The organism is Methylobacterium sp. ARG-1 (assembly GCF_001262595.1).
Classification (GTDB): Bacteria; Pseudomonadota; Alphaproteobacteria; order Rhizobiales; family Beijerinckiaceae; genus Methylobacterium; species Methylobacterium brachiatum.
This window is the reverse complement of record NZ_LHCD01000025.1, coordinates 1-56317: the sequence shown is the minus strand read 5'-3', so window position 1 is coordinate 56317 and position 56317 is coordinate 1. Positions and strand designations below refer to the sequence as shown.

Genomic DNA, 56317 nt, shown 5'->3' with positions numbered 1-56317 from the left:
TTGTCGGGCGGCTTCAACTGCCTCCGCATCGACGCGTGCAGCGATCATCTCGATGCTGCTCGCAAGAGCGTCAGCGGCCTCCCCGTGTTGCTCGGCCCCTTCTGCCACGGTCCGACAGAAGCGAGCGGCGTGCCTCAGTCCCTCGGCATGCGCTGTATCAAGCGCCGACAGCACCGCATTGACGGCGCTGTCGCGCTCGCCAGCATCGCCCTTTAGATGTGGAAGCAGGAAAGCCACGAGGCGGACCTTCCATTCGGCACCTGCTTCAAGAGCGCCCATGTTTACCCTTTCACCGGATGCGCCAACAAGATCGCGGATTTGACCGCGGCTCGCTTGCTGCCCGGTCTGGCTGTCGGCTCCTTCAGGGTGGCCGTTGCGTGACGATCTGCCTTCACGGCTGCGGTGAGGTCGATGATCGAGCCGGAAGCCAGCTCGAACGGGCCGGTCTTAAGATTGGCGAGCACCGCGTCGACCGCAGCGCTCACTTGCTCATCGGTAACCTCTTTCGACTTGACGAGGTCGGATACGGTCGGGGTGCTGGCCATGCCGGAGAGCTACTGTAGCCCGCCGGGAGCGTCCATCGCACCGGCCGGGCGGCCATATCATCACGGCTCGCCCGGCCTCGCGCAAAGCCCGACCGCGTCCGCGGCCGATCTTCCTGAAATGGGGACGGAGGCGATCGCGGGGAAGCGACAGTGTGTCTCCAACGCTCTCGCGCCGCGGTGTCTCATCCGGTTAAACGTCCGATTGGACCAACGTGTCGAGCCATAACGTACCTGATGCGAATAGGGCGCCGCAGCCGTCACGATGAACGTCCGCTATGAGGTGGCTGTCCGCGGCTCCGTGAATGACCGGGATGGGCGCCAAGCGGCCGGTCGGAATTGGCCGAGGGTGGCCACGTCGAAGGCCGCAAATCCAGTTCTCAGAAGGCCGTCAGTTCTTCGGTACCTTCTCCTTGCCCTTGCCTGGGTTCGAGGTGTTGACGAGCTCGGGCGACTTCTGGGCGCGTAGGGTCTCCGCCTGCGCCTTCGTGTCGATCCGCTTGGTGCGCGTGAGCGGCTCCAGCTTCACGGCCGCGCCGGTCTTGATGGCCTGTAAGATACCTTCGAGCACGCGCACGTCCGCATATCCCTCCTCTCCGTCCGGTTCGGGATCCTTGCCGTTCAGGATGCAGTCCGAGAAGTAGTGCAATTCGCCGCCGAAATGGTCGGTGTTCTTGAAGCTCTCGTGGTTTTTGCTCTCGCCCAGCGTGACAGTGCGCTCCAGCGGCTTGCCGTACATAAAGCCGGGGTTCATCTCGACGCTGCCTTTCGTGCCTACTACCGCGTAGGTGTCGAGCGTGTTGCCCCAGTAGGACAGCACGAACTGTGCCAGGCGGTTGCCAGGAAAGCGCAGCGTGACCGCGACCGTATCGTCGAAATCACCGAGGCCCGCCTCCGGGTGGCGAATACCGATGGCCGAGACGACTTCGGTCGGCTCGTCCTCGAAAACGTAACGGGCCGCGTTCACTGGATAGGGGCCCATGTCGAAGATTGGGCCCGCCTCGACTCCGTTCTTCGCCCGGTGGTTCTCGGGCGAGACCATCTGGATGAAGGTCGAAGTGAAGGTCAGAAGCTCGCCGAGCTTGCCCGAGCGGATCAGGTCGATGGTCGCGAGGGTGGCCGGCTCGAAGTGCAGGCGGTAGGCCACCATCAGCTTGGCGGATGAGGTCTCCTCCACCTCTAGGATCTGGCGGCACTTCTCGGTTGAGACCTCAAGCGGCTTCTCAACCAGCACGTGGATGCCGGCCTTGAGGGCCGGGATCGCGAACTCGGCGTGGCGCCAGTTCGGCGTTGCGAGGTAAATCGCGTCGATCTTGCCCGAGGAGAGGAGCTCCCCGAACTGCTCATAACTGTAGCTGTCGGTGACGCCATACTGCTCGCCGACGCCGCGCGCCTTCTCAGGATCACCGGTGACGAACGCAACCACCTCCGAGTTGCCGGTGTGCTTGACGCCCGGCAGCATGGCCTCCTGGGTGATATCGCCGAGTGCGACGAAAGCGTAGCGGACCTTTTTGCCCGAGGTCAGGCCGAGGGCGGAAGCAATACTCATGGAGGTCTCCTGAAGTGGGACGGCCGGTGGCACGGAAGGAAGCGTTTGGGATCAAGGTTGGCGGGGTCAGGGGCCGCCGCGGCCGCCGACGGCTCCGAAGACCTGGCCGGTGGAGTAGCTCGCTTCATTCGAGGCCAGCAGCACGTAGATGCCGGCGAGTTCCGCCGGCTGGCCCGGGCGCCCCATCGGGGTATCGGCGCCGAAGTGCGGGAGCGTGTGGGGTAGCTTGCCGCCGCTGACCTGCAGCGGTGTCCAGATCGGACCCGGTGCTACGGCATTCACCCGGATGCCCTTCGGCGCGAGCTGCTTGGCGAGGCCCTTCGAAAAATTGGCAATGGCCGCCTTCGTGGCGGCGTAGTCGATCAACGACTCGCCGGGCTCGTATGCGTTGACCGACGACGTGTTGACGATGGCCGAACCCGGCTGCAGGTGAGCCAGCGCGGCCTTGGTGATCCAGAACATCGCGTAGACGTTCGTCGTGAAGGTCTGCTCGAAGTCCTCGTCCGAGATCTCGTCGATCGAGTTGGCCGCCTTCTGGTAGACGGCGTTGTTGACCAGGATGTCGAGGCCGCCGAGCTCGCGCGCGGCATCCGCCACGAGCTTGCGGCAGAAAGCCTTGTTGCGGATATCGCCGGGGAGCGGCACCGCCTTGCGCCCAGCCTTTCGGATCAGGTCCACCACCTCGCGGGCGTCCTCCTCCTCCTGGGGCAGGTAGTTGAAGGCGACGTCAGCCCCCTCGCGGGCGAAGGCGATCGCTGCCGCCCTGCCGATGCCGCTGTCGGCACCCGTGAGCAGAGCCCTGCGGCCAGCCAAGCGCTCCGACCCCTTGTAGCTAGTCTCGCCGTGGTCGGGACGCGGGTTCATCCGAGAGGCGAGGCCAGGCCAGGGCTGCTCCTGATCCTGGAACGGTGGCTTCGGGTACTCGGTCGCGGGGTTTGGCGCTGCCGGTGTCGCTGCCCTAGCATCGCGGCCGCCGAGGCCTGCGGCCCCGAGCGCCGCGGCGACGCCGGTCGTGAGGCCGCCGACCAGAAGACGGCGGGACGGATCGGGACGGTCCGACATCTGAGAGCTCTCGACGCGAGGATCTGAATCGGACGCCGAGAATGACGGCGCACATCCCGCCAACCGTGCATCGCACCGATTGTTGCACGCGCATGCCAGGGCCGGATCGGCGGTGGTGCCTTCAGGTCATGTAAGATCACTTCCTCAAAGGTAGCGGACCCACAACCCTGGAGCCTGATCCCCCCGTAGCTGTTGGGGACATGGGCACCGGCCTGAGAGAGCCCGTAACCGGATCCGCTTACGGCCGCGGTCACCCTGAGGATCACTTCCCGACGTGCGACGGTTCTCGTGGAGGTGGAGATCGCGGATGGCTCAACACAAGCCGGGTAAACGCGCTGCGCCGTGGTGGCAGGACGCGGTGGTCTACCAAGTTTACCTGCGCTCGTTCCAGGACAGCGAAGGCGATGGTGTCGGCGACCTCGCCGGCGTCATCGCGCGCCTCGACCACGTCGTTCGGCTCGGCGCCGACGCGCTCTGGCTTTCTCCGTTCCATCCCTCACCGATGCTGGACGGCGGCTACGACATCGAGGACTTCACCGCCGTCCACCCGCTCTTTGGCAACCTCGAAACTTTTGACCGGCTGGTCGCCGAGGCGCACCGAAGCGGGCTCAAGGTCATCCTCGACTTTGTCCCCAACCACACCTCCGACCGGCACCCCTGGTTTCGGGAGAGCCGTGCTGACCGCGCGAACCCGCGGCGGGACTGGTACGTCTGGCGCGACCCCGCCTCCGACGGTGGTTGGCCGAACGGCTGGCGCTCCATGCTGGAGGGCTTGGCCTGGACGCGGGATGAGGCCACCGGGCAATACTACTACCACGCCTTCTTGCCCGAGCAGCCGGACCTGAACTGGCGCAATCCCGAGGTGCAGGCCGCCATGGAAGCTGTGCTGCGCTTTTGGCTCGACCGCGGGGTCGACGGCTTCCGGGTCGACGCCGTGCCCCACCTTGTCGAGGACGAACTGTTGCGCGAGGACCCGCCCGGGGACTTGGCGGGCGAGGGCCTACCGGTCCAGGCCGGCGTGCGGCACGCCTTCACCTCAGACCGGCCTGAGACCCACGCCTGCGCCGCCGCATGGCGCCAGCTCATCGACACGTACGAGGACCGATTGCTGATCGGCGAGGCTCGCCTGCCAGCCGAGCGCGTGATGCGGTACTACGGCCTCGACGCGCCAGCTTTCCACCTGCCCTTCAACTTCGTCTTCTGAACACGGCCTGGGACTCGCGAGCGCTCGCGGCCGCAATCGACCAGTACCTGAACCTGCTGCCGCCTGGCGCCTGGCCGAACTGGGTGCTGGGCAACCACGACGAGCATCGGTTGGCAAGTCGCATCGGTCAGGAGCAGGCCAGGGTGGCCGCGATGCTGGCGCTCACAGCCGGCGGCACGGCTTTCGTCTACAACGGCGACGAGCTCGGACTTGAGGACGTGGAGATCGCATCGGGCGAGACGCATCGCCCGGATGCCAGCGGCGGCCGCGATCCGCAACGCACGCCGATGCCGTGGGATGCTGGCCCTCAGGGTGGCTTCACCACAGGCACGCCGTGGCTGCCGCTCGGACGAGTGAACGCGGCGCGAAGCGTTGCTGTGCAAGAAGCTGACCCAAGCTCGATGCTGGCCCTCTACCGCCGGCTCATCGCTCTGCGCCGAGAACATCCGGCGCTGGTTCAGGGCAGATTTCAGCCGCGTGCCGGCGAGGGCACTGTGCTGTCCTACGTTCGTGAAAATGACGGCGTACGTCTGTTCGTGGCCTTGAACATTAGTGGCGGACCTGCCTGCATCACCCTCCGCGGATCCGGTACTCTGCTGCTCTCGACGCGACTGGACCGCGACGCGGCCTCTTGCGCGGGGCAGATGACCCTACGGTCTGACGAGGGGGTAATCATCCGTCTCGATTAGGCTCAAGCACGAGGATCCCCGCGGCTTACAGCCAATCCGCTGATCAGATTTTGAACTATCGTAGACGGTTTAGAAGGATCGACCTGCATTGGACCTGGGACGAGCACCATGGACCTCCTGTCGCCCTGCCAAACGGCAGTGGCTCTGGTTCGGAGTTGCTCACCGGGCTGCTCATGTATCGACAGGCGAATTCCGATGCCGGCTTCGACTCGGAAGGCCCGCGGATGAGCGCTGCCACGTCGTTGTTGATTCTTGCGGGATGACCAGACTGCTTGGTGGTTGCGCGAATGCCATCAATCTCGTGGTGTCCGACCGGATTAGGTGTGTCGGGTCCGGATGCAGCGCAAACAGCCATGGCTGATGACCGGGGCCTTCACGTCCGCTTCGGAGATCTCGCCCTAATACCCCGAATGACCGGAATGGGCGCAAAGCCGAAGGTCCGGTTTCGGTGGCGGGTTGCGGCTCGGTGAGGCGTACTACGGCTGCGAGGTACCGAGCGACGGCGTGGATTTAAAAAATTATCTCGCAAACTCAATGACATAGGTGTTCGCAGTTTCATTCTGTCTGGCGCGCCACTTGCGCATGGAACTGCGAACGGCAAGCGTGGTTGTGCCGCGCGATCCGGTCAAGGCAGGCTTCGGATTCTCCTCAGCGCCGACGCTGCGGATCGGATCAGCCCGGTTGAGGACCGCCTCCTTCCGAGATCAGGGTGCCGTTATGACGTGGCGCTCTGCTGCGAGCGCGAGCATCTCCAGAGCGTTCCCGACGGCGGCAAATTCCGCGGTGTTGTCGAAGATGCACCAGGCGCGGCGGCCGAGGGCCCTGTGCTGGTGCAGGCGCTCGGCCATCCGGGTGAGGACGGGCGGTTCGTAGGCCGAATGGTACATCCGTGGGGAGCCGTGGAGCCGGTAATAGATGAGGTCCGGCCAGCCGCCCGGGAGGCCGGCCCCTCGCACCGGCGCGGGGTCGGCGGCGACGCGGGCGATCGCAAGGTCGGACAGGCGCTGATCGACGTCCTGAGCAAACCAGGTGGCGTGGCGCGGCTCACAGACGACGTCCCCCGGAAAGACCTGCCTGAAGCCCGCCAGAAACGGCGCGGCGGACGCCCGATCGAAGGCCAGACTCGGTGGAAGCTGAAGCAGCAGCGGCCCAAGCTTCGGCCCGAGGCCCGCCACCTCGGCCAGGAAGCGATCCAGGTCTTCGTCCGCGCCGACCAGACGCCGCTCATGCGTGATCGTCCGCGGCACCTTCACGGCGAAGCGGAACCCGTCCGGCACCGCGGTGGCCCACCGCGCGTAGGTCGTCACCCGATGGGGTCGATAGAAGGAGGTGTTGATCTCGACCGCGGAGAAACGCTGCGCGTACCGCTCCAAATGGCTGCCGGCTTCCGGGAAGTGTGCGGCGTGGGCCTTCGGCAGGCTCCAGCCGGCGGTTCCAAGGGCGATGGGGGGTGAGCTATGCATCGGATCCGATGACGGGCCATAAGCCGGGCCGGCCAGATGGGCGGCAGGCGATCGGGTAGGTCTGCGCATGCGCGGGGTCGAAGAGGTCTTCGATCGTCTCTCACGGTCCGCATTCCGTCAGCGCTTTCGGCTGGCGGCCGCCGACCGGGCCTACCTGCATGAGAAGGGGCTTCCGACGGTTCTAGAGCACGCGCGAGACTTCGTGAAACGGCGCCTCGCGCCCGCTGAGCCGAGGAACGACGGCAAGCAAACGCCGTTTCGCGGCCATCCGGTCTTCACGGCGCAACACGCGACAGCCACCTGCTGCCGCGGTTGCCTGGCCAAGTGGTACGCCGTCCCCGCCGGGCAGGCGTTGACCGCCGCCGAGCAGGCCCATGTGGTCGAGGCGATCGGGCGCTGGTTGCGCGCTCAGGGCGGCGACGGCGCCTGACGAGGCCCGCGTCCCCGGGATCCCAGGTCGAGACCGACGCCCTGCGGATCGTCTTCCCGGACGCGAGCGGCCGGCGCGTCGGCTAGGCCGTGGCGGTCCAGCCCAGGACCGCCGTCAGCGGATCGCCGGCGCCGCCTTCGGGCTTCAGGACGCGGGCCTCGAGGCGCGCGAATCCCGCGCGCTGCAGATACAGCTGCACCAGTTGCGCGTGGCCCGTGCCGTCGAGGGCGCTCCAGATCGCGACCGCCTTGGTCGGGAAGCAGCGGTTCGAGAAGCTGATGACCACCGGCGCGCCGGGGCGCAGGACCCGCGCGATCTCGGACAGGACGTCCACGGGGCGCTGCAGATACTGCACCGAGACGCAGATCAGGGCCGCGTCCACGCTCGCCGTGTCGAGCGGCAGCTGCGGCTGCGCGTTGAGATCCTGCACGAAATGCCGCGCCAAGCGCGGATTGGCAGCCAGCTCCGCCGCGTTGAGGCCGTGGCCGATGACGTGCGCGTAGGCGACCTCGTCCGGCAGGTGGCTGATCCAGCTCGACATCAGGTCGAGGACCACACCGCCCGGGGGGACGACCGCCCTGTAGAGGTCGGTCACCGCGGCGATGGCGGCGGCATCGATATGGGTGACGAGGCGCGGCTGGGCGTAGAAGAGCGGATCCGGACTGCGATCCGGCTTGGCGAACGCCTCTGCGGGCAGCTCTGGCAGATCCTGAGCCATGCTGGGTATGCCTTCATGTCGCGCCAAGCGCCGGATTTGCGCCGCGGTGCCCGCCCCCGGGGCGGGCCGACGCGATGCCACCCTGAGATAGGCGCGGTGCGCCCTGCGGCCCGCCGCGGCGCAAGATGCCGCATCGGACGACGAGGTTCGAGGGCGGTCCGCGCTTCAGGCGCCGGCCACCACCAGGTCGGCGCCGGCCTCCGCGAGGCAGTGCCGCTGGTCCTGCGGGACGGCCGCGTCGGTGACCAGAATCCAGCGCCGCGGCAGGGGAGCCCAGGCCATCTGCTCCGCCCGGCCGAGCTTGCCGGCATTGGCGAGCACGATCGTCTCCCGCGACTGCGCGATCATTGCGGATTTGAGGGCGACCTGATCGAGGCTCGCCTCGCACAGGCCGCGTCCCGCGACCACGCCGTCCGCGCTCATCACCGCCCGATCGGCCGTCATCCGCTGCAGGGCTTCGATGGCCAGCGGGCCGACGGTGCTCATGCTCGTCGCCCTCAGATTGCCGCCGAGCACGACGAGGTCGATCCCGGGCGCCTGGGCGAGACAGGGGAGCAGCGCGAGATTGTTCGTGATGATGCGCAGGCGCCGGTCGAGCAGGAGGCGCCCGAAGGCCGTCACCGTCGAGCCGGCATCGAGGATCAGGGTCTCGCCATCTGCGATGAGCGCGAGGGCCGCGCGGGCGATCGCCTGCTTCTCGGGCCCGTTGATCGCGAGCCTCTGGTCGAGGGTCGTCTCGGGCGCCGCCCCGGCCAGTATGGCGCCGCCATAGGTCCGGCGCACCGCCTTGGTGTCGGAGAGGTGCTGGAGGTCGCGCCGGACGGTCGAGGCGGAGACGCCGAACCGGTGCGCGAGATCGTCGACGTCGATCTCGCCCAGCCCAAGCGCCTCCAGCAGCCGCGCCCGGCGTTCCGTCCCGCGCATAGCCCCGCTCTCTCACCCTGGCCCCCGACGGGAGCGCCTCGGTCCGTGCCGGCGCCCCGGTCAGGCCGCCTGCGATTTCGGCGCCAGCTCGACCGCCTGCCGCAGCGCCTCGATCAGGCTGCGCTCGTCCGCGACGCCCGTGCCGGCGATGTCGAAGGCCGTCCCGTGATCGACCGAGGTGCGGATCACCGGGAGGCCGACCGTGATGTTCACCCCGGCCTCGAGACCCAACACCTTGATCGGGCCATGGCCCTGATCGTGATACATGGCCACCACCATGTCGTAATCCCCCCGGCCGGCGAGGAAGAACAGCGTGTCGGCCGGCAGGGGCCCGCGCACGTCCCAGCCCTTGGCGCGGCAGGCCTCGACCGCCGGCGTGATCTTCTCGGCCTCTTCGCCATGGCCGAACAGGCCGTTCTCGCCGGCATGCGGGTTGATGGCGCAGACGCCGATCTTCGGCTCAGCGATGCCAGCCTTCACCAGCACCGCATGCCCGCGGGCGATGACGCGCTCGACGAGGCCGGGCTCGATCCGCGCGATCGCGTCGATCAGGCCGATATGGGTCGTGACGTGGATCACCCGGAGCTTCGGGGAGACCAGCATCATCGACACTTCCGGCGTCCCGGTGAGGTGCGCCAGCATCTCGGTGTGGCCTGGAAACTTGTGGCCGGCCGCGTGAAGCGCCTCCTTCGACAGGGGCGCGGTGCAGATGCCCTGCGCCTGCCCCGCCTGCACGATCTCCACGGCCGCCGCGATGCAGCGATAGGCGGTCTCGCCGGCGACCGGGGACAATTGCCCGAACGGCAGGTCCTCGGGGACGCATTTCAGGTCGACGCATTGGACCGCATCCGTGCCGAAGGCCGCCCCGCCCGCGTCGGCGAGCGAATCGACCCCGATCGTGGCGCCGACGATGCGGCCCGCCTGCCGCAGGCGCCCGGCATCGCCGACCACCAGCGGCTGGCAGATCGCGTGGACCTCCGGGTGCGCCAGCGCCTTCATGATGATCTCTGGCCCGATGCCAGCGGGATCGCCCATGGTGATGGCGATGGTCGGACGGGTCATGTGAGACTTCCTTCGGTTCGAACGTGGCGCAGGCGGTCCCGGATGCGCACGAGGCTGTCGGCGTCGCCGAAGGCACCCGCCTTCGTGGCGATCGGGATCGCGAGTTGCCCCAAGGTGAGGCCGAGCGAAACACCCGGCTCGATCTCGTCGGTCAGCTGGATGCCGTGGACATGGAAGCGCGTCAGCAGCGCGGCCGCGGTCTCGCCGCCCGTAGCGGCGAGCGCCCCGATCCGACCGGCGATCGGGGCGAGCGCGTCGGCCAGCGCGTGGGCCAGCCGGGGGCCGAGGCTCATGTCGGGTTCGCCGCCCAGCATGATCTCGACCAGGACGTCCTGGCCGGCGGCCAGCCGTTCCGCGAGGGGCGTCGCCAGGTCCGACCGGCCCTCCACCGCTTCGAGCAGCGTCTCGGGCGCGATCGGCAGATGCGCCACGGCGCCGTCGGCGAGGAGGCGTCGGGCGCCCGCGCGTGAGACCTCGGCGAGGGAGCCGACGACGAGGAGCGAGCCGCGCCGGTCGGGCGCGATCCGGACCGGCGCGAGGGCGGCAACCGGTCCGGCCGTCGCGAGCGCGTGCGCCAGCCCGGCGCTGCCGATGAAGACGGCCGACGCCGTCGCGGCGAGGCCGGCCTCGGCGATGCGGGCCAGATCGTCGTCGGTTTCGGCATCGCAGACGGCGATCTCGGCGGGACCGGCCGCGGCCTCGGCCAGCGCGCCGGCGAGTCGCCCCCCGCGCACGATCGGCAGGGTGAGCGTCGTGGACCGGATCCCGGCCGAGGCCAGTATAGCGCCGAGATCGGCGCTGGCGTAGCTATGGTCGCGCCGCCACACCTCCGCCTCCTCCAGCGGGCGACCGCCCACCCGCACCCGGCCCTCCAGCGTGGTCCGGCCGGTCCCGGGGAAAGCCGGCGCCAGCACGCCGAAGGCCTGGCCGGACCGGGCGCGCAACTGCGCGAGCGTCGCGGCAATCTCGGCGGCGGGCTGGCCGCGCATCGTCGAGTCGATCTTCTTGAACAGGCGCCGGTCCGCGCTGTGCAGCCGCCCCAGCAGGGCCGCGTGGCGCTGCGCCGCCGCCTCGGCGGTGAGGCCGCGGCTGTCGGCGTCGTAGGACAGGATCGGGATCCGTTCGTCCTGCACCGCCTCGCCCCAGATCACGGCCGCGGCGTTGCCGCGTCGGCGGAACGCCACCGCGCAATCGGCGGCGCCCGTCAGATCGTCGGCGAGGATGAGCCAGCGCGCGTCCATCTCAGGCGCGGCGGACGGGCGCGGGAACGACCGGCTCGCCATCGGGCGCCTCCGCCTCGTCCGCCCCACGGCCGACGACCTTCGCGGTCCAGGCCGTGACGATCGGGACCAGGATCGCCGTGACGACGACGCAGGCGGCGACGAGGATCGTCGCGGGGCCGGCGGCATCAGCATAGGCCGGGTTCGCGGCGGCGACGATCGCCGGCACGGCCGCGGCGTTGCCGGCGGTGGATGCGGCGGCGACACCCGCGACGCCGGTGCCGCCGGTCAGGCGATCGGCGAGGAACAGCGGGATGCCGGTCAGGACCACGACCGCCACGCCCATGGCGAGGCCGAGCAGGCCGGCCTGCCAGACCTTGCTCAGATCGAGCCCCGCGCCCAGCGCGAAGGCGAAGAACGGGATCATGACCGGGATGGCGCGGCTCAGGAAGGCGCGCATCTCGCGGTCGAGATTGCCGATGATCATGCCGACGAGGAGCGGCAGGATGGCGCCGACCAGGGTCTGCCAGGGAAACGCCGAGAGGCCGGCGACGCCCAACGTCACCATGGTGAGAAACGGGCCGCTCTCCAGCGACATCACCGTATAGGCCCCGACATCGCGCGGGCGGCCGTACTGGCCCATCAGCGCCATGTAGAGGCCGCCATTGGTGTCGTTCATGCTGGCGACGACGGCCAGGGTGGACAGCCCGGCGAACATGCCGGCCGCGACCGGGGCCTCACCGAGGACCTGCCCGAAGATCAATCCCAGGATCAGGGCGATGCCGATCTTCACGATCAGCAAGGTGCCCCCTTTCTTGACGATGTAGGGGGTGGCGCGAAAATCGATGCTCGCGCCCATGCAGACATAGAACACCGCCAGGATCGTCAGCGCGCCCGAGAACAGGGCGCCGGTGAAGGATCCGAAATACTTGGGCGTTCCGGGAAAGAAGGTTGCGATGAGCGCCCCGACGAGCAGGGGCACGACCATCATGCCGCCCGGAACGCTCTCGATCGCCCGCTTGATCGGGATCTGCATACTCGTTCCCTCCCTGCGCGATACACGCAGATATTGCTTGAAGCTCGCGCCCGATTGATCGGCGGCAACTGAAAATTCGTTGTGAGCCTTTCGGAGTGATGCGCGCATTGTGCGCATCTCGTCAACCGGATTGCGCAGTCTGCGCAGAAATCCGGACGTCTGCTGCCACGACAGCCGGACCCGTTGCAGGGCGTGCCACCCGGCCGGCGGCGTCCCGAACCGGTCGCGCGGCAGCCGTCGCGTTCAGACCCGGATGATCATGGAGTCGGATACCGTGCGGTGACGCGATCCGTATGCGGGCCGACACACAGGCGGCCGCATTCGGTCGATTGCGCGTGATAATCCAGTTGTCGGTCCGTTGGATCCGAATAAAAACCGCCCTGCTCTGTCTCCGGGGGCGCCGGACAATTGGTTTCATCGGGCCCGGGTCGTGCGGTCTCGTACGGAAACATTCCTGTTGGTCGGCGCGCCTGAATACGCCTTGATCGAAGCACCCGCTGTACGATCCGTCCTATGTGCCGACTGGAATAGCATATTCACTAAGTAATAGCGTCGCGCATGCACCAGAAATTAATAATTCTCCTATAGACCTGGCTTTTGTTGAGTTTGGCGTGCCGCCCGGCAGCCTCGAACAGGGCCTTCGCGCAATGAGTGCCGACCTGCACCACCTCGGCACGGCGCGGCTTATGAAGGTGCCGCCGGCGGCCCGGACGGATCCGGGCGGGGTCTCGCTCGTGACGCAGCGCAACGATCTCGACGTGATCAGGCACGGCCTGCTGACGATCGGCGCCTCGGGATACGTGGTCGCCTTCAATGCCCCGGCCGAGCGCCTCCTGGCCGGCCTGGACGTCGCCCTGGCGGTCGACCTGCCGGCCATCCAGCTGGTCCGCAGCCTGTGCGCGAGGACCGCGCAGCCGCGCCGGGAGGTCTTCCGATCCTTGCGGCAGGCGCTCGACTGTCGGACCTCGGCCGCCTTCGAGGTGACGCGCCAGGATCGCACCCTGCATATCGAGCTCCACCGCAGCGACGCGGGCGGCTGGGTTGCGACGCTGGAGGATGTCAGCGCCCGCAAGGCGAGCGAAGCGCGGGCCGACGCGATGGCGCGTCTCGATCCGCTGACGAGCCTGCCCAACCGCCTGCTCCTGCGGGAGCGCCTCGACGAGGCTTTGGCACGCCTGCAGCGCACCGGCGAGGCCTGCGCGCTGCTCCTCATCGATCTCGACCGGTTCAAGCCGGTCAACGACACGCTCGGCCATCCGATCGGCGATGCGCTTCTGGCGAAGGTCGCCGACCGCCTGCGCTCGACCGTACGGACCACCGACACCGTGGCCCGTATCGGAGGCGACGAGTTCGTCATCCTGCAGACCGGCATCCGCGAGGCCGCCCATACGCAAGCCCTGGCCCGGCGCCTCGTCGACCTGATCGGCCGAACCTACATGGTCGAGGGCCATCTCCTGACGATCGGCGCCAGCGTCGGCGTGGCGTTCGCGCCCGCGGACGGGACCAGCGCAGACAAGCTCCTCAAGAACGCCGACCTGGCCCTCTACCGGGCCAAGCTCGATGGCCGCGGGACATACCGGTTCTTCGAGCCGGAGATGGATGCGCGCATGCAGGCGCGCCGCCGGCTCGAGCTCGACATGCGTCAGGCGCTCGCGCGGCGTGAGTTCCAGCTGCACTATCAGCCGCAATTGCAGCTCGACGCGAATCGGCTCATCGGCTGCGAGGCCCTGATCCGCTGGAAGCATCCCGAGCGCGGGATGATCTCGCCGCTCGATTTCATCCCGCTTGCCGAGGAGATCGGTCTGATCGTCCCGATCGGCGAATGGGTCGTTCGCCAGGCCTGCCGGGATGCCATGACGTGGCCGGCCGGGATGTCCGTCGCGGTGAACGTCTCGCCGGCCCAATTCAAGAGCGACCGCCTGGTCGAGACGATCATCTCGGCGCTCGCCAGTTCGGGCCTGGCGGCCCGGCGGCTGGAGGTCGAGATCACCGAGGGCGTTCTGCTCGAGGAGAGCGAGAAGACCCTGCAGACGCTCCACCGCCTGCGCGAGCTCGGGGTCCGGGTCTCGATGGACGATTTCGGGACCGGCTATTCGTCCTTGAGCTATCTGCGCAGCTTTCCCTTCGACAAGATCAAGATCGACCGATCCTTCGTGAAGGACCTGACCGGCAAGCCGGATGGCGATGCGATCATCCGGGCGATCGCGGGCCTCGGCAAGAGTCTCGGCATGACGACGGTCGCCGAGGGGGTGGAGACGCCGGAGCAGATGCAGCGCATCCGCGACGAGGGCTGCACCGACGTCCAGGGCTACCTCATCAGCAGGCCGATCCCGGCCGACGATGTGCTGGCCTTCCTCAAGACCTACGGGTCACCCACGTGATGCAACCAGCATATCGGATTGCCCCATGAGCGAGCTCTATCGCCTCGTCTATGCCAGCAAGAACCTGTTCCACGGTTCGGAGGCCGAGCTGACGGCCATCGTCGGCCAGATCCTGGCCACGTCGCAGCGGAACAACGCCCGATCGGACGTCACCGGCGCGCTGATGTTCAACGCAGGCGCCTTCGCCCAGGTTCTGGAAGGACCGCGCCGGGGTGTCGAGGAGACGTTCGAGCGGATCCAGTGTGACGACCGCCACGGCGACGTCACGGTCCTCCAGTGCGGCCCGACGGAAAGCCGCAGCTTCGCCAATTGGTCGATGGCCTTCGTCGGCCAGTCGGCCGGGGGGCAGGAGCAGTTCAGCCGGCTCGCGGCCGAGAGCGGGTTCGACCTCGCCAGGCTCGACGGCGATGCCGTCTTCGCCATGCTGCACGAGTTGGTGCTGGAGGAGGAGGGCCTCCCGCGCGCGCCCCGCACCGCCCCGCCGGCCGAGCCCGCCGGGCGGGGGCTCGATGTCGCGCAGCTGCGGGCGGAGATGGCACAGCTTCGGCCCGATGGGGCGGTCCCTCAGATGGCATCGGCCGCGGACGGGACGAGCAGGGCCGCCAGCGAGCGCAATGCCCCCCGCCCCCACCCGATCGAGGACATCGCCCCTGCCAAGGCGGCCACCGAGGCGGCCCTCGCGGTGCTCAAGCTGGCCCTCGCCGCAGAGCGGCAGCGCACGAGCGATCTGCGGACCGAGATCGACGGGTTGCAGGTGTCCCTCGCGGTGAGCCGGGATCAGCGCGACGCCCTGCGGATCGAACGGGATCGCTGGGCCGAACGCGCGCGCCTTCTCGCCGCGGCGATGGCCCAGGAGGCTGGCGACGCCCAGACGGCCGCGCACCCCGGCGGTTTTCCCGACGCGCGGCCGAACGCGGCGCTCGGCCCAGGCGACGCCGCGGACATCCTCGCCGCCTAGGCGCTGGGGTGTCGGCCGGTGGGGCCCCAACGAGGACCACAGAGCCGAGCACGCTGGATCGCTCCGAACGACGGGGCGACCGCCGCCGCCGTCAGGCGCAGTAGGCCTGCCCGTCGAGGCCGTGCGGCCGGCCGGCTGCCAGGAGGGTCTCCCAGACCGGGGCGGGCAGCGGTACGCCCTCGGCGAGGCGTTCCGCCTTCATGCGGCGCTCGGGCTCGCCCGGCAGCAGCACCGCGCCGCCCGGCGCCGCCTGGGCGGAGGTGAAGAAGTCGAGGTAGCTGCGCGCCTCGGCGGCGATCGCGTCGTCCGAGCCGAAGGCCTTCGGCGTCATGTAGAGCGAGAGCATGCCGTTGCAGACCCGGCGCTGGCCAGGCCCCGCGGTGCCGGATCCGGTGAGCGCGCCGGCCAGGAGCTCGCACATCAGCGACAGGCCCGAGCCCTTGTGCTCGCCGAAGGCCCGGATCGCGCCGGCGCCCTTCTGGTTGTCGCGCTCCGGCCCGTCCAGCGGACCGAACAGGGTGGCCGGGTCCGCGCTGAGGCGGCCGTCCGGCTCGATCAGCACGCCCTCGGGCAGGGGCTTGCCGCCCTGCGAGGCCACCAGCACCTTGCCCTCGGCGACCGCCGAGGTGGCGAAGTCGAGGACGATCGGGTCGCGCCCCGGCACCGGGAAGGCGGCCGCGATCGGGTTGGTGGAGAAGCGCCGGTCCACCGAGCCGAACGGCGCCACGAGCAGGCTGCCGGCGACGTTGACGAAATGCACCGAGACGAGGCCCGCGGCCGCCGCGCGCTCGGCCCATTCGCCGATCCGCCCGAGATGCCCGGCATGGCGCAGGGCGACGACCGACACGCCGTGCTCCTGGGCCTTGACGATGCCGAGATCCGTGGCGAACGGGCCGGCGGTCTGGCCGAAGCCGTACCGGGCGTCCACCAGCGCGAAGGCGCCGCCGTCGACCAGCACCGCGGGGGTCTGGTCGGCCACGAGCTCGCCCGCGCGCAGCCACGCCACGTAGCGCGGCACCCGGATGACCCCGTGGCTGTCGTGGCCGGTGAGGTTCGCGGCCACCAGGAACTCGCCGATCCGGCCCGCTTCCGCCTCGGAGCAGCCCTCCCGAACGAAGATGTCCTGCACGTAGGCGGTCAGTCCGGCGGCGTCGATCCGCATGATGGTTCATCTCCCGTCGTCGCGCCTCACCGGGCGCGTTCGGGTAACGATCCTAGGCTTTCTTAACCCGCAAGGCGACCACGTCCGGCGATGCGGGATGGACATCGAAGCGCTGGGCGTGGCCCAATACTGACAACGTCGGGCACAAGAACCGGCGACGGGACGGATACGCCGATGAAGACGACGCGTCGCGTTTTCTTGACGGGTGCCGCATGCGCGGCTGCCAGCGGTTTAGCCCCGGGGGTGATCCGGTCGAGTGCCGCGCAGGGCGCCGGCGCGACGATCCGGATCGGCATGGTGCTGCCGGTGACGGGCCCCGGCGCGGATGCGGGCCGCTTCGCCCTCAACGGCGCCAAGATCGCCCTGGAGGCGGTCAACAAGGCCGGCGGCGTCCTCGGCAAGCCGCTCGAGATCGTCACCGAGGACGACCAGACCACCAATCCCGGCGCGGTGCTGGCCTTCTCCAAGCTGGCCTCGCAGCCCGATCTGGTCGGCTTCCTGGGCTCGGTCCGCTCCACGCAGAACCACGCGATGGCGCCGGATATCCTCAAGACCGGCAAGCCGATGTGCTTCGGCGGCACCGACCCGGTCCTGACCCAGCTCGGCAATCCCTGGCTGTTCCGCTTCCGGCCCAACGACAGCTTCTCGGCCCGGGTGATCGCCGAGCACGGCGTCAACGGGCTCGGCAAGAAGAAATGGGCGATCATCCACTCGACCGACGCCTTCGGCACCAGCGGCGCCAAGGCGCTGACCGAGAGTCTCGGCAAGATCGGCGCCACGGTCGTGCTCGACCAGGGCTACGCCAACCAGGGCCAGGATTTCACCCCCGTGGTGCTGGCGATCCGGCAGGCGGGGGCCGACGTGATCGGCTCGTATTTCACCTTCGAGAACGACCTCGGGATTTTCGCGCGCCAGCTCCGCCAGCTCGGCGTCACCGCCCCCTGGGTCGGCTCGCCCTCGATCACCAACGTCACCGCCCTGAAGCTCGCCGGGCCCTCGCTCTACGGCACCTACGGGGTGGCCGATTACGCGGAGGAATCGAGCGACGCGGCCCGGGCCTACGGCAAGGCCTACCGCGCCGCCACCAAGATCGCCCCCGACAACCAATCCTCCTGGACCTTCGACGCGGTGACGGTGCTGGCGCTGGCGATCAACAAGGCCGGCAAGACCGACCCGCAGGCGATCCGCGAGGCGCTGCTGGCGGTGCGCGGCCACGCAGGCGCCGAGGGCACCTACAACTTCGACAAGAACGGCGACGGCCTGCACGGCTACAACGTCGTGCGCAACGACAAGGGCACGATCACCTTCGACCGGCGCATCGACTTCTATCAGGGCTGAATCCGGGGCCGCGGACGGGGAACGGACGCAGACATGGACCTGATCCTCCAGCTCCTCTTCACCGGGATCGGCATCGGCTCGGTCTACGCCCTGGTCGCCCTGGGCTTCGTGCTGATCTTCCGCGCCACCAACGTCGTGAACTTCGCGCAGGGCGAGTTCTCGATGGTGGCGGCCTTCCTGATGGTGGTGTTCGCCGTCGACCTCGAATGGCCGTACTGGCTTTCGGTGCTGCTCACCATCGGCGGGATGGCCCTGCTCGGCGCCCTGTTCAACCTCGGCGTCTACTATCCCCTGCGCCACCGCACCTACCTGCCGGTGATCATCTCGACGATCGGCGCCTCGATCTTCCTGGCCAACACCACGCTCGCCCTCTACGGGCCGCAGCCGCAGGTCCTGCCGCCGGTCTTCGAGACGCAAGGCTTCCTGCTCGGGCCGGTCTTCCTCGACAGCCAGTACCTGTTGATCATCGCGGTGACCGCGGCGCTCGTGGCGTTCCAGTACTGGTTCTTCGAGCACACCCTGGTCGGCAAGAAGCTCCAGGCGACCTCGCAGGACAAGGAGATGGCCGCGCTTCTGGGCATCCCGGTCGCCGGCATGATCATGCTGACCTTCGTCTACAGCGCCGTGCTCGGGGGCATCGCCGGCATCCTCGTGGCGCCCGTCCTTTTCGTGTCGATCCAGATGGGCGCGACCATCGCGCTCAAGGCGTTTGCCGCGACGATCATCGGCGGGTTCGGCGACGTGACCGGCGCGATCATCGGCGGGCTGGCGCTTGGCATCATCGAGACCTTCGGGGCGGCCTACGTCTCGGTGCCGTACAAGGACGCCTTCGCCTTCATCGTCCTCGTGGCCTTCCTAGTCGTGCGCCCGCAGGGGCTGTTCGGCGAGCGGGTGGCGGAGAAAGCATGAGCGCCGAGCCCATCACGACCGCCGTCCCGGCCGCGCCGGCGGCCGCGCCCCGCCGGATGCCCCTCGGCAGCCTCGCCTATGCGGGCCTCGCCGCGGCCGCGGTGGCGCTCGCCGCGACGACGCCGTTCAGCGGCTACGTCCTCAACATCCTGATGCAGGCCGCGACCTACGCGATCGCGGTGATCGGGCTCACCGTGGTGCTGGGGCTGTGCGGCCAGATCAACCTGGCCCAGGCCGCCTTCTTCGGGATCGGCGCCTATGCGGTCGGCCTCGGCACGGTCGATCACGGCCTGAATTTCTGGCTGTGCCTGCCGATCGGGCTGGCGCTGGCGATCGTCCTCGGCGCGGTGCTCGGCGCCTCGACGCTGCGGCTCGGCGGCCACTACCTCGCCATGGTCACGATCTCGTTCCAGCAGATCCTCACCCTGGTCCTGACCAACTGGATCCCGGTCACCCACGGCCCGGACGGGGTGCCCAACATCCGCCGCCCCGCCCTGTTCGCGGACGGGCAGAGCTATCTCGCGCTCTGCGTGCTGGTCCTCGCGGTGGTCGGCTGGCTGGTCTGGCACCTGCCGCGGACCCGGCTCGGGCGCGCCATGCGGGCGGTGCGCGACAACGAGCTGGCCGCGGGCGTGAGCGGCATCGACGTCTACCGCACCAAGGTCGCGGCCTTCGCCATCGGGGCGCTGCTGGCGGGGCTGGGCGGCGGGCTGTTCGCCGGCAGCTTCACCTATATCAGCCCGGACCAGTTCTCCTTCGCCGAGTCGATCGTCTTCCTGACGATGGCGCTGCTCGGCGGCGTCGGCTCGCCGGTGGGCGCGGTGATCGGCACCGGCCTCCTGATCCTCATCCCCGAATGGCTGCGCTTCCTCAAGGAGGTCCCGGGCCTGTACCTGGCGATCTACGGGCTCGCGGTGATCCTGATCGTCGTGTTCATGCCCGACGGCATCTGGGGGTTTTTGGGCGATCAGGTCCGCCGGCTGCGGCCGGCCAAGCCCGCGCCGCCGCCCGCCCCGGAGCTGACGCTGACCCAGGGGCGCGACGCCTCGGAAACGCTGCTGACGGTGTCCGGTCTGTCCAAGCATTTCGGCGGCCTCAAGGCCGTGGACGCGATCGATTTCACCGTGACTCGCGGCGGCATCCACGCGCTGATCGGCCCGAACGGCTCGGGCAAGACCACGACGCTCAACGTCCTGTCCGGCCTCTACACGCCGACCGGCGGCACGATGCGCCTCCAGGGCCAGGACATCACCCGGTTTCCCCCGCACCGGCGCGCCGCGGTCGGGATCGGGCGCACGTTCCAGAACATCCGCCTGTTCCGCTCGATGAGCGCCCTGGAGAACGTGGTGATCGGCGCCGAGCGCCCGAACAACCCCCTCGGCGCGAGCGGCCGGCCGGCGCTGGAGGCCCGCGCGCGCTCGGCCCTGGCCTTCGTTGGGCTCGAGGCGCGGGCGCAGGAGCCGATCTCGGGCTTCTCCTACGGGCACCAGCGCCTGATCGAGATTGCCCGGGCGCTCGCCGGCAACCCGACGCTGCTGCTCCTCGACGAGCCGGCCGCCGGGCTCAATTCCAGCGAGAAGAACGCCCTGACGGTGCTGCTGCGAAGGATGGCCGCCAAGGGCCTGACCATCCTGATCATCGACCACGACATGACCCTGGTCAGCGATGTGGCGAGCCACGTCACCGTCCTGAACTTCGGCCGGCGCATCGCCGACGGGGTCACCGCCTCGGTGCTGCGCGAGCCCACGGTCATCGAGGCCTATCTCGGGGAGGACGCCGCGACCGGGCCGGACGCGGGGCTTCAGACCGCGCTGAAGACCGACCTCGCGCCGGCTTGACCAGGATGAGCACCGCCGTGTCGAACCCGGTTCTGGAGATCCGCGACCTCACCGTCCGCTACGGCGAGATCGAGGCGGTGCGCGGGCTCTCGTTCGTGGTCGGCACCGGCGAGGTCGTGACCCTGCTGGGCTCCAACGGCGCCGGCAAGTCGACCACCCTCAAGGCGATCTCCGGCCTCGTGAAGCCGGCGGGCGGCAGCATCCTGCTCGACGGCGAGCCGCTCACCGGCCTGAAACCGGAGGCGATCGTGCGCCGCGGCGTCGCCCACGTGCCCGAGGGGCGCCGGGTCTTCCCGGGGCTCACCGTGCGCGAGAACATCATGCTCGGCGCCTCGAACCGCCCCGGCATCCCGAAGCGCGCCCTGCGCGACGAGGTCGAGGCGATGTTCGAGCTGTTCCCGGACATCCGGCGCTTCGGCGACGCCCTCGGCTGGACCCTGTCGGGCGGTCAGCTCCAGATGGTGGCGCTCGCCCGCGGCCTGATGGCCAAGCCGCGCCTCCTGCTCCTCGACGAGCCCTCGCTGGGCCTCGCCCCGGTGATCGTCCAGGCGGTGTTCGCGATCATCGCGGAGGTGCGCCGGCGCGGCACGACGGTGCTGCTGGTCGAGCAGAACGCCCGCATGGGCCTGTCGGTCGCCGACCGCGGCTACGTGCTGGAGACTGGCCGCCTCGTCCTCGAAGGCGACCCGCAGGCGCTCTGGGCCAACGACGACATCCGCGCCGCGTATCTGGGCGGGCGCGTCACCGAGGGAAGCGCCGCCTGACGCCGCCGCGTCCCGGAACCGCCCCGACCGCGCCCGGTTGCCACTGCGGATCCCCGACGGTGCGGTGAGGCCTATCGTGCGCGACCGCAAGCCAGAGTCCCGGCGCCGCCTGCTGCAGGCCGGAGGCGCCGTCGCCGCGAGCGCGGTGCTCGGGATCGGGAGCGGCGTCGGCGCGGAGACCGATCCCGCTGTGCCCGCCGAGACGCCGACGGGCCGCCGCTCGAAATCCCTCGATACCGAGTACTTCAAGGGCATGTACGCCACGGAATCGGACCCGTGGCGCTTCGCCTCCAGCCCCTACGAGCGCGACAAGTACGCCGCGACGCTGGCGGCGCTGCCGCGGGCCCGCTACGCGTCGGGCCTCGAGGTGGGCTGCTCGATCGGCGTCTTCACGCGCGAGCTCTGCCCCCGCTGCGACGCGCTGGTCGGGCTCGACGTGGTGCCGTCGGTCCTGGACGCAGCCCGGGCGCGCTGCGCCGGTTGCCCGAACGTGCGCTTCGAACTCGCCGCCGTTCCGGTCGCCTGGCCGGACGGGCGGTTCGACCTGATCGTGATCTCCGAGGTAGCCTATTATCTCGACCGTGCCGACCTCGCCCGGCTGGTCGCGCGGGTGAGGGGCGCGGTGCTGCCCGAAGCCGACATCGTGCTGGTCCACTGGCTCGGCGTCACCCATTACCCGCTCTCCGGCGACGAGGCGGCCGAGGGCTTCATCGCGGACGCGCAGGACTTCGCGCGGGTCCTGAAACAGTCGCGAACCGCCGCGTACCGGCTCGACGTGCTGCGGGTGACCCGAGCCGATCCGAAGCCTGCCCCCTGAGCAGCGTGATCCTCAGCGCGGAGGGGCGAGGCGCGCCGTCCTCCGCGCCCGCGCGGTCGCGACGCCGTACAGGACGAGCCCCGCCAGCATCAGGGCCAGGCCTGCAAGCGACTGGAGCGGCCGGACGGCGACGAGGTGGACCAGCATGAACAGCGTGACCGCCAGGAAGATCAGCGGGGTGATCGGGTAGCCCCAGGCCCGGAACGGCCGCGGTAGGTCGGGCCGCGTGATCCGGAGCTTGATCAGCCCGATCACGGTCAGGAACGAGCACAGGATCAGGCTGAACTGGATGAAGTCGAGCACCGCCTCGAAGCTCTGCGTGAACAGCAGGATCGTGGCGATACAGGCCTGGAGGAGAAGCGCGGCATTCGGCACGCCGCGCCCCGAGCGGCTTGCGAACAGGCGCAGCAGCGGCACGTCCTCGCCCATCGCCACGGTCACGCGCGGGCCGATCCACATCATTGCGCTGATCGTCGGGATCAGCCCGGCGCAGATCAGCGCGCCGACGATGCGCCCGCCCGCCTCCCCGAAGACGTGACGGCCGGCGATCAGGGCGATCTCGACCTGGCCGGCGAGGTCCGCCACGGGGGTCGTGTAGAGGAACACCGCGTTCAGCGCGACGGAGAGCGCGACGACGAGGCCGGTCCCGACGAACAGCGCCCGCGGCAGGCTGCGCGGCGGGTCGGCGAGCTCGCCGACGATGTAGGTCGCGGCGTTCCAGCCCGAATAGGCGTACATCACGAAGACCAGGCTGATCGCGAAGCCGGCGCTGACGACCTGCGCCGGATCGAATGCGGCGGGGGAGAAGCCGCTCCCCTGGCCGCCGCCCCGGGCGAAGCCCACCCCGATGAAGGCCGCGATCAGCGCGAGCTTGAGCAGCGTGAACCCGATCTGGAAGGCGCTGCTGTGGCGCGTTCCGCGCAGGTGCACGAGCGAGACGATCCAGATCGCCGCCAGGCCGAGCAGCAGCGGCGGGGCGCCGGGCAGGATCGCCTTGCCGTACTGGCCGAGCGCCATGGCGGCGAGCGCCACCGGCGCCGAGAACCCGACGGTGGCCGAGAGCCAGCCGGCCATGAACCCGACGGCCGGGCCGTAGATCCGCGTAAGGAGATTGTACTCGCCGCTGGAGCGGGGAAACATCGTGGCGAGCTCGGCGTAGCAGAGCGCCCCGCACAGGGCGACCACGCCGCCGACGAGCCACAGCAGCAGCACCGTGAACCCGGACGGGATGTCCGTCACCTGGAAGCCGAGGCTGGTGAAGACCCCGATGCCGATCATGTCGGCCACCACGATCGACGTCGCCGCCAGGGTGGAGACGGCCGGGGCGGCTCGCGCGGCGCTCGATCTGTCGGTCATGACTCCTGTCCGCCATGGTCCGACACCGGAACGCGGCGCTCGACGGGAGCCCGGACGGTCTCGTCAGGGCAAGACTGTCATCGCGCCGCTCGACCCCGTGTGGATCGCAGTAATCGGCATAGGCGGCCAGATCCCGCCGGGGTGGCCGTTTGCCGCGTGCGGGGCGGCATTCGCCATCGGGCGGCCTAGCGGATGCCGCCGTCGCTGAGCCGGTACCAAGCGATGATCGCCGAGACGTAGAGGCGGTGGAACGCGTGCATCGGCAGCGGCGCGATCGGCGTCAGCGGCAGGGGCAGGCTGTCGGCGTCGCCGGTGGCGATGTACTGGGCGATCGCCCGTCCCATGGTGGATTGCAGGCCGACGCCGCGGCCCTGGCAGCCGATGTCGATCAGGAGCCCGGGGGCGGGCTCGTGGAGATGGGGCAGGTAATCCTGCGTGATCGCCACGCGGCCGCACCAGCGGTGGTCGAACGCGGTGCCGTCGAGCTGCGGGAACAGCTTGCCGACGATGCGCTCGAGATGCGCCCAGTCCCGGGGCGTGCGCGGCTCGCGGAACGGGCCGCGGCCGCCCATCAGCAGGCGGCCGGTATGGTCGAGGCGGAAATACAGGAGCAGCTTGCGCGTGTCCGAGGAGACCTGCCCCTCCGGCAGGATCGAGCGGCGCAGGTTGTCCGAGAGCGGCTTCGTGGCGACCTGGAAGGAGTTGGCCGCGATCACGGTCTGCGCCAGCCCCGGCCACAGGCCGCCGGTATAGCCGTTGGTGCACAGGACGACCCGCTCGGTCGAGAGCCGGGCGCCCTGCGCGGTGGTGACGGTCCAGGTCGATCCGCTGCGGGTTAGGCCGGTGACCGGGCTGCCCCCGTGGATGGCGGCGCCGGCCTTCAGCGCGGCGCGGGCGAGGCCGCGGGCGTAGCTCAGCGGCTGGATCGCGCCGCCGCGGCCGTCGAGCCAGCCGCCCAGGTACCGCTCCGTCCCGAGGAGCCGCGCGGTCTCGGATCGGTCGAGGACCCGGGTCGGGGCGCCGAGGCCGGCCCATTGCTCCGCCCGGCGCGCGACCTCGGCGAGCCCGGCCTCGGTATGGGCGCCCTGGATCCATCCGGCGCGCCGGTGCGGCACATCCATCGCGTGCCGGGCGATCAGGTCGAAGACCGTGTCGGCGGTGCTGCCGGCAAAGCGCGCCAGCCGCTCGCCGCGCTCGCGCCCGAACTTGGCGACGAGGTCGGCGGGATCGTATTTCAGCCCCGGGATCACTTGGCCGCCGTTGCGCCCGGACCCGCCGAAGCCGACCTCGCGGGCCTCCAGCACCACCGGCCGGATCCCGCGCTCGGCCAGGTGCAGGGCGGTCGAGAGGCCGCAGAAGCCGCCGCCGACGATGACGACGTCGGCCTGCCCGGATTCGGTCAGCGGCGGCGTCTCGGGTCCGGGCGGCGCGGTGGTGGCCCAGAGCGACGGTGCAAGGGGAAACGGTTCAGCCACGGTGATCCCTAGAGCGGATGCAGCACGCGCTGCAGGAAGTCCTGGGTGCGCGGGTGCTGCGGACGGTTGAGGATCTCGGCGGCCGGGCCCTGCTCGACCAGGCGTCCGCCGTCGAGGAACAGCACCCGGTCGGCGACCTCCCGGGCGAAGCCCATCTCGTGGGTCACGACCAGCATGGTCATGCCCTCGTCGGCCAGCCCGCGCATCACCCGCAGGACGTCGCCGACGAGTTCGGGATCGAGCGCCGAGGTCGGTTCGTCGAACAGGATCGCCTCGGGGCGCATCGCCAGGGCCCGCGCGATCGCGACGCGCTGCTGCTGGCCGCCCGACAGCTCGTTGGGCCGCGCGTGCTCCTTGCCGGCGAGGCCGACCCGGGCGAGCAGCGCCCGGGCCCGTTCCTCGACCTCGGCGCGGGGCTCCCGCTTCACGTGGACCGGCCCCTCGACCACGTTCTCCAGGGCGGTGCGGTTGGCGAACAGGTTGAAGCGCTGGAACACCATCGAGACGCGCGTGCGGATCGTCTGGATGCTGCGCTTGTCCCGGTCGACGCGCTGGCCGTCCACCCGGATCTCGCCGCCGTCATAGGCTTCGAGCCCGTTGATGCAGCGGAGCAGGGTCGACTTGCCGGATCCCGACGGTCCGATGATGCAGACCACCTCGCCCTTGGCGACCTCGGCCGAGACGCCCTTGATCACCTCCAGCGAGCCGTAATGCTTGCGCACATCCTGGAGGACGATCACCGGTGGCGCCCCTTCGCTTCGAGGTGGCGCACCAGGAGGATCAGCGGCAGGCTGAGCGCCAGGTACATCAGCGCCACCATCGTGTAGACGCTGGTGTTCTTGAAGGTCGAGGAGGCGATGAGCTTGCCCTGGAGCGCCAGCTCCGCGACCGTGATGGTCGAGGCCTGGGACGAATCCTTGAGCATCATGATCATGATGTTGCCGTAGGGCGGCAGCGCGATCTTGACCGCCTGGGGCAGGATCACCCGGCGCATGGTCATCCACCAGCCCATGCCGATCGACAGGGCGGCCTCGACCTGCCCGCGATCCACCGCCTCGATGCCGGCCCGGAAGTTCTCGGCCTGGTAGGCCGAATAGGCGATCCCGAGCCCGATGATCGCCGCCTGGACCGCCGTGAGCGACAGGCCGAAATCCGGCAGCACGAAGTAGATGTAGAACAGCTGCACGATGATCGGGATGCCGCGCAGGATGTTGATCATCACCGCGCTGAAACCGGCCAGCACGGCGATGCCGGAGACCCGCAGCACCGCCCAGAACAGGCCGAGCAGGGTCGAGACCACTAGGGAGGCCAGGGTGATCAGGACCGTGAGCTGCACGCCCTGGAACAGGATCGGCAGATAATCCTGCGCATCGGCGAGGAACTCGCGCATGAAGCTCAGGACCGGTCGGCGGAGGGCGGCAGACCCCACTTCGTCAGGATCTTCTCCAGCGTCCCGTCGGCCTTCAGCTTGGTCAGAGCCGCGTCGATCTTGGCGAGCAGGGCGGTGTCGGCCTTGCGCACGCTGATCCCCACCGCGGCGACGACGCTCGGCTTGAGGGTCTCGACCAGCCGGACGCCGGGAAACATCCCCTGCTTGACGTAGTAGGCCAGGATCGGGGCGTCGGCGAAGCCGGCCTTGAGCCGCCCGGAATTCACGTCGCGGATGATGTCCGGGATCGCGTCGTAGATCTTCACCTCGGCGAACAGGCCGGACTTCTTCAGCGGCTCGACGAAGGCGGTGCCGACCTGGGCGCCCACGGTCTCGCCCTTGAGGTCGGCGAAGGAGGTGTAGTCCTTCGTGTCGGCCTTCGGGACGATCAGGCCCTCGCCGTAGCTGTAGACCGGCGCCGAGAAGGCCACGACCTCCTTGCGCTGGGGCGTGATGAACATCGCCGCCGAGATGATGTCGATCTTCGAGGCGGTGAGCGCCGGGATCAGCGTCGAGAATTGCAGCGGTTCCACCGCAACGGCGAAGCCGGCCTCCTTGCCAACCGCGTTCACGAGGTCGACCATGACCCCCTGGATCGTGTTGGTCTTGGTGTCGAGGAAGGTGAAGGGCAGGCCGGTGGGCGTCGCGCCGACCCTCAGGGGCGACTCGGCCCGGGCCGGGCCGGGGATCAACAGGGCGAGGCTCAGGCACAGGCTCGGAAGCAGGCGTCTCATGGCGCGGATCCTCGACACTGGCATAGCGCGGCGTTGCGCTATCGCTCTTCTGTTTTCATATCTGTGAAGATTACCGCACGGTTCGCGGCTCGACGCAAGGTGATTTCACGTGCATGAAGATGCCCCGGAGTCTCCAGGATGACGCTGCGGTGAGCAGGCCCAAAGTCGAACCGACAGGCGCCGATCCGGTGGACCGGGCCGTGGGCCAAAGGCTGCGGGCCCTGCGCCAGGAGCGGCGCCTGTCGCTCGAGAAGGTCGCGGCCAGCACCGGGCTGTCGATCGGCTTCATCAGCCAGGTGGAGCGTGGCCTGTCCTCGCCGTCGCTGCGCGTCCTGGCCCTGCTCGCCGACACGCTCCAGACCGGCATCGGCGGCCTGTTCGAGGGGGCCCCGTCCGAGAAGGATCCCGACCCGATCGTGGTGTTCGAGCGGGACCGGGCCGAGCTCAAGCTCTGGCGCGCCGGGATCACCAAGCAGCTGCTGACGCCCGCCGGGGGGACGCAGAGCCTCAGCCTGTTCCACATGGTGCTCGAGCCGAAGGCCAGCACCGGCGACGAGCTGTTCAGCCACGACGGCGAGGAGGCCGGCCTGGTGCTGGAGGGGCGCCTGACCCTGGTCGTCGAGGCCCGCACGCTGGAGCTCGCGGCCGGCGACAGCTTCCGCTTCGCCAGCCATCGGCCGCACCGGTTCGGCAATCCCGACGGCCGGACGCGCGCCGTCGTCCTGTGGGTCAACGCGTTGGCGGGGGAGCGACCAGCCGGTCCGTGAGCGCCGGCGGCTGGAGCCAGCCCCGTGGAGTCGCATCGCCCCTTCACGCACCCGGTTGCACCGGCAATAACGGTTTCCCGCGTGCGGGACTTCCACGGCCCGCCCGAACCGATCCCCTCCGCCGCCTCCGGGCGGCCCTCGCCGACGGACACGACCCATGAGCGACACCCAGGACCGGACCGCGCTGGTGACGGGGGCGGCCCGCGGCATCGGGCTCGCCGCCGTGACCCTGTTCCTCGCGGAGGGATGGCGGGTCGCCCTGCTCGACATCGACGGGCCGGGCGTGGAAGCCGCCGCCGCCGGGCTCGGCCGGCCCGACGCGGTGCTGGCGGTCACCGCGGACGTCTCCGACCCGGAGGCGGTGGCAGGCGCGATGCGGCAGGTGGCCGAGCGGTTCGGCCGCCTCGACGCGCTGGTCAACAATGCCGGGATCGCGATCTTCAAGCCGATGATGGAGACCACCTTCGCGGATTGGTCGCGGGTTCTGGCCGTGAACCTGTCGGGGCCATTCCTGTGCACGCAGGCGGCCGTGCCGCTGCTCGCCGCGCGCGGCGGCGCGATCGTGAACATCACCTCGATCTCGGGCCTGCGCGCCTCGACGCTGCGGACAGCCTACGGCACCAGCAAGGCGGCGCTGGCGCAGCTCACCAAGCAGCAGGCCGTCGAGCTGGCACAGTTCGGCATCCGGGTGAACGCGGTCGCTCCCGGCCCGGTGGACACCGCGATGGCCAAGGCGGTCCACAGCCCCGAGATCCGCGCCGATTACCACGACGCCGTGCCCCTCGGGCGCTACGGCCTGGAGACCGAACTCGCGGAGGCGATCGTGTTCCTGTGCTCCGAGCGCGCCTCCTTCGTCACCGGCCAGCAGCTCGCCGTGGATGGCGGCTTCGAGGCCACCGGCATCGGCCTGAAGACCCTGCGCGGCGCGCGGCGGGACTGAGTGCCGCTCCGGTCGCCCGGCCCGGAGCGCTTTGCGCGCGGCGCCCGAACGGGCGCCTACAGCGCCATCCCGGGGGCCGGTTCGGTCGCGGCCTGGCCCGGGGGCTCGACTGAAAAGTACGCCATCGGCTCCCGTCGGCCGCGCAGGGGCTCGCGGCTGACCTCCCGCCATAGGGCTTTCGCCGAGCCGGCCGCGCGCCGGACGGCCTCCGAGGCCAGGATCGGCACGCCGTGGGCCTTGGTCGCCTGCTCCAGGCGGGCGGCGACGTTCACCGTGTCGCCCAGGACGGTGAACTCGTAGCGCGCCTCCTCGCCGATGATCCCGCTGAACACCTCGCCGCAATGGAGGCCGACGCCGATCCGGACCGCGGCGCCGTGCTCGCCCTTGAGGTTCCAGCGGGCGATGACCTCGACCAGGTCTCGGGCGAAGGCCACCGCCCGGGCGGCGTCGTCGGCGCGCGCCTCGGGCAGGCCGAACACCACCAGGGCGCCGTCGCCGATGAACTTGTCGACGACACCGTTGTGCAGCCGGGCCATGCGCATCACCCGCCGCCGGAACGCGGACAGGAAGGCCGAGAGCTGCTGCGGGTCGAGGCGCTCGGCCAGGGCGGTGGAGCCGCGCATGTCGACGAAGGCGATGACCGCCTGCTGCCGCCGGCCGGCCCGCAGGCTGCCGTCGTCGTCGGCCAGGCGCGCGACCAGCTCCCGCGGCAGGAAGCGCGACAACCGGCGCCGCCTCCCGGCCTCGCGCATGGCCGAGACCGCGAACAGGATCAGCACCAGGACGAGCCCGGCGAGCGCCGCCCAGATCAGCAGCGCGATCCGGGACACCGCCGCCTGGCGCCGCTCCATCTGGGCCGCCTCCTGGGCCTCCATCCGGCGCACGACCGTGCGGATCTCGTCCATCAGGCGGCGCCCCCTGCCCTCGCGGACGAGGGTCCGGCTCGCCTCGGGATCGCCGCCCCGGTGCAGGTCGATCGTGGTGCCGAGCTCGCCGAGCTTCTCCCGGATCAGCAGGATCAGGCCGTCGAGCTCGGCGCGCTGGCCGTCGTCGTCCCGGAGCAGGTCGTGCAGCCGGGCGATCTCGCCGTTGACCTTGGAGCGGCCGGCCCGGAACGGCTGCAGGAAGTCCGCGTCCCCGGTCAGCAGGTAGCCGCGCTGCCCGGTCTCGGCGTCCTGGACCGCCGACAGCACGCGCCCGAGGCGGCCCTCCACCGCCAGGGCGTGGCGCACCGCCTCGCTGCCGCGCTGCTGATAGACCGAGGCGCCCACCGCGATGCCCAGCATCGCCAGGATCACGGCGAGGCCGGCAATCATCCGGTCGACGGTCTTCGAGCGCCCGGGCAGCTGCGCGATCACCTGGAGGGTGCGCCGCGCGGTCACGCCGAAGCCGCGCAGGACGGGGCCGCGCACGCGCCGGCGATCCCGCGGGCCGGGGCCGCTGGCCGTAGGGGCTCGCGCATGGTCGCGCTCCGCGCCGCGGGCACAGCGATCTCCTGTCTCGAGGGGGGCGGCGGACGATCCGGACTGGGCCGACGGGTGGAACCGCCAGCACAAAAGGCGGCCCCGGCGATTGTTCCCGCTCCCTCGGGCAAACATCACGGCGGACAGGGGTTTTCGGCCCATGCTGCCGCAATCGTGATCCGATCGGGCCGCCCCCTCCCCGGCCGCTAGAGCCGTTCCCGATCGCGCTGCGACCAAGAACAGCTCCAGGTCATTGATTTTACGCACCCGTTTACGCCGAACCGGTATCCACTTCGGCGACGAGCGCTCTAGAGGCCGAACATGCTCTGGGTCGGGGCGTGCAGCGTGAAGGCGTGGCCCTCGTCGATCCAGCCGGTGCCGGCGTGGCCCTGCTCGATATAGGTGATCTCCGCGGCGCTCGACGCGTAGTAGTGGCGGCCGCTCTCGGTGTTGACGAACCGCTCGATGTTCATCGCGGCCCATCCGGCGGCGGACGGATCCGTGTAGGCCTCGAAGGCGACGCCCTCGTAGCGATAGCCCGAACCGGAGCCGATCAGGCCGTCCCGTTCCGCCGCGCTGGCCGTGTAGAAATGGTCGCCCGTCGCCGCGTTGGTGAAGTGGAACACGTCCGTGGTGCCGGCCGACCCGGTGGGGGCGGCCCAGCCGACCCCCTGATACGCGTAGGCCGATTGCGACGTCTTCAGCGCGTCCCGCTCCGCGGTGCTGGCGGTGTAGAGGTGCTGGCCGGTGGACGGGTCGTAGAAGTGGAAGACCGGCTCCAGGGGGGCGCTCGCGTTCGGGTTCGCCTGGTAGGCGCGCAGGTAATCGATGTTCATCTGGGCCGGGAACGGCGTCGTCGCGTCGGCATCGCCCGGCCACGTGCCGCCGACCGCCAGGTTGGCGATCATGTACATCGGCTTGTCCAGGTCGGCCGGGGTGGGCGTGCGGAAGACCTCCTGGCTGTCGAAGTAGAAGGCCAGGCTGTCGGGCCCCCAATCGACCCCGTAGGTGTGGAAGCCGTCGCTCATGTCGGCGACCTGCGTGGCGGCCTGGGCGAGGGTGTGGTCGCCGGCGGTCTGGCCGGGTCCCAGGCTGTGCACGCTGGTGTAGAGCCTGCCGGGCTCGTGCCCGAGCATCTCCATCACATCGATCTCGGGCGGCCAGGAGCCGTCCTGCGCCAGCAGCCAGAAGGCCGGCCACATCCCCTGCCCGGCCGGCAGCTCGGCCCGCATCTCGAAATAGCCGTAGGTCTGGCTGAAGCTGTGGGACGTGTTGATCATCCCGGACGTGTAGGGCTGGCCGCCGAGGTCCGGCAGCAGCGCCGGGTCGGACGGCGCCGCCGTGATGGTCAGGATGCCGTTCTGGACGCTGAACGGGTTGGGCAGTGCCGCGCCGCCGCCGCCGACGCCATGGTCGGCCCGGAGGTACCATTGCTGCTCCTGGTTGAACGGCCGCGTCCCGGTCGCCGTGACGTAGCTGCCCCATTGCGGCCCGCCCGCCGTGTCGAGGCCCGAGGTTCCGTTCCAGAGCTGGAGCGTGTCGAACTCGGCGCTGTAGGTCAGGGTCGCGGTCTGCGCGAGGTTCTTGGGGTCGATCGGCATCGTGGCTGGCCCGTGAGTTCCGCCGAATTCTGCAGGAACAATCCCTGTATACAATCAGGAGTTGCAAAAGTCCTGCCGAACGTCCCTGGACGGCCCTACTTCTCGCGAAACGCCCGGCGCGCCTGATCGACCAGGGGCTTGGTGAGGTAGGACAGCACCGTCCGGTCGGCGGTCCGGATGAAGGCCTCCACGGGCATGCCGGGCATCAGCTTGGCGCCGTCGAGGCGGCTCAGCTCGTCCTTGGTCACCCCCAGGCGCACCAGGTAGTAGAAGCTGCCGGTCCGCTTGTCCTCGCTGACGTCGGCGGCGATCCGGGTGACGCGGCCGTTGAGCTCCGGCGTGGTCCGCTGGTCGAAGCTCGGGAAGCGCAGGCCGGCGGCCTGGCCGGTCTGCAGCCGGTCGATGTCCTGGGGGGCGACCCGGACCTCGGCCACCAGGGAATCGGCGTTCGGGACGATCAGCATGATCGGCTCCCCCGGGGCGATCACGCCCCCGCGGGTATGGACGGCGAGCTCGTGGACGTAGCCGGTCTGCGGCGCGCGGATCTCGATCCGCTGCAGCTGGTCGAAGGCGGCGATCCGCTGCTCGGTCAGGGTCGCGGCCTTGGCGCGGTTCTCGGCCAGCTCCTTGGCGACGTCGCTGCGCAGGTTCTGCTCGAGCTGGATGATCTGCAGCTCGGTCTCTGAGACCTTGCCCTTGGCCTGGGCGATGTTGGCCACCAGGACCCCGCGCTCGCCCTTGAGCCGGGACATGTCCCGCTGCAGGCTGGTGAGCCGGGTCAGCTGGATCAGGTTCTTCTTCCAGAGATCCTCGACGCCCTCGTATTCCCGGCCGATGATCGCGGTCTCCTGCTCCTTGGCGGCGGCCTGCTCGACCAGGCCCTTGATCTCCTCGCGCAGCTGGCCGATCCGCTCGCGCAGCTGCGCCTTCTGGCCCTGGAGCGCGTCGCGGCGGAAGCGGAACAGCTTGCGCTCGCCGTCGACGATCCGGGCGACGTCGGGGCCGGCCCCGGCGAGCTCGGCTGGGAAGGCGGGCTCATCGCGGCCGTCGCGCTCGGCCTCCAGCCGGGCGTTGCGGGCGGCGATCTCCCACAGGCTCTTGGTGACGCTGTCGTAGGTGGCCCGGGTGGTGGTGGCGTCGAGCCGGACCAGCAGGTCGCCGGCCTGGACGCGGGCGCCCTCCTGGATCGGCAATTCGGCGACCACGCCGCCGGTCGGGTGCTGGACCTTCTTGATGTTGCTCTCGACCACCAGGGAGCCGGTGGCGATGATCGCCCCGGACAGCTCGGTGGCGGCGGTCCAGGCGCCGGTGCCGGTGGCCAGCACGATCACCGCGGCGACGCCGACCACGTGCCGCCGGAGCGAGCGCCGGGTCTCGCGGGTCGGGTCGTCTGTGACCTGGTTGCGCGTCATGCGACCCTCGTGGGTGTCTGCCGGGTCAGGGCGCCGAGCTGCGCCAGGACTTCGTCGCGGGGCCCGTGCAGCCGCACGCGGCCCTCGCCCAGGACCAGGATGCGATCGACCGCGGCCAGCGCGCTCGGCCGGTGGGCGATCACCACCACGATGCCGCCCCGGGCGCGCACGCCCTGAACGGCCGCCGACAGGGCGCGGTCGCCGTCGACGTCGAGGTTGGAATTGGGCTCGTCGAGCACCACCAGGAACGGGTCGCCGTAGAGCGCTCGCGCGAGCGCGATCCGCTGGCGCTGGCCGCCCGACAGGCCGAGCCCGCCGGCGCCGACCCGGGCGTCGTAGCCGCCGGGCAGGCGCAGCACGACCTCGTGGACCCCCGCCGCCTTGGCGGCCGATTGCAGGGCCTCCGGGTCGGGGGCCGGGTCGAATCGGGTGATGTTCTCCGCGATGGTGCCGTCGAACATCTCGATGTCCTGCGGCAGGTAGCCGATGGCGCGGCCGAGGGCGTCGGGGTCCCACTGGTCGATCGCCGCGCCGTCGAGGCGGATCACCCCGCGGACCGGCCGGGCCAGGCCGACGAGCGCCCGGGCGAAGGTGGATTTGCCCGAGCCGCTGGCCCCGATCACCCCGAGCGCGCTGCCGGGGGCGAGGGCGACGTTGACGTCGTGCAGGATCAGGCTGTCGGTCCCGGGGGCGGCGATCGACAGGGCGGTCACGCGCACGCTCTCCCGGGGCGCCGGCAGGGGCGTCAGGGCCTCCGGCTCCCGCCCGGGCAGGAACGCCACGAGCCGGCTCCAGGCCTGCCGGGCGGCCGAGAACGACTTCCAGTTGGCGATGGCGAGATCCACCGGGGCCAGCGCCCGGGCCGACAGGATCGTGGCGGCCAGCATCACCCCGGCGGTGGCCTCCTCGCGCACCACCAGGTAGGCGCCGAGCCCCAGGATCCCGGATTGCAGCACCGTGCGCAGGAGCCGCGCCACCGCGCCGAAGCCGATGGCGAGGTCGTTGCCGGAGGTGGCGACGTCGAGGTTCTTGCGGGTCCGGACCTGCCAGAGGTCGGCCACCCGCGCGCGCATCCCCAGCGCGCAGAGCAGCGGCGCCGTCCGGTGCGCCATGTCGGTGAAGGCGCGGCGCTCGCCGGCGACCCGCACGCTCTCCCGGGTGGTCTCGGCGGAGGCCCAGTCGGTCAGGACCGTCAGCACGCACAGGAACAGGGCGCCCCCCGCGATCGCGGCCCCGAGCCAGGGATGGAACAGGAAGCAGACCGCGATATAGAGCGGCACCCAGGGCAGGTCGAAGAAGGCGGTGAGCGCCAGGCTCGACACGAAGCCCCGCACGGTGTCGAGGTCGCGCAGGGCCTGGGGGCCGTCGTCGCCACGGGGCGTCTCGGAGCCGCGCGCCAGCAGGGTCCGGAAGATCCGCGGGCCGAGGCGCTCGTCCACGAGGCGGCCGAACCGCGACAGGATCCGGGCGCGGAACACCTCGAACACGCTCTGGATCACGAACAGCATCAGGGCGATGCCGGCGAGCCCGACCAGGGTGGCGATGCTCCGGCTCGGCAGGACCCGGTCATAGACCTGGAGCATGAAGATCGGGGCAGTCAGCATCAGCAGGTTGATCAGGCCGCTGACGATCATCACGGTGATCAGGGCGGTGCGCCCGGCCCGGATCGCGGCCCAGAATTCCCGCCGCTTGGCAGCACGCAACACGCGTTCGTCGGTCACAGGACTTCCCCCCGGCGGCTCGGCACGCTCACAGAAGAACCCCCGCCGCGTGGGCGGCGGGGGCTTCGGTCGTCACAGGCCGAGCAGGTGCAGGCCGCCCGTGGCCGAGTGTGGGGTCGGATCGGTGTGGTGGATGTCGGCGTGGCTGCCGAGGTCGATCGTGACGATCCCGAGATCGAGGCTCGCCCCGTGGGAGCCGCCCGCATCCCCGCCTCCGGCCGGCGCCGCCGAGGCCGGGCTCAGGATCTGACCGACCAGGGAATCCGCGCCGCCACCGCCGCCCTGCGGCAGCAGGATGCTGTCGCCGGTGAGCAGGCTGGCGGTGGCCAGGCTCGGCTGGTCGGCGCCCACCGCGATGGCGCTCGCCTGGACGGTGTGGGACGGATCCGCCGCTGGGGTGAGCACGGCGGCGTTGGCCAGGGGCGTCGTGCTGGTCGGGCCCGCGGCCACGTCGATCAGCGGATGGGTCCCGGCATCGCCCGAGCCGCCGCCGGTCAGGCCGCCCAGCAGGCCGCCGACCGTGTTGCCGCCCCCGCCGGTTCCGGACCCGCCCAGGGCCGAGGTCGCGGTCCCGAGCACGCCGTCGAGCGGGGTGCCGCCGGTGGCGGCGCCCGAGAGGGCCCCGGTCACCGACCCCAGCACGCCGCCGGCCGCATCCGCGACCTGCCCGACATCGCCGACCACCTGCCCGATCGCCGGGCCTGCGTTGCCGGTCAGAACCGCGCCCGGCAGGTTGACCACGTCGGTCACGAGGTTGCTCGACTCGCCGAGTTCGCCCAGGCCGACGGCGGTGCCGAGGTTGATCACGGCGTGGAGCGGATCGTTCAGAACCGGCACGTCGTGGCCCACCTGCTCCAGCGCCCCGTGGATGCCGTCGATCACGCCGTTGGCGAGGCCGGCGACGGGCTGCAGCGGCGCATTCGCCCCGAGCAGGGCGCCGGTGCCGCCAGCCTGGCCGCCGGTGAGGCCGCCGAGCAATCCGTCGAGCGGGCTCCCGCCGCCCTGGCCGCCGGCGGCACTCGACAGGATGCCGGTCACGGACCCCAGCACGCCGCCGGCCGCATCCGCGACCTGCCCGACATCGCCGACCACCTGCCCGAGCGCCGGAAGCCCATTGCCGGTCAGCACCGCGCCGGGCAGGTTGACCATGTCGGTCACGAGGTTGCTCGACTCGCCGAGTTCGCCCAGGCCGACGGCGGTGCCGAGGTTGATCACGGCATGGAGCGGCTCGTTCAGGATCGCCACGTCGTGGCCCACCTGCTCCAGCACCCCGTGGATGCCGTCGATCACGCCGTTGGCGAGGCCAGCCACGGGCTGCAGCGGCGCATTCGCCCCGAGCAGGGCGCCGCTGCCGCCAGCCTGGCCGCCGGTGAGGCCACCGAGCAGCCCGTCGAGGGGCGTCGCGCCGTGGCCGCCGAGCAGGCCGTCCACCGTCGACGTGACCGGGGCGAGCAGGCCGCCGGCCGGGGCTCCGGACCCACCGAGGAGACCGGTGACACCGCCCAGCACGCCGTCGAGGGGCAAGGCGCCATCACCGCCATGTCCGCCCAGCAACCCGTCCACCGCGGCGGTGACCGGGGCGAGCAGGGTGCCGCCCGGCGCTCCGGCATCGCCGCCGAGCCCGCCGAGCCCGCCGAGGAGGCCGGTGACGCCACCGAGCAGGCCGCCGGCGGCGTGGGTCACGGCGCCGACATCGTTGAGGATCGGCGACAGCGCCCCGAGGCCCTGGCCGCCCAGCAGTTCGCCGGGCAGGGCCGCGACGTCGGTCAGGAGATTGCCGCCCTGCCCCAGATAGCCGAGGCCGAGCGTCTCGCCGAGATTGGTCAGGCCGTGGAGCGCGTCGTTGAGGAGCGGCACCCCGTGCCCGACATTCTCCAGGGTCGCGTGGAGATCGAGGACGGCCGTGTTCGCCAGGTTGGTGACCGGCGCCAGCAGCCCGTCCGAGGACAGCAGGCCCCCGGCGCTGGCGGCGCCGGTGACCGACCCGACCAGGGTGTCGGCCGAGCCGAGGACGTGGCCGAGATCGGACAGGACGGGGCTGGCCGAGGCGAGGCCGCCGCCGGTCAGGAGCGATCCGGGCAGCGCCAGGGTGTCGGTCAGGAGGTTGCCGCTCTGGCCCAGATAGCCGAGGCCGATCGTCTCGCCGAGCGCCGTGACCGCGTGGACCGGCGCGTTGAGCACCGACACCTGATGGCCGGCATCCTCCAGGGTCGTGTGCAGGTCGAGGACGGCCTGGTTGAGGATGCCGGTCGCCGGGCTGAGGATCCCTCCGGCCCCGACCAGGCCGTTGCCGCTCGCCGGCACGGCGGTGACCGATTCCAGCAGGGTGCCGGCAGCCACGGTAACGGCGCCGGCATCGCTCAGCAGCGACGGGATCGCGCCGGCGCCGGCCGGGTCGGCGACGGCACCGGTCAGGTCGGTGATCAGGTTGCCGGCCTCGCCGATATGGCCGAGGCCCACGGTCTCGCCGACATTGGTCAGCCCGTGCAGCGGTCCGTTGAGCGGCGCGACCGCGTGGCCGAGCCCCTCCAGTTGCGCGTGGGTGTCGAGCACCACCTGGTTCGCCGGGGCGCTGACCGCGTCGGGCAGGGCCGATCCGCTCGCATCCGTAGAGCCGACATCGACGGTGCCCTCGATGATCGACGCGATCGGGCCGAGGCTCGCGAGCTGGCCGGTGGAGAGGGCGGTCGTGGACAGGAGCGCTTCGGGGCCGACGAGCCACGCGAGCGAACGGGACGCCGGGCTGAGGATTGCGGTGGACGAGAGCGACATGAGCACCTCCGGGTTCACCCAGTAACCATCTCTGCAACTCTGGGTTGCAAATTCGGCTGTCGGTACTGAATACGGAGGTTTATCCCGGTCCGGCCGGTGGCTCTGCTGGCAAAGGTCAGTCTCGGCCAGGCCCGTTTCGAGGGTCTGGTATCATCCGGTGACGGATGCTTCGGATCGGGACCAAGACCCGCCGCGCGCCGCGTCGGCTAGGCCCCGGCCCAGGCCGCGTGGACGGGCCCGGCGGCCGTGTCCGGCTTGGCGTCGCCGATGAAGATCACCACCGGGCCGTGCTCGGCGCGGCGCGGGTCGTAGAAGTCGAGCAGGTCCGGATAGAGCTGCTGGACGAAGGCCGGGCGCAGGCCGTCCCGGCGGAGCAGGTGATCGATCACGACCTGGTCCCCGTGCACGGCGTTCGGGACCGGGCCGCAGGAACCGGCCGCCATCCAGCGCTCGGGCTCGGCCGCGAAGCGCGCGTAGAGGCTGGCGAGCGCGTCCCCGTTCCAGCGCAGCAGGGCGCTGGAGAGCCGCCCGCGGTGGAAGTAATCCTCCATGGCGGCGAGGCCGGGCTCGGCCAGGGCGTCGGCCGGGCCGGTAAAGACGGTGTCGAGGTCGCACAGCAGGGTCGTGCCCTCCGCCAGCCCCGGGCGGAACGCCTCCATCTTGGCCCACCAGGCCGGCCAGCCGTGCCGCAGCGGCACCCGCTCGACCCCGGCCACGGCCAGCGGCAGGTCGGTCAGGCACAGGATCCGGTCGAAGGCCGGCGCGTGGCGGCGCGCCCCCCGGGCGAGGCGCTCGACCCAGGTCGCGTCGTAGCGGCCCCGCCTCCTCAGGACGGTGATCAGCGTGGTCATGGCGCGTCCTTGGCGTCGGGTGGGTGCAGGCGCAGGCGCCCGGCCGCCGCGGCCTCGGCGAACCAGGCCCGCTCGGCCGCCCAGGGATGGCCGGGCCAGCCCGCGAAGCCGAAGCCGTGGATGTCGACCGGGCCGGATACCGCGGGGCGGTCGCGCAGGAGCGCGAGGCTGACCAGGAAGCCGGTGCTCGGGTTGGGGCATCCCTCCGTGCCGGGCGCGAGGCGGCGCCGCGCCTCCGCGTGCAGGGCCTCGGGCAGGAGATGGACCGGCTTGCCGAGGGGGCGCAGCAGCGCCAAGGCCTCGCGGGTCCAGCAGATCGGCTCGGGCGCGTTCGCCTCCGCGGGCAGCATTGGGAACGGCAGGATGAACGCCTCGGCCTGCCGCACCACCGGACGGTCCAGGAATCCCGGGTCCGCCAGCCATTCGCGCATCTGCCCGCCGCGATTGACCAGGGCGAGATGCGTGACGCGCGATCCGGTGCGCCCGCCGAAGCCGGGGGCGTTGTTGAAGCGCACGACCTGGGCGGCCGCGTCGATCGCGCGCGCCGCCGGGCCGATCCCGGGCGCGTTGCCGACGATGGCGAGGGACGCGCGCGGGTCTGCGGGCGCCGCACTTGAGGGATCGATGGCGGTGGGCATGGGCGATAGGGGCGTGAGGAACAGCCGAGGTATGGCGCCGGCTTCGCGCCACCAGGGCGCCGCGACAAACCGGAGCGCCCGGTGACGCGCCCGCGCCGCTGCTTCGTCTGCGCCGCCGACATGCTGGCGCCGAGCACCCGGAACCTCGACTTCCCGGGCGGATGCCGGCGCCTGTTCCGGATCGCCTGCGGCTCCTGCGGGGTCCTGATCGCGCCGGAGGCGGACCCAGACCGATGCTGGCGGGATCTCGCCGGGCGGCTCGCCGCGCCGGTCTTCGTCCCCGACCCGGAGGCGGGTTACGGCCTCGACCTCTACACCCTGCGCAGCGCCGCGACCCGGCTCGGCCGCGGCATCCGCCCCCTCGGCCCGGTGGATCGCGCCGCCCTGCTGAAGCCCCACAGCGCGCGTGCCGCGGAAGGCGCCCTGTACGACCTCGACGGCGCCGAGCGGCGCCCGGTTTCGCTCGGGCTGATCTGCCGCCCGGCCGAGCGGGATTCCGTTCTGGCGGCCCTGCCGGCGCAGGCCGCCTGGGCCGCGGATGTCGCGATCCTGCTCGACGCGGCCCCTGCCCCGGCCCGGGCCGTGGCGGTTCCGGGGTTTTCCCCCGGCGCCGTGCGGGTGGCGGCCCGGCCGCTGGCCGGCGACTTCGCCGCCCAGCGCAACGCCCTGCAGGATCTCGCCCGCAGCCCCTGGATGCTGCAGCTCGACGCCGACGAGAGCCTCGATCCCGCGACCGGCCTGCTCCTCCCGGCTCTCGCGGCGCTCGCCGAGGCCGGCGACGTCGTCTCGGTCGGGCTGCCCCGGCGCAACCGCGTCGACGGCATCCTGTCGGATGTCTACCCGGACGTGCAGTACCGGCTGAACCGCACGGCAACCCGCTATGCCGGCCGGGTGCACGAGCGGCCGGCGCTGCCCGGCGGCTGGACGCAGAGCTTCATCGCGCTCCACGGGGCGATCGACCACGCGCTCTCCGGCGCCCATGTCCGGGCGCGCTCGCAGCGTTACGAGGCGCTGGATCCGGGGCGCGGGCGGGTCGAGGAACGAGACGCGCTGCTGCGGCCCTATCGCGCCTGAGCGATCGCCCGGCGGTAGAGGGCGAGTGTCTCGTGCCCGAGGCTCGCCCGGTCGAACCGGCCGGCGGCCTCCAGGGCCCGGGCCCGGTAGGCCGAGCGCAGGGCGGGATCGCGCAGGAGCGGGCGCAGCGCCTCGGCGAGGTCCGAGCCGGTCGCCGCCCGCGCCAGCGGCCCCGCCCCCGGGACCCCGACGAAGGCCCGGGCGCTCGCATCCTCGGCGCAGGCCACCACCGGACGGCCATAGGCCAGGGCCTCCTGGTAGACGAGGCCGAAGCTCTCGTAGCGCGAGGGCGCCAGCACGACCTGCGCGCCCGCATAGGCCTCGGCCAGGCCCCGCGCGTCGATCCGGCCGCGGGCCCGGATGCGGCTCCGGGCGGCCTCGGACAGCTCGGCCGGCAGGTCGCCCGGGGGTACCCCGACGAGGTCGAGCGCGAAGGGCGGCAGCGCCCCCCGCGCCTGCTCCCCGGCCAGGATCGCAACGGCGTCGAGCAGGGCGTCGAAGCCCTTGCGCGCCTCGGCCCGGCCGACGAACAGCAGGCGCACCGGTCCCGCCCCGTCCGGGTAAGGCGCCGCCCGGGCGGCGGCCGCGATCTCCGGCGGCAGGCTCAGGCCGATCACCGCCTCCGGCCGCCGGCCCGCCAGCCCGTAGGCCCGGGCGATCACCTCCGCATGCGCCTGCGTGTTGGCGATCAGCCCGGCGCTGCCTTGCGCCTGCCGGCGCTCCAGGCGGTCGGCGGCGGCGCCGTCGAGGCGGTCGCGCAGGCCCGGCATGCGGTCGCGGGTGAAGGCGGCGGGGGTCGAGCTGCGGGTCACCAGAGGCAGATCCCGGCGGCCGGCGAGCAGCAAAGCCGGGGCGTACCAGTTCGTCGCCTCGACCACGGCGAACGGCGCCCGGGCATGCTCGGCCAGGACCGCCCGCCGGACGGCGACCGGCGCCGCCAGATGGCCGATTGCCCCCCAGAGGCGCAGCCGCGCCAGCCGGCCCTCCGGCGGCAGGGCCAGGCCGACCACGGTGACGCCCCCGACCCGCTCCCGGCCGGTCCGGTCCAGGGTGAAGACCGTCACGTCCGCCCCCACCCCGGCCAGGCTCTCGGCGATCTCGCGGGCCGCCGTCGACAACCCGCTGGGGGCCGGCGGGTAATCCCAGGCGACGAGGGCGGTGCGCATCAGCGGCCGAGGAGGCGGCGGTAGAGCGCGAGGTAGTCGCGCGCCATGCGCTCGGCGGTGAAGCGCTCTTCGAAACGCCGCCGAATGCGCGCGCGGTCGAGCGTGCCGATCCTGCGAAGAGCCGCGATCGCCTCGGCCTCGGTCGCGACGACGAACCCGGTCACGCCGTCCTCGACGATCTCCGGGACGGACCCGCGATCCCAGGCGATCACGGGCGTCCCACAGGCCATCGCCTCGATCATCACCAGCCCGAACGGCTCGGGCCAGTCGATCGGGAACAGCAGCGCCCGGGCGCTGCCCAGGAGGTCCCCCTTCTGAATGTCGTCGACCGGCCCGAGATAGGTCGCGTCGGGCCCGAGCAGCGGGCGCACCTGCCGGTCAAAATAGTCCGGGTTGCCGACATCGATCGTGCCGCCCAGCCGGATCGGCATCCCGGCCGCCCGGGCGACGCGGATCGCGGTGTCCGGGCGCTTCTGGTCGGTCAGGCGCCCGACGAAGGCGACATGGGCCTCCGGCGCGGCCTGGAAGGCGTAGCGGTCCCGAGCAATGCCGTGATGCACGATCCCGGCCCGGTTGGCCGCCGGGATGCCGGTGGCCTGGGCCGCCGAGATCGCCGCCACCGGCAAATCGGGGAAGCCGGCGAAGAACAGCGCGCGGTCGAGTTCGTCCACCCGCCAATGCACCGTGGTCAGGCTGCACGCTCGGGCCGCACCGAGCAGCGCCGCATGGGCGAACTCGCCGTGGCAATGCACGATGTCGAAATCGGGCAGCCGCCGCCGCAAAGCCTCCAGCTGCAGGGCCTCGAGCGCCGCCGGAACCCCGGGCGCGACCCGGCCGTGACGCTGTTCGAGAGCCGCGAGACTCGGGTAATCGCCGACGCGCGGCAAGTCTGTCGCACTGTCCGAGGGCGCGAATAGCGTTACGTCCACGCCCAAGCTTCGTAGCGCCGTGCTGAGATCGTGCACGACCCGCTCGGTGCCGCCGTGATGGTTTGGGGGAACGGGAAAAATGTTCGGTGCGACCTGGGCAACACGGATCACGGCGCTCTCTTCACATAGGTTAAATTCGTGGAAGCGGCCGACAGCGTCAGCAAGCGCCTGATGTTCGTCCTGCACATCGCCCTGCAGGGCTGCCTGCGCGGCCGCGATGTCGTCTACGGCCTCACCGCTGATACCGGCGGCCATATCCGCTACCTGCTGGATCTCGTCGCCGCCTCGGCGCAGGATTTCGGCGTCGCCGAGATCGTGGTGGCCACGCGCCTGTTCCAGGGGCCGCCCGGCCCGGATTACGCCGTGCCCGAAGAGCGCATCTCCGACAAGGTCAGGCTGGTGCGGCTCCCGAGCGCGGCGCCGGGCTACCTGTCCAAGGAGGCGATGCACGAAGAGGTCGCGAGCTTCGCCGACAACCTCGTCGCCTGGATCGGCGCCCAGGCGCGCGCGCCCGACCTGATCCACGCCCATTACGCCGATGCCGCCGCGGTGGCGGCGATCGTCGAGGCGCGGCTCGGGATCCCGTTCGTGTTCACCGCGCATTCGCTCGGCCGGGTCAAGGCCACGATGCTCGGCGGGGACGCCGCCGGCGCGCCCGATCTTGCCCGCCGGATCGCCACCGAGGAGGCGGCGCTTGCTCAGGCCACCCTGGTCATCGCCTCCTCCCGGGACGAGGCCGAGGTCCAGTATGCGGGCTACGAATCCTACAATCCCGGCCGCGTCCGCGTCGTGCAGCCGGGCAGCGATCTCGCGCGCTTCGCTGCCGCCCGGCCCCATCCCCGGGTCGACGCCCTGATCGACCGGTTCCTGCACGATCCCGCCAAGCCGCCGCTTCTGGCGATGGCCCGGCCTGTGGCGCGCAAGAACCTCGCGGCCCTGGTCCAGGCCTATGGCGAGAACCCGGAGCTGCGGGCCCGGGCCAACCTGGTGATCGTGGCCGGCACCCGCGGCGACATCGACGCCCTCGACGGCGACATGGCCGCCACGATGCGCGACCTCCTGGTGCTGATCGACCGCTACGACCTCTACGGGTCGGTGGCCTATCCGAAGACGCACCGGCCCGACGACGCACCGGCGATCTACGCCTATGCCCGGGAGCGCGGCGGCCTCTTCGTCAATCCGGCGCTGAACGAGCCGTTCGGCCTGACCCTGCTGGAAGCCTCGGCGGCCGGCCTGCCACTCGTCGCCACCGACAGCGGCGGCCCCAACGACATCGTCGAGACCTGCGGCAACGGGCTGCTCGTCGATCCCCGCGACCCCGCGGCGATCGCCCAGGCCTGCTTGCGCATCCTGGCCGATCCTGCCCTGCGCGCCCGCTACGTGGCGGGCGGGGGCCGGGCCGCGGCGGCCTATGATTGGGACCGGCACGCCGCGCGCTACCACGCCCTGCTGCGCGCGCTGCTCGCCCCCGAGCCGCCCCTGCGGACGCCCTGGCAGCTCCTGGTCTGCGATATCGACAACACCCTGGTCGGCTGCGAGGCGGCGCTCGGCATCTTCCGGCGCTGGCGCAGCCAGCAGACGGGCCTAGCCTTCGGGGTCGCGACCGGCCGCTCGTTCCACAGCGCCATGGCGGTGCTGGAGCAGCAGATGAGCCCGCGGCCGCAGGTGATGATTACCTCGGTCGGCTCCGAGATCTACCATCTCGACGCCAACGGCGTGACCTACACGGCCGACGCCGCCTGGCGCGAGACCATTGCGGCGGGCTGGGACCGGGCGGCGGTGCGCGCGGCGCTGGCCGGCATCGACGGCCTCCTGCCCCAGGGCCCGCTCGAGCAGCGCCCGTACAAGCTGAGCTATTTCGGCGGGGCCGCCGCCGCCCACCGGGTCGGCGCGCATCTCGCCGAGGCCGGCCTCGCCGCCCGGGTGATCCACAGCCACGACCGCTACCTCGACGTCCTGCCGGCCGAGGCCTCGAAAGGCACCGCGGTGGACCATGTCCGCGCCCTCTACGGCCTGCCGGAGCGGGCGGTGTTCGTGGCCGGGGATTCCGGCAACGACGTCGAGATGCTGCGCGCCCGGGTGCAGGCGATCATCGTGGCGAACTATTCCGACGACCTCGCCAGCAACGCGGCGCTGCAGCACTCCTACGTCGCCCGGGCCTCGCATGCCCGGGGCATCATCGAGGGCGTGGCGCATTTCCGCCGGATGCTGGCCCATGCTTCCTGACATTCGGCCCACTGAGGCGCCCTCGACGAGCGTGCTCACCCTGGTGCGCGGCCGGGCGGCGAGCCTGCGCAACCTGATGCACGGCCTCGCCCGCCAGAGCGCGCGCCCCGGCGAGCTGGTGATCGCCTGGATGCAGCCCGAGCCGGCCGCGGACCTGCCCGATCCCGGCTGCCCGGTGCGCCATGTCCATGTCCCGGGCGAGCCGATGCCGCTGGCGGCCGCGCGCAACCGCGCCGCCGAGGCCGCCGCCGGCGACCTGCTGATCTTCCTCGACGTGGATTGCATCCCGGCCTCCGGCCTCGTCGGCGCCTACGCGGCGGCGGGCGCCGAGGGCCTGCTCCTCGGCGAGGTCCTGTACCTGCCGCCGGAGGCCGGCCCGGCTCTGGACGCTCTCGCTCTCGACGACGCGGCCCTCGACCGCCTCGGCCGCCCGCACCCGGCCCGGCCGCCGGTGCCGGAGACGGGCCTGCGCCGGGAGCCCGATCCGGGCCAGCTCTGGGGCCTATCCTTCGCCCTGCCCGCCCGGGCCTGGCGCGCGGTCGGCGGCATGGACGAGGGCTTTACCGGCTATGGCGGTGAGGAGACAGATTTCGCCGCCCGCCTCGCCGCCACCGGGCTGCCGACCGACTGGGTCGCGGGCGCCCGGGCCTACCACCAGCACCATCCGGTCCACGTCCCGCCGCTGCAGCATTTCGCGCCGATCCTGGCCAACGCCGCCCGCTTCCGCGCCCGCCACGGGCGCTGGTGCATGACCTACTGGCTCGACCAGTTCCGCGCCGCCGGGCTGATCGAGTGGGACGACGCCGCCCCGGCGATCCGCCTGATCCGCCCGCCGACCGCCCCGGAGATCGCCGCGTCGCGGCGGCCCGGCGCCCTGTTCTCGTGAAGCAGACCATGAAGAAGCCGATCGCGTTCTTCGTCCACCACCAGGGCCGGGGCCACGCCAACCGCACCATGGCGGTGGCCGCCGAGTTCGCCCGCGACCGTCCGGTCTCGGTGCTGACCGCCGGCCCGCACCTGTTCGACGGCTTCGCGCGCGACATCGAGATCGTACCCCTGCCCGACATGATCGGCGCCGCCGTGCCGACCCCGCGCCTCTACGCCGAGCCGACCCCGCAGGTGATGCATTGCGTGCCCCTGGGGCTCGCTCCGATGCGCCGGACCATGCGGACCATCCTCGATCATCTCGACGCGCGCGAGGTCGGTCTGTTCGTGGTCGACGTCTCGGCCGAGATCGCGCTGCTCGCCCGGATCGCCAGCGTGCCGGCGGTGCAGATCCGGATGCACGGCGACCGCTCCGATATCGGCCATGTCGGCGCCTACGAGGCCTGCGTCGGGATGCTGGCGCCCTTCGACGCCCGGCTGGAACAGGCCGACTATCCCGCCTCCCTGCGCGCCAAGACCTTCTACAGCGGCGGCCTGTGCACCAGCCTCGACCGCGTCCTCGACCGGGCCGAAGCGCGGGCCAAGCTCGGCCTCGACCCGCAGCGCGAGATCATCGTCGCGGTGACCGGCGGCGGCGGCAGCGGCACCCCCTACGCGCCGCTCACCGTGGCGGCGCGCGCCGAGCCCGACGCCCTGTGGCTCACGCTCGGGCCGACCCACCGGGAGGGCCACGAGACCGATTTCGCCAACCTGCGCGAGCTGGGCTGGGTGCCCTCCGTGACCGACTACCTCGCGGCCGCCGACATCGTGATCGCCTCGGCGGGCGACAACACGGTCCACGAGGTCGCCCGGGTCGGCGGCCGCCTGATCGTGATGCCGGAATGGCGCTACTTCGCCGAGCAGACCCGCAAGGCCGAAGCCCTGGTCCGCCTCGGCGCCGCCGTCCAGGCCCCCGTCTGGCCCGGCGATCTCCAGGGCTGGCGCGACCTCCTGGCCCGCGCCCGGACGCTCGACGGCGCCGAGCTGCGCGGCCTCTATGCCCCGGACGCCGCCCGGCGCGCCGCCGGCTGGCTCGAAGGCCTGACCGACGAGCTCTGGCAGAGCGCCGCGGAGCCCGGCCTGCTGCGCGTCGTCGCGGCCGGTTGATCGCCCGCCCCTACCCCGTCAGCCACCAGCCGGAGCCCGACCGTCGCATGTCCACCGTTTCCGTCGTGACCCTGGCCAAGGGCCGGCCGGCGCATCTGCGCAACGTGCTGCGCGGCCTGGAGCGCCAGACGCAGGCCCCCGCCGAGTTCATCGTCGCGGTCATGCAGGACGAGCCCTACGACCTGCCCGAGACGTCGTTTCCGGTCCGCCAGATCCGGGTTCCCGGCCGCGAGCTGCCGCTGGCGGCCGCGCGCAACCGCGGCGTGGACGCCGCCACCGGCGCGGGCATCGTCTTCCTGGACGTCGACTGCATCCCGGCCCCCGACCTCGTCGCCGACTATGCGCGCGGGCTCGCCGAGCTCGACGGCCTGCTGATGGGCGAGGTGCTGCACCTGCCCGAGCACGCCACCGCGGGCGCCTGGCGCTACGCCGACCTCGCGGCGAGCGCGGAGCGGCATTCCGACCGCCGCGGGCCTCCGGCCTCCGGCATCGAAGTGTGCAACGATTACCGGTGCTTCTGGTCGCTCAACTTCGCGATCCGGCGGGACACCTTCCTGGCGCTCGGCGGCTTCGACGAGCGCTATACCGGCTATGGCGGCGAGGACACCGATTTCGGCAAGATCCTCGACCAGAGCGGCACCCCGATCGCCTGGATCAAGGGCGCGCTGGCCTATCACCAGTACCACCCGCACCACATGCCGCCGATCCACCACCTCGACAGCGTCGTACGCAACGCCGAGCTGTTCGAGGCCAAATGGGGCTACCGGACCATGGGCCACTGGCTCTACGCGTTCCGGGTCATGGGGCTGATCGACGACACCCCCGACCAGCCGATCCGGATCCTGCGCCGGCCCGACGCCGACGACCTCGCGCTGACCGGGCAGCAGAGCCACCAGCCCTACACCAACTCCGCCTCCGTCATCCGGTATCTGGAATCCCGGGTCGGCGCGGCGGCGACCGCGTGAGGATCGCGCTCCTCGCCCATATCCGCCACCCGGTCGCGCCGCCCTTCACGGGGGGCATGGAGGCCCATAGCTGGCACCTCGCCGAGGGACTGATGGCCCGCGGCCACGACGTCGTGCTGTTCGCCGCCGGCGACAGCGATCCGCGCTTCGCGATCGACGCCGTGGTGCCGGAGCATCACGAGCGCCGCTTCCCGGGCCTGGAGCATCGCGGCGATCCGGGGCTGCGGGCCTACGTCGATGACGGCTACGCCGCCGCCTGCGACCGGATCGCGGCGGGCGGGTTCGACGTGCTGCACAACAACAGCCTGAGCCGGCTGCCCCTGGAGCGCCGGCGGACCGCGCGGGTCCCCACCGTCACCTCCCTGCACGTGCCACCCTACGACGCCCTGCGCGGCTTCGTGCACGACAGCCCCGCGCCCGGCCACCGGATCACCGTGACCTCCCGGGCGCAGCTGCAGGCCTGGTGGCCGGAGGGCGCCCCGCCGGAGGCGGCGGTGCTCCATAACGGCGTCGATCCCGCCGCCTGGCCGTTCCGGGACCGGGGCGACGGCAGCGCCGCCTGGTTCGGGCGGCTGGCGGCGATCAAGGGCGCGCATTGCGCCATCGCGGCGGCAAAACGCGCCGGCATCGCGCTGAGCCTGTACGGCCCGATCGAGGAGCCGGATTACTGGGCGGAGCGGATCGCCCCGGAACTCGGCGGCCCGATCCGCTACGGCGGCCATCTCGACGGCCGGGCGCTCGCCGCCGAGATCGGCCGCGCCTCGGTGTTCCTGTTCACCCCGTGCTGGGACGAGCCGTTCGGGCTGGTGGCGATCGAGGCGATGGCCTGCGGCCTGCCGGTGGTGGGCCTCGCCAACGGCGCCGCCCGGGAGGTGGTCGGCGAGGCCGGATGCCTCGTGGAGCCCGGGGACGCGGCCGCCCTGGCCGGGGCGATCGGCACGGCGCTCGCGATCCCGCGCCCGGTGCCGCGGGATCGGGTCCGGCGCCTGTTCAGCCGCGACCGCTGGCTCGATGCCTGCGAGGCTTTGTACCGGCAGGCCCGGGCCGGGCTCTAGGGCCGGCCCTGCGCGTCGGCCGGGCGCCAGCGGTCGAGCTCCCGGTCGATCGCGCCCTCGGTGCCGCGCAGGAACTCCGCCGCCGGCAGGCCGGGGGCGAGGGCCGCGAGGTAGCTCACCACGATGGTGCCGGCCCGGGTGGCCGCGCCGCGGGGCCAGAACAGGCCCGAATTAACCGCCACCGGCACAACCGGCAGGCGCAGCCGGCCGTAGAGCAGCTCGACGCCGCGCTTGAATTGCAGCGGATCCCCGGCCCGGCCCCGTGTGCCCTCCGGGAAGATCAGCACCGAGCGCCCCGCCGCCACCGCCGCCTGGCTGCCCTCGATGATCGCCCGCAGGGCCTGGGTGCCGTTGGCGCGGTCGATCACGATCATCGGCGAGCGCCGCAGGAACCAGCCGACCACCGGAATCGCGAGCAATTCGCGTTTGGCCACGATCGCCACGTCGGGGACCAGCACCAGGAAGGCCAGCGTCTCCCAGGTCGATTGGTGGTTGGCCACGAGCAGGCAGGGCTCGTTCGGAATGTGCTCGCGCCCCTCCTCGACGTAGCGCAGCCCGACGATGCGGTGCAGGCCGGCCAGGACCCCGCGCGCCCAGAGCCGCGCCGCCGTGCGGACCGGCCGGGCCGGCGCCCCGGCGAGCGCCAGGACGACGAGCGGCACCAGGAACAGGGCCGTCCAGGCGGTCCAGTAGGCGACGAACAGGAGGGAGCGGGTCTGCGTCAAGATCGGGATTCACGTCGGGCCCCGGAACGGGGCGGATCCCCGGCATAGCGCCTCGCGGATCGGGGTGCACGGCAATTCAGAACGGCGCGAGAGCCGCAGCCGCCGTCCGCGGCGGTGTTTGTGCGGGTCGGCGCGGGGGTGACACCGGCCGGGCCCCGTAACGGCCTGCCCCGACCTTGAGAACAGCCGCCGCCCTGCTGCGTTATCGGAAGGTCCGGCGAGCGGGCGCGGGCGCGAAGGAGACCAGGTTGGACAGGGTGACGGGGCGTGCGGATGACGGGGGCGCTCTGTCGGACCATCGGGCGACCGGGCCGGTTTCCATCGCGGGCGGCGCGACCGGCGCGCTCATGCGGGCGTTCGACTGGTCGTCCTCGCCCCTCGGCCCGCCCGAAGGCTGGCCTCAGTGGCTGCGTGCCGCCGTCAGCCTGATGCAGGGCACCGGCTTCCCGATGTTCGTGGCCGCCGGGCCGGAACTGAGGTTCCTCTACAACGACGCCTACACGGACGTGCTCGGCAGCAAGCACCCGGCCGCGATGGGCGCGCGCTTCCCGGAGGTCTGGGCGGAGATCTGGCCGGACATCGCGCCCCTGGTCGCGGCGGCGATGTCCGGCACGGCGAGCTGGGTCGAGAACCTGCCGCTGGTCATGAACCGCCACGGCTATCCCGAGGAGGCCTGGTTCACCTTCTCCTACGCGCCGCTCCGGGACGAGGCCGGCGCGATCGTCGGCCTGTTCTGCACCTGCACGGAGACGACCGCGCGGATGCGGGCCGAGACCGCGCTTCGGGAGAGCGAGGCGCGGTTCCGCAACATGGCCGACCATGCCCCGGTGATGATGTGGGTGACCGGCGCCGACGGGGGCTGCACCTACCTCAACCGCCGCTGGTACGCGTATACCGGCCAGACCGAGGCGGAGAGCCTCGGCCTCGGCTGGCTCGACGCGGTCCACCCGGACGACCGGGATTCGTCGGCCCAGACGTTCCTGGACGCCAATGCCCGGCACGGGCCGTTCCAGGTCGAGTACCGCCTGCGCGGCGCCGACGGCCGCTATCGCTGGTTCATCGACGCGGCCCAGCCCCGCCGCGGCGAGGATGGCGGCTTCCGCGGCTATATCGGCTCGGTCACCGACATCCACGACCGCAAGGCCGCCGAGGAGCGCCTGGTCGAGACCACGCGCCGGCTCGACGCGATCCTCAACAACACCTCGCAGGCGATCTTCCTGATGGATGAGCGCCAGCACTGCAGCTACATGAACCGCGCCGCCGAGACCCTCACCGGCTTCGCCCTGGAGGAGACCGAGGGCCGCGCCCTGCACGACGTCGTCCACCACACGCGGCCGGACGGATCGCCCTACCCGCTCTGCGAATGCCCGATCGACCAGGCCTTCCCGGAGAACGAGCGCGAGCAGGGCGAGGAGGTCTTCGTCCACAAGGACGGCTCCTTCTACCCGGTCGGCTTCACCGCGAGCCCGATCCGGAACGAGCGCGGCGAGCCGATCGGCACCGTCATCGAGGCCCGCAACATCGAGGAGGAGCTGCGCGCCAAGGCCGCCCTGGAGGCGTTCAACGCCACCCTGGAGCGGCGCGTCGAGGAGGAGGCCGCCCGGCGCGAGAAGGTCGAGGAGGCCCTGCGGCAATCGCAGAAGATGGAGGCGGTCGGGCAATTGACCGGCGGCATCGCCCACGACTTCAACAACCTGCTCACCGGCATCTCGGGCAGCCTGGAACTCCTCCAGACGCGCATGAGCCAGGGCCGGATGACCGACCTCGACCGCTACATGACCGCCGCCCAGGGCGCGGCCAAGCGGGCGGCGGCGCTGACCCACCGCCTGCTCGCCTTCTCGCGCCGCCAGACCCTCGACCCCAAGCCCACCGACGTGAACGCCCTTGTCCACGGCATGGAGGAGCTGGTTCGCCGGACCGTCGGCCCGTCGATCCATATCGAGGTGGTCGGCTCGGTCGGTCTCTGGCCCGCGCTGGTCGATCCCGGCCAGCTCGAGAACGGGCTCCTGAACCTGTGCATCAACGCCCGCGACGCCATGCCGGAGGGCGGGCGCATCACCATCGAGACCGCCAACCGCTGGCTCGACGACCGCGCCGCCCGGGAGCGCGACCTGCCGCATGGCCAGTACCTGTCGCTCTGCGTCAGCGATACCGGCACCGGCATGCCTCCGGAGGTGATCGCCAAGGCCTTCGATCCGTTCTTCACCACCAAGCCCATCGGCCAGGGCACCGGGCTCGGCCTGTCGATGATCTACGGCTTCGCCCGGCAATCGGGCGGCCAGGTGCGGATCTATTCCGAGGTCGGACGGGGGACGACCGTGTGCCTCTACCTGCCCCGCTTCCACGGCGACATCTCCGCCGGGGTGGCGCTGCCGGACCCCGCGGCGGCGCCCCGGGCCGAGCAGGGCGAGACGGTGCTGGTCATCGACGACGAGCCGTCCGTGCGCATGCTGGTGACCGAGATCCTGGAGGATCTCGGCTACACGGCGATCGAAGCCGCCGATGGCCCGTCCGGGCTGAAGGTCCTGCAATCGGACGTGCGGATCGACCTGCTGATCACCGATGTCGGCCTGCCCGGCGGGATGAACGGCCGGCAGGTTGCCGATGCCGCCCGCGAAACCCGTCCGGGGCTCAAGGTGTTGTTCATTACCGGCTATGCCGAGAACGCCGCGGTGGGCAACGGCTACCTGGATGACGGCATGCAGGTGCTCACCAAGCCCTTCGTGATCGAGGCCCTGGCCGCGCGCATCCGGGACATGATCGAGGGATGAGGTCCGCGCGCCGTCCTGCGGCGCACGGGCGCCTCACGCCTGCGGCGCCGGCGGCACTGACAAGGCGGGGCACGGTCGCTACCGTGCGCGCGGCACCGGGGACGCGTGGGACCGCGGGGGAGCGTAGGGCAAGCCGATGACCGATACCGACACGGCCCCGGCGCCGCGGATCTCGACGGGTGTTCCCGGCCTGGACGACATCCTGTGCGGCGGGCTGACGCCGAGCCGGCTCTACCTGCTGGAGGGCACGCCCGGCGCCGGCAAGACCACCCTGGCGCTCCAGTTCCTGCGCGAAGGCGCGGCAAGGGGCGAGGCGACGCTCTACGTCACCCTGTCCGAGACGAGCCAGGAACTCCGGTCGTCCGCCGCGACCCATGGCTGGTCGCTGGACGACATCGAGGTCTACGAGCTCGTCAACGAGATGGGGCTCGATCCCGACAGCGAGCAATCGATCCTCCACCCGTCCGAGATCGAGCTCGGCGAGACCGTCCGCGAGGTGATCGCCCGGGTCGAGGCGCTGAAGCCCGAGCGGGTCGTGTTCGATTCGCTCTCGGAGCTGCGCCTGCTCGCCCAGAACCCGCTGCGCTACCGCCGGCAGATCCTGGCGCTCAAGCAGTTCTTCGCCAAGCGCGCCTGCACCGTGCTGATGCTCGATGACCGCACCTCGGAGACCGGCGACCTGCAGCTCCACAGCATCGCCCACGGGGTGATCTCGCTGGAGCAGGCGCTGCGCGAGTTCGGATCCGAGCGGCGCCGGCTGCGCATCGTCAAGATGCGCGGCATCAAGTACCGGGGCGGCTACCACGATTTCTCGCTGGAGACCGGGGGCATCCGGGTCTTCCCGCGCCTGATCGCCGCCGAGCATCACACCGCCTTCGACCCCCAGGCGCGCTCCACCGGCACGGATACGCTCGACCTGCTGCTCGGCGGCGGATTGGTGCCCGGCACCAACACCCTGCTGCTGGGCCCATCGGGTGTCGGCAAGACGACCATGGCGATCCGCTGCATGCTGGCTGCCCTGGAGCGCGGCGAGGCGGCGACCTACTACCTGTTCGACGAGGGCCTCGCGACCCTGCTCAGCCGGGCCGCCATCCTGGGCATGGATTTGTCCCCGCATCTCGAGAGCGGGCGCCTGACGATCACGCAGATCGACCCGGCCGAGCTCTCGCCCGGGGAATTCTCCAGCATGCTCCGGCAGGCCGTGCAGGCGCGCGGCTGCAGCTTCGTCGGGCTCGACAGCCTGAACGCCTACCTGCACGCGATGCCGGGCGAGGAGTTCCTCATTCTGCAGATGCACGAGATGCTGAGCTACCTGAACCAGCAGGGCGTCACGACGCTGCTGGTCCTGGGGCAGCACGGGGTGATCGGCGAGGTCCGCACCGATATCGACCTCAGCTATCTCAGCGACGCGATCCTGCTGTTCCGGTTCTTCGAGGCCAAGGGCGAGGTCCGCACCGCGTTGTCCGTGGTGAAGAGCCGGGTCAACGCGCATGAGCACACCATCCGCGAGATGAAGCTGGCGGCCCAGGGGATCCAGGTCGGCGAAGCCCTGACCGATTTCGAGGGTGTGCTGACCGGCCTGCCCTCCTACCGCGGCGCAAAGGCGATGCTGACCGGCGACGTCGCCGGCGGCGAGCGGTGACGGTTTCAGCGCCGGAGGAGGCGCGCGTCCTGATCCTGGCGCCGCGGGGGCGCGACGCTGCGGTGGCCGAGCAGGTGCTGGCCCGGGCCGGCACGCAGGCTGTCATCTGCCCAGACCTGGACGGCTGGCTGGACGCCCTCCGGGCCGGGGCCGGGGCCGCCCTGGTCACCGAGGAGGCGCTCGGGGGCGGGGAGCCGACGGCCCTGTTCGCCTGGCTCGAGGCGCAGCCCGCCTGGTCGGACTTCCCCTTCATCGTGCTGGCGACCCGCCAGCACGGGCACCGCTCCCGGCAGGCGTCGCAGCTGCTGGCCAAGCTCGGCAACGTCGTCCTGCTGGAGCGCCCGATCAACGCCGAGACGCTGGTCAGCGCCACGGCCGCCGCCCTGCGGGCGCGCCGCCGCCAGTACCAGGCGCGCGAGCGCCTGCAGGAGCGCGAGCGCGACCGGGAACAGCTCCGCCTCGCCAACGAGGGGCTGGAGCGGCGCGTCTCCGAGCGGACCCAGGAGGTCGAGACCGCCCGCGAGACCCTCGCCTTCGCCCTTGACGCCGCCGGGATGGGATCCTGGGATCTCGATTACGGCACCGGCGCGTCTCGGCGCTCGCCCCGCTTCGACGCGGTGTTCGGCTACGACACGCCACAAGCGTTCTGGAGCCGGGAGACCTTCCTGGCCCATGTCGTCGACGAGGATCGCGCGGGTGTCGACCGGGCCTTCGCGAGCGTCGTCCAGACTGGCCGGCTCGACCTTGAATGCCGCATCCGCCGGGCTGACGGGGCGGTGCGCTGGATCGCCCTGCGGGGTCAGGTCAAGTACGACGAGGCCGGCAACGCGACCCGGATGGCCGGCATCCTGATGGACCGCACCGACCAGCACGTCACCGAGGAGGCCCTGCGCCAGGCCCAGAAGATGGAGGCGATCGGGCAGCTCACCGGCGGCGTCGCCCACGACTTCAACAACCTGCTCACCGTCATCGTCGGTGGCCTCGACATGGTGCTGCGGCGGCCGGAGCAGGTCGACCGGGTGAAGCGTCTCGCGGAGGCCGCCATGGGCGCGGCCCGGCGCGGCGAGCAGCTGACCCAGCAGCTCCTCGCCTTCTCGCGCCGCCAGATGCTGCGGCCCCAGACGCTCAATCCCAATCGCCTGCTCCTCGACTTCAAGCCCCTGGCGGAGCGCGCCGCCGGCGGCGCGGTCGAGCTCGCCTTCGACCTCGACCCGGCTCTCGATCCGATCCGGATCGATCCGGCCCAGTTCGAGGCCGCGGTGCTGAACCTGATCGTCAACGCCCGCGACGCCATGGAGGGCCGGCCGGGCCATACCCGGATCGCGGTGACGAGCCGCAACGTCCATCTCGGCACCGGCGCGGTGGCCGAGAAGGGCGTGGCGCCCGGCCCCTACGTGCTGGTCTCGGTGACCGATACCGGCGCCGGCATCCCGCCCGACAAGCTCCAGCGGGTGTTCGAGCCGTTCTTTACCACCAAGGAGGTCGGCAAGGGGACGGGGCTCGGGTTGAGCCAGGTCTACGGCTTCACCCGTAGCGCCAACGGCTTCGTCGACATCGCCTCCGAGGTCGGGGCCGGCACCACCGTGAACCTGTATTTCCCCCGCTCCACCGACCCGGCCGGCGAGGAGACCGGGGCTGGCGCCCTGCGCACCATCCCGCTGCGCCGCGCCGGCGAGGGCGAGACCGTGCTGCTGGTCGAGGATGACGAGCAGGTGCTCGGCATGGCCGTGGAGAGCCTGGAGGAGCTGCGCTACCGGGTGATCGTCGCCCGCAACGCCGCTGAGGCGCTGGCACATCTCCGGGACGTGGAGCGGATCGACATCCTGTTCTCGGACGTGGTCATGCCCGGCGGCATGAACGGCTCGCAGCTCGCCGCCGAGGCCCAGCGGGTGCGCCCCGGGATCAAGGTGCTGCTCACCTCGGGCTACGTCGCCAATCTCGACGAGGGCCAAATGATCGGCCACGGCGAATTGCCGGTCCTGAACAAGCCCTACCGCCGCGACGAGCTCGCCCGCTCCCTGCGCCTCGTGCTCGGCGGCGAGAGCCGCTGAGCCCCGAGCACGAAAAACCCGGCTCGCGTTAGCGAACCGGGTTTTTGATGGATGGTATCGTCGAGAAGTATTTGGTTGCGGGGACAGGATTTGAACCTGTGACCTTCAGGTTATGAGCCTGACGAGCTACCGGGCTGCTCCACCCCGCGCCAAGGTTGTGCGGCTGGTCCGGGCTGGCTGATCGCCTGTGGGGGCGGGCTCCGGGGCCGTCGCGCTGATCGTGATCGAGGGTATGTTGATTTGCGTTGTGCGGGTCTGGCGGCGACCGACTCTCCCGTGCCTTGAGACACAGTACCATGGGCGCTGGCGTGTTTAACGGCCGAGTTCGAGATGGGATCGGGTTCTGGGCACGCCGCTCAAGCCACCAGACCGGCGCAACGCAATTCTTTTGGCACTTGGCGGCGCAGGGTGCTGCGACGTCAGGTGTTTTGTTCGGCAAGCATGCAGCGGATACGCT

Annotated in this window: 47 protein-coding genes, 1 tRNA gene and 1 rRNA gene (1 of these 49 cut by a window edge); 21 read left to right on the top strand and 28 right to left on the bottom strand. The window is 71.3% G+C overall.

From position 1 onward, the window contains the following. The 4 genes from AKJ13_RS20755 to AKJ13_RS20740 form a co-directional block, all read right to left on the bottom strand. A protein-coding gene (locus AKJ13_RS20755; RefSeq protein WP_050735060.1) for a hypothetical protein crosses the window boundary here: on the bottom strand, positions 1-279 show its 5' portion. The gene continues 18 nt to the left of window position 1, outside the view; the window shows 279 of its 297 coding nt (coding positions 1-279); it begins with the start codon at positions 277-279; its stop codon lies off the left edge, out of view. Positions 280-281: 2 nt separating this feature from the next. Continuing rightward, a complete protein-coding gene (locus AKJ13_RS20750) occupies positions 282-545 on the bottom strand; it encodes a hypothetical protein (RefSeq protein WP_050735059.1) in 264 nt (87 codons plus the stop codon). 388 nt (positions 546-933) lie between these two features. Then, positions 934-2124 (bottom strand): Gfo/Idh/MocA family oxidoreductase, encoded by a 1191-nt coding sequence (locus AKJ13_RS20745; RefSeq protein WP_244471670.1) that lies wholly within the window; start codon positions 2122-2124, stop codon positions 934-936. A gap of 33 nt (positions 2125-2157) precedes the next feature. Continuing rightward, positions 2158-3153, bottom strand: coding sequence for an SDR family oxidoreductase (locus AKJ13_RS20740; protein WP_050735057.1), 996 nt, complete (start codon positions 3151-3153; stop codon positions 2158-2160). Between the two features lie 307 nt (positions 3154-3460). On the opposite strand from AKJ13_RS20740, the gene AKJ13_RS33290 reads away from it, so the two are divergent. Both AKJ13_RS33290 and AKJ13_RS33285 read left to right on the top strand, forming a co-directional pair. After that, positions 3461-4357 (top strand): alpha-amylase family glycosyl hydrolase, encoded by an 897-nt coding sequence (locus AKJ13_RS33290; protein ID WP_348270957.1) that lies wholly within the window; start codon positions 3461-3463, stop codon positions 4355-4357. Continuing rightward, positions 4258-5046, top strand: a complete 789-nt coding sequence (locus tag AKJ13_RS33285) for an alpha-amylase family glycosyl hydrolase (RefSeq protein ID WP_348270959.1) — start codon at positions 4258-4260, stop codon at positions 5044-5046. The genes AKJ13_RS33290 and AKJ13_RS33285 overlap by 100 nt, the downstream gene beginning before the upstream one ends. A gap of 704 nt (positions 5047-5750) precedes the next feature. On the opposite strand, the gene AKJ13_RS20730 is transcribed toward AKJ13_RS33285, so the two are convergent. Then, complete coding sequence (locus tag AKJ13_RS20730) at positions 5751-6509, bottom strand: DUF72 domain-containing protein (RefSeq protein WP_050735056.1); 759 nt, start codon at positions 6507-6509, stop codon at positions 5751-5753. Between the two features lie 67 nt (positions 6510-6576). Between AKJ13_RS20730 and AKJ13_RS20725 the strand changes: the two genes are divergently transcribed. Next, positions 6577-6939, top strand: coding sequence for a DUF4186 domain-containing protein (locus AKJ13_RS20725; protein ID WP_050735055.1), 363 nt, complete (start codon positions 6577-6579; stop codon positions 6937-6939). An 82-nt stretch (positions 6940-7021) separates the two neighbouring features. Here the strand turns inward: AKJ13_RS20725 and AKJ13_RS20720 are convergent, their stop codons facing one another. The 5 genes from AKJ13_RS20720 to AKJ13_RS20700 form a co-directional block, all read right to left on the bottom strand. After that, a complete protein-coding gene (locus AKJ13_RS20720) occupies positions 7022-7657 on the bottom strand; it encodes a methyltransferase domain-containing protein (protein WP_050735054.1) in 636 nt (211 codons plus the stop codon). 165 nt (positions 7658-7822) lie between these two features. Beyond that, a complete protein-coding gene (locus AKJ13_RS20715) occupies positions 7823-8581 on the bottom strand; it encodes a DeoR/GlpR family DNA-binding transcription regulator (protein ID WP_050735053.1) in 759 nt (252 codons plus the stop codon). A 60-nt stretch (positions 8582-8641) separates the two neighbouring features. After that, positions 8642-9643, bottom strand: a complete 1002-nt coding sequence (pdxA, locus tag AKJ13_RS20710; protein ID WP_050735052.1) for a 4-hydroxythreonine-4-phosphate dehydrogenase PdxA — start codon at positions 9641-9643, stop codon at positions 8642-8644. Then, positions 9640-10926 carry a four-carbon acid sugar kinase family protein gene (locus tag AKJ13_RS20705; RefSeq protein WP_082317043.1) on the bottom strand — a complete coding sequence of 429 codons (1287 nt, stop codon included), beginning with the start codon at positions 10924-10926 and terminating at the stop codon, positions 9640-9642. The genes pdxA and AKJ13_RS20705 overlap by 4 nt, the downstream gene beginning before the upstream one ends. Continuing rightward, positions 10886-11899 (bottom strand): 2-keto-3-deoxygluconate permease, encoded by a 1014-nt coding sequence (locus AKJ13_RS20700; protein ID WP_007562639.1) that lies wholly within the window; start codon positions 11897-11899, stop codon positions 10886-10888. Before AKJ13_RS20700 ends, AKJ13_RS20705 begins: the two co-directional genes overlap by 41 nt. Before the next feature lie 647 nt (positions 11900-12546). Between AKJ13_RS20700 and AKJ13_RS20695 the strand changes: the two genes are divergently transcribed. Together AKJ13_RS20695 and AKJ13_RS20690 are read left to right on the top strand one after the other, a co-directional pair. Then, positions 12547-14280, top strand: a complete 1734-nt coding sequence (locus tag AKJ13_RS20695) for an EAL domain-containing protein (RefSeq protein ID WP_050735051.1) — start codon at positions 12547-12549, stop codon at positions 14278-14280. 25 nt (positions 14281-14305) lie between these two features. Then, positions 14306-15238, top strand: coding sequence for a BLUF domain-containing protein (locus tag AKJ13_RS20690; protein WP_050735050.1), 933 nt, complete (start codon positions 14306-14308; stop codon positions 15236-15238). Between the two features lie 91 nt (positions 15239-15329). Here the strand turns inward: AKJ13_RS20690 and AKJ13_RS20685 are convergent, their stop codons facing one another. After that, complete coding sequence (locus tag AKJ13_RS20685) at positions 15330-16400, bottom strand: malate/lactate/ureidoglycolate dehydrogenase (protein WP_050735049.1); 1071 nt, start codon at positions 16398-16400, stop codon at positions 15330-15332. 174 nt (positions 16401-16574) lie between these two features. Between AKJ13_RS20685 and AKJ13_RS20680 the strand changes: the two genes are divergently transcribed. The 5 genes from AKJ13_RS20680 (at position 16575) to AKJ13_RS20660 (ending at position 22066) form a co-directional block, all read left to right on the top strand. Further along, the gene (locus AKJ13_RS20680) at positions 16575-17738 is read left to right on the top strand and encodes an ABC transporter substrate-binding protein (RefSeq protein ID WP_007562635.1); all 1164 of its coding nucleotides are present in this window, start codon (positions 16575-16577) and stop codon (positions 17736-17738) included. Positions 17739-17771: 33 nt separating this feature from the next. Beyond that, entirely contained in the window at positions 17772-18647 is an 876-nt protein-coding gene (locus AKJ13_RS20675) for a branched-chain amino acid ABC transporter permease (protein WP_007562633.1), read from the top strand. Beyond that, positions 18644-20485, top strand: coding sequence for a branched-chain amino acid ABC transporter ATP-binding protein/permease (locus AKJ13_RS20670; RefSeq protein ID WP_050735048.1), 1842 nt, complete (start codon positions 18644-18646; stop codon positions 20483-20485). Before AKJ13_RS20675 ends, AKJ13_RS20670 begins: the two co-directional genes overlap by 4 nt. A 5-nt stretch (positions 20486-20490) precedes the next feature. After that, complete coding sequence (locus AKJ13_RS20665; protein WP_050735047.1) at positions 20491-21249, top strand: ABC transporter ATP-binding protein; 759 nt, start codon at positions 20491-20493, stop codon at positions 21247-21249. 76 nt (positions 21250-21325) lie between these two features. Continuing rightward, a complete protein-coding gene (locus AKJ13_RS20660; protein ID WP_244471669.1) occupies positions 21326-22066 on the top strand; it encodes an SAM-dependent methyltransferase in 741 nt (246 codons plus the stop codon). Positions 22067-22078: 12 nt separating this feature from the next. Here AKJ13_RS20660 and AKJ13_RS20655 read toward each other — a convergent pair whose 3' ends face one another. The 5 genes from AKJ13_RS20655 to AKJ13_RS20635 form a co-directional block, all read right to left on the bottom strand. Beyond that, on the bottom strand, positions 22079-23422 hold the full coding sequence (locus AKJ13_RS20655; protein ID WP_050735046.1) for an amino acid permease: 1344 nt from the start codon (positions 23420-23422) through the stop codon (positions 22079-22081). A gap of 185 nt (positions 23423-23607) precedes the next feature. Then, complete coding sequence (locus AKJ13_RS20650; protein WP_050735045.1) at positions 23608-24897, bottom strand: FAD-binding oxidoreductase; 1290 nt, start codon at positions 24895-24897, stop codon at positions 23608-23610. Between the two features lie 8 nt (positions 24898-24905). Continuing rightward, entirely contained in the window at positions 24906-25637 is a 732-nt protein-coding gene (locus AKJ13_RS20645) for an amino acid ABC transporter ATP-binding protein (RefSeq protein ID WP_050735044.1), read from the bottom strand. After that, positions 25634-26287, bottom strand: coding sequence for an amino acid ABC transporter permease (locus AKJ13_RS20640; RefSeq protein WP_007562626.1), 654 nt, complete (start codon positions 26285-26287; stop codon positions 25634-25636). The genes AKJ13_RS20645 and AKJ13_RS20640 overlap by 4 nt, the downstream gene beginning before the upstream one ends. A 5-nt stretch (positions 26288-26292) precedes the next feature. Then, positions 26293-27060: an ABC transporter substrate-binding protein gene (locus AKJ13_RS20635; RefSeq protein ID WP_050735043.1), complete on the bottom strand. Its 768-nt coding sequence runs from the start codon at positions 27058-27060 to the stop codon at positions 26293-26295. 149 nt (positions 27061-27209) lie between these two features. On the opposite strand from AKJ13_RS20635, the gene AKJ13_RS20630 reads away from it, so the two are divergent. Both AKJ13_RS20630 and AKJ13_RS20625 read left to right on the top strand, forming a co-directional pair. After that, entirely contained in the window at positions 27210-27827 is a 618-nt protein-coding gene (locus AKJ13_RS20630; protein ID WP_244471668.1) for a cupin domain-containing protein, read from the top strand. Positions 27828-27984: 157 nt separating this feature from the next. Beyond that, on the top strand, positions 27985-28767 hold the full coding sequence (locus AKJ13_RS20625) for an SDR family oxidoreductase (protein ID WP_050735042.1): 783 nt from the start codon (positions 27985-27987) through the stop codon (positions 28765-28767). Between the two features lie 56 nt (positions 28768-28823). Here AKJ13_RS20625 and AKJ13_RS20620 read toward each other — a convergent pair whose 3' ends face one another. The 7 genes from AKJ13_RS20620 to AKJ13_RS20590 all read right to left on the bottom strand — a co-directional run bounded on the left by AKJ13_RS20620 (position 28824) and on the right by AKJ13_RS20590 (position 39225). Next, complete coding sequence (locus AKJ13_RS20620) at positions 28824-30179, bottom strand: CHASE3 domain-containing protein (protein WP_200905672.1); 1356 nt, start codon at positions 30177-30179, stop codon at positions 28824-28826. A 359-nt stretch (positions 30180-30538) separates the two neighbouring features. Next, a complete protein-coding gene (locus tag AKJ13_RS20615; RefSeq protein ID WP_050735041.1) occupies positions 30539-31831 on the bottom strand; it encodes a family 16 glycosylhydrolase in 1293 nt (430 codons plus the stop codon). Between the two features lie 95 nt (positions 31832-31926). Then, positions 31927-33243 (bottom strand): HlyD family type I secretion periplasmic adaptor subunit, encoded by a 1317-nt coding sequence (locus AKJ13_RS20610; RefSeq protein WP_050735040.1) that lies wholly within the window; start codon positions 33241-33243, stop codon positions 31927-31929. Beyond that, positions 33240-34964 carry a type I secretion system permease/ATPase gene (locus AKJ13_RS20605; RefSeq protein WP_050735039.1) on the bottom strand — a complete coding sequence of 575 codons (1725 nt, stop codon included), beginning with the start codon at positions 34962-34964 and terminating at the stop codon, positions 33240-33242. The genes AKJ13_RS20610 and AKJ13_RS20605 overlap by 4 nt, the downstream gene beginning before the upstream one ends. Before the next feature lie 72 nt (positions 34965-35036). Beyond that, positions 35037-37736, bottom strand: coding sequence for a hypothetical protein (locus AKJ13_RS20600; protein ID WP_050735038.1), 2700 nt, complete (start codon positions 37734-37736; stop codon positions 35037-35039). 206 nt (positions 37737-37942) lie between these two features. After that, positions 37943-38587 carry a hypothetical protein gene (locus AKJ13_RS20595; RefSeq protein WP_050735037.1) on the bottom strand — a complete coding sequence of 215 codons (645 nt, stop codon included), beginning with the start codon at positions 38585-38587 and terminating at the stop codon, positions 37943-37945. Then, entirely contained in the window at positions 38584-39225 is a 642-nt protein-coding gene (locus tag AKJ13_RS20590; RefSeq protein ID WP_050735036.1) for a hypothetical protein, read from the bottom strand. Before AKJ13_RS20590 ends, AKJ13_RS20595 begins: the two co-directional genes overlap by 4 nt. A 120-nt stretch (positions 39226-39345) precedes the next feature. On the opposite strand from AKJ13_RS20590, the gene AKJ13_RS20585 reads away from it, so the two are divergent. Beyond that, positions 39346-40299 carry a hypothetical protein gene (locus AKJ13_RS20585; RefSeq protein WP_050735088.1) on the top strand — a complete coding sequence of 318 codons (954 nt, stop codon included), beginning with the start codon at positions 39346-39348 and terminating at the stop codon, positions 40297-40299. Here the strand turns inward: AKJ13_RS20585 and AKJ13_RS20580 are convergent. Both AKJ13_RS20580 and AKJ13_RS20575 read right to left on the bottom strand, forming a co-directional pair. Then, a complete protein-coding gene (locus tag AKJ13_RS20580; RefSeq protein WP_050735035.1) occupies positions 40287-41465 on the bottom strand; it encodes a glycosyltransferase family 4 protein in 1179 nt (392 codons plus the stop codon). The two genes, AKJ13_RS20585 and AKJ13_RS20580, sit on opposite strands and share 13 nt — an antisense overlap. After that, on the bottom strand, positions 41465-42505 hold the full coding sequence (locus AKJ13_RS20575; protein WP_050735034.1) for a glycosyltransferase family 4 protein: 1041 nt from the start codon (positions 42503-42505) through the stop codon (positions 41465-41467). The genes AKJ13_RS20580 and AKJ13_RS20575 overlap by 1 nt, the downstream gene beginning before the upstream one ends. A 60-nt stretch (positions 42506-42565) precedes the next feature. On the opposite strand from AKJ13_RS20575, the gene AKJ13_RS20570 reads away from it, so the two are divergent. The 5 genes from AKJ13_RS20570 to AKJ13_RS20550 are packed head-to-tail and all read left to right on the top strand — an operon-like array spanning position 42566 to position 48671. Then, positions 42566-44620, top strand: coding sequence for an HAD-IIB family hydrolase (locus AKJ13_RS20570; RefSeq protein WP_050735087.1), 2055 nt, complete (start codon positions 42566-42568; stop codon positions 44618-44620). Next, the gene (locus AKJ13_RS20565) at positions 44610-45506 is read left to right on the top strand and encodes a galactosyltransferase-related protein (RefSeq protein WP_200905671.1); all 897 of its coding nucleotides are present in this window, start codon (positions 44610-44612) and stop codon (positions 45504-45506) included. Before AKJ13_RS20570 ends, AKJ13_RS20565 begins: the two co-directional genes overlap by 11 nt. An 8-nt stretch (positions 45507-45514) precedes the next feature. After that, entirely contained in the window at positions 45515-46651 is a 1137-nt protein-coding gene (locus AKJ13_RS20560) for a glycosyltransferase (RefSeq protein WP_050735086.1), read from the top strand. Between the two features lie 47 nt (positions 46652-46698). Beyond that, a complete protein-coding gene (locus tag AKJ13_RS20555; RefSeq protein WP_050735032.1) occupies positions 46699-47616 on the top strand; it encodes a galactosyltransferase-related protein in 918 nt (305 codons plus the stop codon). Further along, positions 47613-48671, top strand: coding sequence for a glycosyltransferase (locus AKJ13_RS20550; RefSeq protein WP_050735031.1), 1059 nt, complete (start codon positions 47613-47615; stop codon positions 48669-48671). The genes AKJ13_RS20555 and AKJ13_RS20550 overlap by 4 nt, the downstream gene beginning before the upstream one ends. Here AKJ13_RS20550 and AKJ13_RS20545 read toward each other — a convergent pair. After that, positions 48668-49396: a lysophospholipid acyltransferase family protein gene (locus AKJ13_RS20545; RefSeq protein WP_050735030.1), complete on the bottom strand. Its 729-nt coding sequence runs from the start codon at positions 49394-49396 to the stop codon at positions 48668-48670. The two genes, AKJ13_RS20550 and AKJ13_RS20545, sit on opposite strands and share 4 nt — an antisense overlap. 347 nt (positions 49397-49743) lie before the next feature. Here AKJ13_RS20545 and AKJ13_RS20540 point away from each other — a divergent pair, with 347 nt between their 5' ends. From AKJ13_RS20540 to AKJ13_RS20530, 3 genes are all read left to right on the top strand, one after another. Then, the gene (locus AKJ13_RS20540) at positions 49744-52167 is read left to right on the top strand and encodes a PAS domain S-box protein (protein WP_050735085.1); all 2424 of its coding nucleotides are present in this window, start codon (positions 49744-49746) and stop codon (positions 52165-52167) included. A gap of 136 nt (positions 52168-52303) precedes the next feature. After that, complete coding sequence (locus tag AKJ13_RS20535) at positions 52304-53809, top strand: ATPase domain-containing protein (protein WP_050735029.1); 1506 nt, start codon at positions 52304-52306, stop codon at positions 53807-53809. Further along, a complete protein-coding gene (locus tag AKJ13_RS20530; RefSeq protein ID WP_050735028.1) occupies positions 53806-55860 on the top strand; it encodes a PAS domain-containing sensor histidine kinase in 2055 nt (684 codons plus the stop codon). Before AKJ13_RS20535 ends, AKJ13_RS20530 begins: the two co-directional genes overlap by 4 nt. A 72-nt stretch (positions 55861-55932) precedes the next feature. On the opposite strand, the gene AKJ13_RS20525 is transcribed toward AKJ13_RS20530, so the two are convergent. Together AKJ13_RS20525 and rrf are read right to left on the bottom strand one after the other, a co-directional pair. Continuing rightward, positions 55933-56009 (bottom strand) — tRNA-Met (locus AKJ13_RS20525). A 104-nt stretch (positions 56010-56113) separates the two neighbouring features. Further along, positions 56114-56229, bottom strand: a 5S ribosomal RNA gene (gene rrf / locus AKJ13_RS20520). Between the last annotated feature and the right edge of the window lie 88 nt (positions 56230-56317).

Bases quoted from the DNA above. Each gene is read 5' to 3' on its own strand.
- AKJ13_RS33290 (WP_348270957.1), top strand. From the start codon at position 3,461: ATGGCTCAACACAAGCCGGGTAAACGCGCTGCGCCGTGGTGGCAGGAC.
- AKJ13_RS20570 (WP_050735087.1), top strand. From the start codon at position 42,566: ATGTTCGTCCTGCACATCGCCCTGCAGGGCTGCCTGCGCGGCCGCGAT.
- AKJ13_RS20580 (WP_050735035.1), bottom strand. From the start codon at position 41,465: ATGCGCACCGCCCTCGTCGCCTGGGATTACCCGCCGGCCCCCAGCGGG.
- AKJ13_RS20705 (WP_082317043.1), bottom strand. From the start codon at position 10,926: ATGGCGAGCCGGTCGTTCCCGCGCCCGTCCGCCGCGCCTGAGATGGAC.
- AKJ13_RS20560 (WP_050735086.1), top strand. From the start codon at position 45,515: ATGAAGAAGCCGATCGCGTTCTTCGTCCACCACCAGGGCCGGGGCCAC.
- AKJ13_RS20690 (WP_050735050.1), top strand. From the start codon at position 14,306: ATGAGCGAGCTCTATCGCCTCGTCTATGCCAGCAAGAACCTGTTCCAC.
- AKJ13_RS20685 (WP_050735049.1), bottom strand. From the start codon at position 16,400: ATGCGGATCGACGCCGCCGGACTGACCGCCTACGTGCAGGACATCTTC.
- AKJ13_RS20715 (WP_050735053.1), bottom strand. From the start codon at position 8,581: ATGCGCGGGACGGAACGCCGGGCGCGGCTGCTGGAGGCGCTTGGGCTG.
- AKJ13_RS20680 (WP_007562635.1), top strand. From the start codon at position 16,575: ATGAAGACGACGCGTCGCGTTTTCTTGACGGGTGCCGCATGCGCGGCT.
- AKJ13_RS20665 (WP_050735047.1), top strand. From the start codon at position 20,491: ATGAGCACCGCCGTGTCGAACCCGGTTCTGGAGATCCGCGACCTCACC.
- AKJ13_RS20610 (WP_050735040.1), bottom strand. From the start codon at position 33,243: ATGACGCGCAACCAGGTCACAGACGACCCGACCCGCGAGACCCGGCGC.
- AKJ13_RS20670 (WP_050735048.1), top strand. From the start codon at position 18,644: ATGAGCGCCGAGCCCATCACGACCGCCGTCCCGGCCGCGCCGGCGGCC.
- AKJ13_RS20600 (WP_050735038.1), bottom strand. From the start codon at position 37,736: ATGTCGCTCTCGTCCACCGCAATCCTCAGCCCGGCGTCCCGTTCGCTC.
- AKJ13_RS20615 (WP_050735041.1), bottom strand. From the start codon at position 31,831: ATGCCGATCGACCCCAAGAACCTCGCGCAGACCGCGACCCTGACCTAC.
- AKJ13_RS20750 (WP_050735059.1), bottom strand. From the start codon at position 545: ATGGCCAGCACCCCGACCGTATCCGACCTCGTCAAGTCGAAAGAGGTT.
- AKJ13_RS20675 (WP_007562633.1), top strand. From the start codon at position 17,772: ATGGACCTGATCCTCCAGCTCCTCTTCACCGGGATCGGCATCGGCTCG.
- AKJ13_RS20695 (WP_050735051.1), top strand. From the start codon at position 12,547: ATGAGTGCCGACCTGCACCACCTCGGCACGGCGCGGCTTATGAAGGTG.
- AKJ13_RS20740 (WP_050735057.1), bottom strand. From the start codon at position 3,153: ATGTCGGACCGTCCCGATCCGTCCCGCCGTCTTCTGGTCGGCGGCCTC.
- AKJ13_RS20585 (WP_050735088.1), top strand. From the start codon at position 39,346: ATGCTGGCGCCGAGCACCCGGAACCTCGACTTCCCGGGCGGATGCCGG.
- AKJ13_RS20640 (WP_007562626.1), bottom strand. From the start codon at position 26,287: ATGCGCGAGTTCCTCGCCGATGCGCAGGATTATCTGCCGATCCTGTTC.
- AKJ13_RS20595 (WP_050735037.1), bottom strand. From the start codon at position 38,587: ATGACCACGCTGATCACCGTCCTGAGGAGGCGGGGCCGCTACGACGCG.
- AKJ13_RS20725 (WP_050735055.1), top strand. From the start codon at position 6,577: ATGCGCGGGGTCGAAGAGGTCTTCGATCGTCTCTCACGGTCCGCATTC.
- AKJ13_RS20700 (WP_007562639.1), bottom strand. From the start codon at position 11,899: ATGCAGATCCCGATCAAGCGGGCGATCGAGAGCGTTCCGGGCGGCATG.
- AKJ13_RS20555 (WP_050735032.1), top strand. From the start codon at position 46,699: ATGTCCACCGTTTCCGTCGTGACCCTGGCCAAGGGCCGGCCGGCGCAT.
- AKJ13_RS20540 (WP_050735085.1), top strand. From the start codon at position 49,744: ATGCGGGCGTTCGACTGGTCGTCCTCGCCCCTCGGCCCGCCCGAAGGC.
- AKJ13_RS20730 (WP_050735056.1), bottom strand. From the start codon at position 6,509: ATGCATAGCTCACCCCCCATCGCCCTTGGAACCGCCGGCTGGAGCCTG.
- AKJ13_RS20535 (WP_050735029.1), top strand. From the start codon at position 52,304: ATGACCGATACCGACACGGCCCCGGCGCCGCGGATCTCGACGGGTGTT.
- AKJ13_RS20655 (WP_050735046.1), bottom strand. From the start codon at position 23,422: ATGACCGACAGATCGAGCGCCGCGCGAGCCGCCCCGGCCGTCTCCACC.
- AKJ13_RS20720 (WP_050735054.1), bottom strand. From the start codon at position 7,657: ATGGCTCAGGATCTGCCAGAGCTGCCCGCAGAGGCGTTCGCCAAGCCG.
- AKJ13_RS20635 (WP_050735043.1), bottom strand. From the start codon at position 27,060: ATGAGACGCCTGCTTCCGAGCCTGTGCCTGAGCCTCGCCCTGTTGATC.
- AKJ13_RS20590 (WP_050735036.1), bottom strand. From the start codon at position 39,225: ATGCCCACCGCCATCGATCCCTCAAGTGCGGCGCCCGCAGACCCGCGC.
- AKJ13_RS20625 (WP_050735042.1), top strand. From the start codon at position 27,985: ATGAGCGACACCCAGGACCGGACCGCGCTGGTGACGGGGGCGGCCCGC.
- pdxA (WP_050735052.1), bottom strand. From the start codon at position 9,643: ATGACCCGTCCGACCATCGCCATCACCATGGGCGATCCCGCTGGCATC.
- AKJ13_RS20565 (WP_200905671.1), top strand. From the start codon at position 44,610: ATGCTTCCTGACATTCGGCCCACTGAGGCGCCCTCGACGAGCGTGCTC.